The organism is Amycolatopsis sp. NPDC045836 (assembly GCF_056431745.1).
In genome coordinates, this window is the sequence record NZ_JBWKKF010000003.1 from 57672 (window position 1) to 115342 (window position 57671).

Here is a 57671-nt window from a genome sequence, read left to right on the forward strand (position 1 = left end):
AGCGGTCCGCCGCCCGGCGGAACACCCTGATCCGGGCCAGTGGCGCGCGGGTCCAGGTGAAGCCGCGGGTCTTCTCCTCCTCCAGCCACGCCTCGATCCGCTCGGCCTGCTCGGCGTCGGCGAACTCACGCAGATCGCCGAACTCCAGCGGCAGTTCCGCCTCGGCCCAGACCAGCTGCATCGGCTCGCTGTAGGTGACCAGGTCGAACGAGGTGCGCAGCGCCGGGTGCCGCCGGACCACCGCGGCGAGCGACGCGCCCAGCGCCTGCTCGTCGTAGGGCGCGCGGACGTGGTAGCCGATCAGGTCGTGGTAGATCGGGGTGTTCGGGTCGATCGTGCTGTGGTACAGCGTGCCCGCCTGCGCCGCGGCCATCGGGTAGGCGTCGGTCAGGCCGGGCGGCAGCAGTTCACCGTCGCTTTCGGACACCAGGTCGAAGGGCGCGGTCGGTTCCGGCACGCGCCCGCCGTGTTCGAGCGCGGCGGCCAGCTCGGCCACGGTCTGGCAGCGGAACAGGTCCTGCAGTTCGAGGGCGAACCCCCGCTCCCGCAACAGGCCCAGCACACGCAGGCTGCGCAGCGAGTCACCGCCGAGCGCGAAGAAGTTGTCCTCCGGCCCGACTTCACCGGCCCCGAGCACCTTCGCCCAGATCCCGCTGACCACCTCTTCGGCCGCGGTCCGGGCGGCACCGCGGCCACCGCCACGGGTGGGCGCGGACACCTCGGGCAGCGCGCCGCGGTCGAACTTGCCGTTCGGCGTGCGCGGCAGCGCGGCGAGGCGCCGCAGGTGCGCGGGCACCATGTACTCGGGCAGGACCTCGCGCAGCGCGGCCCGGATCGCGTCCTCACCGGGGTCCTCGCCGTCCGGCACGTAGAACCCGGCGAGCTGGGTGCCACCCCGTTCGGTGGTCGTGGTGACCGCCGCTTCGAGCACCCCGGCCCGGCTGCGCAGGGCGGCTTCGACCTCGCCGAGTTCGATCCGGAAGCCGCGGACCTTGACCTGGTGGTCGGCCCGGCCGAGGAACTCCAGCGTGCCGTCCGGCCGCCAGCGCGCGAGGTCGCGGGTGCGGAACATGCGCGATCCCGGTGTGCCGGAGGGGTCCGGCAGGAACCGCTCGGCGGTCAGCCCCGGCCGGTCGTGGTAACCGCGGGCGACACCCGGTCCGGCCACGTACAGCTCCCCCGGCACACCGAGCGGCACCGGTTCCAGGCTGCCGTCGAGCACGAAGACGCGGACACCCGGCACGGGACCGCCGATGGTGGCGTTGCCGTCCACCGGTCCGCCCGGCAGCTCGGCGAAGGTCGAGTAGACGCTCGCCTCGGTGAGCCCGTACAGGTTGAGCACCCGGCGCACGCCCGGCAGCCGGTGCAGGTCGGTGACCACCGCGTTCGGCAGCGCCTCCCCGGCCATGCTGACCACCTCGACCCCGCGCGGGATCCCGCCGGTTCTGGCCAGTTCGGCGGCGGCCGATGGCACGGTGTTGACGATCCGGACCCCGGCGGCCACCGGCTCGGGCAGCCGCGGCAACGCGAGCACGTTCTCCACCAGCACCACGCAGCCGCCGTGGCACAGCGGGAGGAACAGCTCCCACACCGAGGAGTCGAAGCAGACCGACGAGGAGGCGAGCACGCCGGCGAGCAGCTCGTCGGGGAACAGGGCGCGGCCCCAGTCCAGCAGCACCCGCAGGCCGCCGTGCTCGGTGATCGCGCCCTTCGGCCGTCCGGTCGAGCCGGAGGTGTAGAGCAGGTAGGCCGCCGAGCGGTGGGTCAGTGCCCGTGGGGGCGGGGTCGCCGCGTGCCCGGCGATCCCGGCGGCCTCGGCGGGGTCGCCGAGGCGGAGCACGTGGGCGGGCGAATCCGCGAGCACCTCGGTGGTGACCACCACGGAGGCACCGGAGTCGGCGAGCATGAAGGTCAGCCGTTCGGCCGGGTAGGCCGGGTCGAGCGGCACGTACGCGGCTCCGGCCTTGAGCACCGCGAGCAGCGTGACGACCAGGTGCTCGTCGCGCGGCAGGCAGACCGCGACCGGTGCTTCCGGCCCGGCACCGAGTTCGACCAGCCGCCGGGCGAGCCGGTTGGCCGCTTCGTCCAGCGCGCCGTAGGACAGCGTGGTGTCCGCGGTGCGCACGGCGGCCCGCGTGGGGTGCGCCGCGGCTTCGCGCTCGAAGAGGTCGACGAGGGTTTCCCCGGCGGGTTCGGGATCGGGGTTCCCGGCCCACGCGGTGAGCAGGGCCTGCTCGGCGCCGTCGACCAGCGGCAGGCGGCCGACCGGGGTGTCCGGTGCTTCGACGGCGGCGGTGAGCAGGGTGGTGAAGTGCCCGGCCATCCGCTCGACGGTTTCGGGGTCGAAGAGGTCGGCGTTGTACTCGACGAGGCCGTGGAACGCGCCGCGCTCTTCGCCGGGGAACACGATGAACAGCAGGTCGAACTTGGCCGTGTTGTTGTCCAGCGCGCGGACGTCGACCTCCAGGCCGCTGGCGCCGATCTCGCCCACCGGGGCGGATTCGAGCACCAGCATCACCTGGAACAGCGGGTTGCTGCTGAGGTCGCGGCCGGGCGCGATCTCGTCGACGAGCCGTTCGAAGGGCACGTCCTGGTGCTGGTAGGCGCCGAGGCAGGTGTCACGGACCCTGGCCAGCAGCTCGCGGAAGCTCAGCTCGCCGCCGACCTCGGTGCGCAGCACCAGCGTGTTGGCGAACAGGCCGATCACCGGCTCCAGCTCGGCCTTGGTGCGGTTGGCGTTGAACGTGCCGACGAGCAGGTCCTCGCGGCCGGTGTAGCGGTGCAGCACGGCCTTCAGCGCGGCCAGCAGCACCATGAACGGCGCGGCGCCGGCCTCCCGGCCCAGTTCCTTGAGCCGCTCGGTGGCGGCCGGGCTCAGCGAGAACTCCTGCCAGCCGCCGCGGCGGCTCTGCACCGCGGGGCGCGGGCGGTCGGCGGGCAGTTCCAGCAGGGGCGCGGCCCCGGCCAGCCGCTGCTTCCAGTACGCGATCTGGTCGTCGAGGTGGTGGCCCTCGTGCGCGGCGGCCTGCCAGCGCGCGTAGTCGCGGTACTGCACGGCCAGTTCGGGCAGGTCCGGCGAGCGCCCGGCCGCGAAGGACTCGTACAACCGGAAGATCTCGTGGAACAGCAGGCCGCTGGACCAGTAGTCGGAGACGATGTGGTGGGTCGAGACCAGCAGCACGTGCCGCGTCGGCGACAGGCGCAGGAGCCGGGTCCGCAGCAGGTCACCGGTACGCAGGTCGAACGGCTCGCGGCAGAACCCGGCGGCGATCCGCGCGACCTCGGCCTCGGGGTCTTCGAGCGCGGACAGGTCCAGCTCCGGCAGCGGCTGCGCACGCGGCGGGCCGACCACCTGCACCGGGCGGCCGTCGGCCAGCGGCATCGCGGTGCGCAGCGTCTCGTGCCGCCGGACCAGTTCGTCCAGTGCCGCGCGCAGGGCGCCGGTGTCGAGTTCGCCGGTCAGCCAGACGTCGTTGGCCATCACGTAGAACGCGCTGGCCGGATCGAGTTCCTGGAGGAACCACAGGCTTTCCTGCGTCGAGGACGCGGGGGCGGGGCCGTCGGCGGGGGTCGGGCGCAGTTCCGGGAGCGCGGGCCCGGCCGGTGCCGCGCGCAGGCCGTCGAGCACGGTGGCGATACCCGCCACGGTCGGCTCGGTGAGCAGGTCCCGCACCGGGAGCTCGACGCCGAAGCGGTCGGTGAGCTGGGCGGCCAGCTGGGTGGCCAGCAGCGAATGCCCGCCGAGCGCGAAGAAGTCCTTGCGCAGGCCGACATCCGGAACGCCGAGCAGGTTCGCCATCAGCCCGGCGACCTGTTCCTCGGTGGCGGTCCGCTCCGGTGCTCCCACCGGGGTTTCCGCCACGTCACCCGTGTCGAGCCACGCCACGGCGGGGGCGGACGCGCTCAGCGCCGTGGCGCGGGTGGTCGCCAGCGCGGCGGCCCATTCGGCCGGGCGGCGTTCGCCGTCCCACTCCAGCACGATCCAGTTCACGTCCGCGTCCTGGGCGGCCATGCCCAGGCGCCGGGCGAAGACCCGCTCCTCAACGGTGGTGCACGGCAGCACCAGCACCACGGCTTCCGCGTCGAGCCGGGCGGCGGTGTCGAGCAGTTCGCGTGCGAGCTGGCCGGCGTCCTCGGCCGGAGCGCCTTCGAACAGCACCCCGTCGGCGGTGCCCAGTTCGGCGGCGGGACGGACCGTGACGCCGGTGAGGGCGTCGGCGAGCGGCCCGCGGGTGCCTGCCACGGCGAAGGTGGTCCCCGCGCGCAGCCAACCGGCTCCGGTGCTTTCCACCGGGCGCAGGCCCGGCACGTACCGCTGGTCTCCGCGGTAGGCCACGACCTCCGGGCCGTCGGCGGCCGAGGCGTCGGCGATCAGGGAGCGCAGCACGGCCGCTCGGCGACGGCCACCGGACGGCAGGCGGTCCACGTCCACCACGCGATGGGTGCCCGCGGCGGCGAGGGCGACCGCGGTCTCTTCCGCGCGGTCGGCGCTTTCCACCGCGAGTCCGCCGTGGGTGAGCACGGTGATGCCGGTGAGCAGTCCGTCCGCGACCAGGTGCTCGTGGGGTCCCGGCGCTTCGGCGGTCACCAGGCGCAGCGGGCCGTGTTCGCGGGCGGCCGCCTCGACGTCGTCCGGATTCGTGACCGTGGCGGCGTTTCCGAGTTCGGCGGTGAGCGGGTCGCCGGCCAGGAGCAGGAACGGGCCGCCCTCGGCGGGTGCGGTACCCGATTCCCAGGTCCGGACCCGCGGGCCGGCCGGCCGCGCGGTGTCTTCCGGCGGGTCGATCCAGTACCGCCGCCGTTCGAACGGGTAGGTGGGCAGCTCGACCCGGGAGCGGCGTTCGGCACCGCGGAGCCCGGCCCAGTCGACCGGCACTCCCCCGGCCCAGACCGCGCCCGTGGCGGCGGCCAGCTGCGCGCCCTCGGTCCCGGGATCGGCGGCGGGCAGCGTGGGCACCACGCCTTCGGCACCGGTCTGCGCGGCGGCCAGTGAGCTGAGCGTCCGCCTCGGCCCGGCTTCGAGCAGCACGCCGCCGACCGCCTCGCGCAGCGCGCGGACGCCCTCGGCGAAGCGCACCGTCCCCCGCAGGTGGCGGCACCAGTGCCCGGGATCGACCGCCTCCTCCGGCCGCACCCAGGTGCCGGTCACGTTGGTCAGGTAGGGAATCCGCGGCGCGTGCAGCTCGACGCCGTCGAACGCGGCGCGGAACTCGTCGAGCACCGGCTCCACCAGCGGCGAATGGAAGGCGTGCGCGGTGCGCAGGAACCGGGTGCGCACCCCGCGCCCGGTCAGCCGGTCCCGCAGGGCTTCGACGGCCGCCACCGGACCGGAGGCCACCGAATCGGCCGGGCCGTTGTCCGCCGCGAGCGCCAGCTCGCCGTCGAGCAGGGTGGCCAGTTCGGCGGCGGGCAGCCGGGTCGCCAGCATCGCCCCGCCCGGCACCCGCTGCACCAGCTCACCGCGCCGGACCACCAGCCGCAGCGCGTCTTCGAGGCTGAACACCCCGGCCAGGTGCGCGGCGACGAACTCGCCGATGCTGTGCCCGAGCATCGCGGCGGGCCGCACCCCCCGCGACTCCCACAACCGCGCGATCGCGTACTGCACGGCGAACAACGCGGGCTGGGTGAACTCGGTGCGCCCCAGGCGTTGCGCCGCTTCGTCGCCGGTGGTGAACAGCAGCGCGCGCAGATCGAACTCCAGCAGGCTCGCGCAGTCGTCCAGCGCTCTGCGGAACGCGGGCTCCTCGGCGTGCAGCCCGCTGCCCATGCCCGCGTACTGGCTGCCCTGGCCGGGGAACAGCATGGCCACCGAAGCCGTGCCCTCCCCCGCTTCGGCCGTGGTGCCCGCTTCGGGATCCCGCAGCGCGCGCACGGCCTCCTCGACGTCGTGGGCGCTGAAGGCTCGCCGGTGCGCCATCGCCGTCCGGCCGGTCTGCAGCGTGTGCGCGACGTCGGCCAGGTTCAGCCCGTCGTGGGTGGCCAGGTGTTCGGCGAGCCGCTCGCTCGACCGGGCCAGCGCGGCGGCCGACCGCGCGGAGACCACGATCGTCTCGGCCGCGCGCCCCCGCCTGTGCGCCACCTTCGCGGGCGGCTGCTCCAGCAGCAGGTGCGCGTTCGTGCCGCCGATGCCGAACGAGCTGACCGCGGCCCGGCGCGGGCCGTGGCCGGGGAACTCGTGCAGGCCGGTGCTCACGTAGAACGGGCTGCCGTCGAAGTCGATCTCCGGGTTCGGCTCGGTGAAGTGCGGGCTCGGCGGGATCAGCCCGGTCTCGACCGCCAGCACCGCCTTGATCACCCCGGCCACGCCCGCCGCCGAGTCGAGGTGCCCGACGTTGCCCTTGAGCGAGCCCAGCGCGCAGTACCCGGCGCCGGTGGCCCCCGCCGACCGGTAGGCCCGGGTCAGCGCGGTCACCTCGATCGGGTCGCCCAGCGGCGTGGCCGTGCCGTGCGCCTCCACCATGCCGACGGTGTCCGGGTGCACTTCCGCGGCGGCCAGCGCGGCGCGGATCACCTCGGCCTGCCCGGTCACGCTCGGCGCGGTGTAGCCGATCTTCGCCGCGCCGTCGTTGTTGATCGCCGAACCGCGGATCACCGCGCGGATCGGGTCGCCGTCGTCGAGCGCGTCCTGCAGGCGGCGCAGCACCACCACCCCGGCGCCGTTGCCGGGAACGGTGCCGGCCGCGAGCTTGTCGAACGGGCGGCAGCGCCCGTCCGGTGAGGCGATGCCGTTCTCCCCGCCGTGGTACCCGATCCGCTGCGGTACCCGGACCGTGCTGCCACCGGCCAGCACCAGGTCGCTCTCCCCGGCCAGCAGCGACTGGCAGGCCAGGTGGATCGCGACCAGCGAGCTGGAGCACGCGGTCTGCACGGTCACCGCGGGCCCGCGCAGGCCGAGCTTGTACGCGGTCCGGCTGGCGATGAAGTCCTTGTCGTTGGCCAGCAGCTTCTGCAGGTAACCGACCACGTCGTCGAGGCCGCGGTGCGGGTAGACGTTGCGCAGGCCGTACTCGTTGACGCTGACCGAGGCGAACACGCCGATGGCCCCCGGTTCCTGCTCCGGGTCGTGCCCGGCCGACTGCAGCGCTTCGGCCGCGCACTCCAGGAACAGGCGCTGCTGCGGGTCGAGCAGCGCCGCCTCGCGCGGGGTGCAGCCGAAGTAACCGGCGTCGAACCGGTCCTCGCCGTCGACCACCGCCGCCGCGCGCACGTAGCCGGCCGCACCGGCCTCCGCGGGGTCCACGCCGGACTCGCGCAGCTCGTCGCCGGTCAGCTCGCGGATGCCTTCGCCACCGGCGCACAGCAGGGACCAGAACCGCGCGACGTCCGGCGCCTGGGGAAACCTGCCGCCGAGGCCGACCACGGCGATCTCCAGCCCGGTTCCTTGCTCCATCGAGTCTTCCCCTGTTCTCAAGCGTCCTTTTTGAGCAGCAGTTCGAGTGCGTCGCCGAACCGGTCGATCTCGTCTTCGGTGTTGTAGTAGTGGACCGAGGCACGCAGCTGCGCGGTTTCGTGGCGCTGCGCGGGATCCAGCGGGGCCAGCTCGCGCTCGGAGACCGAGACGTTCACGCCGCCGCGGCGCAGCTCCGCACGGATTCGGTGCGGATCGGCGCCCGGCAGCCGGAACCGGACCAGCCCGCTCGGCGCCACCGACGCGTCGTCGGGCAGCAGCACGCCCGGCACGTACCCCAGCCGCTCGGTCAGCCGCGCCGACAGCAGCAGGATCCGTTCCCAGATCGCGTCGATCCCCCACTCCAGGGCGTAGTCGATGGCGCAGCCGAGCCCCAGCCGGATGGCGAAGCTGGCTTCCCAGGTCTCGAACAGCCGCGCGTCCTGACGGGCGCTGACCTCACCGTTGCCGGACCAGCGCAGGCCGCGGGTGTCCAGGCAGGCACCACGCAGTTCGGGCATCCTCGCCGAGTTCACGTAGAGCAGGCCGGTCCCGCGCGGGCCGCGCAGGTACTTGCGGCCGGCGGTGGTCAGCAGGTCGCAGCCGATGTCGGCCACGTCCAGCCGCAGCTGCCCGGCCGTCTGGCAGGCATCGACCAGGTAGAACGCCGGTGCGTCGCGGAGCAGCCGCCCGACTTCGCGCACCGGGTTCACCGGCCCGCCGTAGACCGGCACGTGGGTCAGCGCCACCAGTTTCGTGCGCTCGTCGAGCACTTCGCCGAAGAACTCGAGGTCGAACCGGCCGTGCTCGTCGTCCGGCACCACGGTGACCCTGGCCCCGGTGGCCTGGCGGACCGCCTGGAGCACCAGGTGGTTGCTCACGTACTCCGCCGCGCCGACCACGATCCGGTCCCCCGCCGACAGCGGGACCGCCTGCACCGCCGCCTGCCAGGCTCGCGAGGCGTTCTCGGTGAGCGCGATCTCCGACGGCAGGCACCCGAGCAGGGCGCCCGCCGACTCGTAGACCCCGAGCACCGCCGCCTCGGCCAGTTCGGCGGCCTCGTACCCGCCGAGCCGCGCCTCCAGTTCCAGGTGCCCGACCACCCGGTCCAGCACCGGCGCCGGCATCAGCGCCGAACCCGCGTTGTTCAGATGGATCACCCCGGCGCAGCCGGTGGTCTCCGCCCGCGCCCGCGCGATGTCGAAGCGCGGCACGCCGCCCAGATCCGGATCGGCAAGCTCCATCCGACCGCCGCACACGCCAGCAACCTCCGAGGTATTAGTGCCGCAAGCATGGGAACAAACCGAACCATGAATTGCGCGCCGACAAACGAACAGCTGCGGCCGCGCCGGTCGGGGAAAAAGTCGGCAATCACCGCCGACGACCACCGGACGGCTTCGACACTACCACCGGAAAGCGCGGGCGCAAGCCACCCTGAACACCGCTCGCGGCGAACGAAGACAGTATTGGCGAACCGCATTTCCGCAGGTCGGCTCAGACCGCGACGCGGACCGGCCCCGGCTCCGGCCGTCTCAGTTGGACCTCCCCGCAGGACACCGCGGCCTGCCGCCGGACCGGTACCTCGGCCGGGGCACCCGCGGCCATCGCGGACAGGCTCCGCCGGTCGGTCGCGCCGGCCCGGCGCACCGCGGATTCGACCAGCACTTGCAGCCATTCGGCCAGTTCGGGGTCGATTTCCCGATTCTGCGCGGCGAGGGCGAGCCGATCCCACACCCCGGCCACGGTCCACCGCGCGAACCAGCGGTGCGCGGTCGGCACGGCCACCCCGAACGCGGGCGGCACCGACCGCCACGAGGTCTGCCCGCTGAGCACGAGCGCCACCGCGGCGAAGACCCGGCGCGACTCGGCCCGGGCCCGGCCGCCACCCTGCGGGCGTTTCGGGGCTTTCGGCAACAACGGTTCCACCAATTCCCACAACTCGTCGGGAACCAATCTCCGCATCAACGCATCGGCCATGGAATTGACCATCGCACCGCACCCCGCGATCGGGCAATCGTGTTCGTTCCCAGCCATTTCCCGCATTACCCGGTCGATGACAAGAACCGGGGCCCGCCGATAGAGTCGGCCGCGCAAATCCCGCCGAAAAACGCCCCGGGAGTGATCCATGTCCGCATCGCCGGAGGTCGCGGTCGTCTACGACCTCGGCTCGGCCGGGCCCGCCGACGTGCTGCGGGCCGCGCGGGGGCTGTGCACCCCGCTCTTCGTCTACGACCGGGCCGACGAGCACCCGGCCGAGGTGGCCGGCCTGCTCGCCGACCTCGGCGAAACCCTCGACACCACCGGCTGGGACACCCGGCGCACCGCCGCGGCACTGCGGCGGCGGGGCGTGGCCGGGATCGTCACCTTCGCCGAGTACCAGCTCCGGCGCACCGCCGAACTGGCCGAACTGCTGGGGCTTCCCTACCAGGACCCGGGAACCGCGGAACGGCTGACCGACAAGGCCGCCCAGCGGGCGGCGTTCGCGGCGGCCGGGGTGGACACCACCCGCATCGCGCGCGTCGACACCCCGGACGAGTTCGAGGCCGCGGTCACCGCGGTGGGCCTGCCCGCGGTGCTCAAGCCCGCGATCGGCGGCTCCAGCCGGAACACCCACCTGATCAGCTCCGCCGAGGAAGGCAGGCAACTGGCCGGGCGCCTGCTCGCCGGTCCGGAGACCCGGCTGGTGCTGGAGGAATACCTGGCCGGCGAACCGCTCGGCGGGTGGGGCGACTACGTCAGCGTGGAGTCGCTGACCTCCGGCGGCACCACCGTGCCGCTCGCGGTCACCGGGAAGTTCCCGCTCACCACCGGGTTCCGGGAGACCGGCATGTTCGTCCCGGCGGAGCTCCCCGCCGACCTGGCGGCCGAGGCCGAGGACCTGACCCGGCGCGCGCTCGCCGCGCTCGGGCTCCGGCACGGCCTCACGCACACCGAGCTCAAGCTCACCGCGGCCGGGCCGCGGCTGATCGAGGTCAACGGGCGGCTCGGCGGGCACGTGGCCGATCTGGTCCGCCGCGCCGGTGGCCCGGACCTGGTCCGGCTCGCGCTGCTGGCCGCGCTCGGCACCGGTGCCGCCCCGGACCGCCCCCGCTGGGACCGGGTGTCCTTCCAGCACTTCGTGCTGCCGCCCGACGGGGCGCGGGTGGTGCGGCAGGTCAGCGGGGTGGGCGCCGTCCGCGCGCTGCCCGGGGTGAGCAAGGTCGATCTCGCCGACCTGCCCCGCGTGCTGCCCGCCGTCGCGACCGGCGCGAGCAGCCGGATCGGCACGGTCTACGGCGCCGTGGCCGACCACAAGCAGTTGCGATTCCTCAGCCAGCTCGTCGGCGAAACCCTTCGCCCGGCGGCCGAACCGGAGGTGGCCCGATGACCGGCAACACCGTGCCCGAACTCGTCGACCGCCAGGCCGCGCTCTCCCCCGGCGCGATCGCCCTGCGGCATCCCGGCGGCACGCTCACCTACGGCGCGCTGAAGACGCGCTCGGACGAGCTGGCCGCCGCGCTGGCCGCGCTGGGGGTGCGCCGCGAGACCCCCGTCGCGCTCCAGGTCCCGCGCGGCGCCGAAGCCGTGGTGTTGATGCTCGCCGTGCTCAAGTGCGGTGGTTTCTACGTCCCGCTGGACCCGGGTCACCCGCCCGCGCACCGGGACCGGGTGATCGCCGATTCTGGGGCGCGGCTCGTGCTCACCGGCACCGCCGAACTGGTCACCGCGGACGGTGCCGTCCCCCAGGCGCCGCTGCCGGGCAATTCCGCGTACCTGGTCCACACCTCGGGTTCCACGGGCGAGCCCAAGGGCGTGGTGGCCACCCACGAAGCCGTGGTGAACCTGGTGACCGAGCCGGGGCTCGGCATCGAGCCGGGCGACCGGGTCCTGCAGTACGCGCCGCTGGCCTTCGACGCCTCCACCTTCGAGGTCTGGGGCGCGCTCACCCGCGGCGCCACCCTCGCCATCGCACCACCCGGTGCCCTGGGCACCGGCGAGCTGCTCGAGTTCCTGGAGCGGGCGCGGGTCAGCGTCGCGTGGCTCACCGCGGGACTGTTCCACGAGCTGGTGACCGCGGAGAAGCGGCTGCCGGGCGCGCTGCGCCTGCTGTTCGCCGGCGGTGACACCGTGCGCGCCGACGTCGTCCGCCAGGCCGCCGCGCTCGCGCCGGGAACGCGGCTGGTGAACGGCTACGGCCCGACCGAGTGCACCACCTTCACCACCCTCCAGCCCGACCTCGGCGCACTGGCCGCGGACGGCCGGAACACGCTGCCGATCGGGTGGCCGCTGGCCGGGGTCACCGCGCACGTGCTGGACGACAAGCTGGTCCCGGTGCCGGACGGGGAAACCGGCCAGCTCTACGTGAGCGGGGTGAACCTGGCCCGTGGTTACCACGACCGGCCGGGCGCGACGGCCACCCGGTTCGTCGCCGGTCCGGGCGGCACGCGGCGCTACCGCACCGGCGACCTGGTGCGGCGGCTGCCCGGCGGTGCCCTGGAGTTCTGCGGCCGGGCCGACCGGCAGGTGAAGATCCGGGGGTTCCGGGTCGAGCCCGGTGCGCTGGAAGCCTGCCTCGGCGAGCACCCCGAGGTCCGCGCCGCCGCCGCGCTCGGTGTGCCGGACCAGGGGGGCGGCGCCCGGCTGCTCGCGTACGTGGTGCCCGAAAGCGGCGAGGTCGACCTGACCGCGCTCCGCGCGTGGCTGGCCGAGCGGGTCCCCGCCTACCTGGTGCCGTCGTCGCTGCTCCAGCTCCCGGCGCTGCCGTTGTCCCCCAACGGGAAGGTGGACACCGCGGCGCTGCCGGTTCCCGGCGAGCCGGTGACCGAGGCGGGTCCCGCCCCGGTCACCCCGGCCGAGAAACTGGTCGCCGAGACCTGGCAGGCCGTGCTCGGCGTGGACGCGGTCGGCATGGACGACAACTTCTTCGAACTCGGCGGCGATTCGCTGCGGATGAACCGGGTCGCCGCGGAACTGCGGCGGGCGACCGGGCTGCCGATCGCGCTCGCCGACCTCCTGCTCGCCGAGACCGCGGGTGAGCTGGCCCGTTCGCTGGACGAACGCTGACCTGACCTAGCGCGCCGCGCGCTGGTCCGCCGGGAAGAGCGCGCGGCGCACCTCGTCGATCACGTCGACGAGCTGGTCCTGCAGGTAGAAGTGCCCGCCGGGGAAGACCCGGTGGGTGAACCGCGCGGTGGTGTGGCGGTCCCAGGCACGCAGGTCGGCCGGTGGCACCATCCGGTCCTCGGTCCCGCCCAGCGCGAGAAGGTCGTGGGTCAGTGGTTCACCGCCCGGCCACGCGTACTCCTCCACCACGGCCAGATCGGCGCGGACGGTGGGCAGCACCAGCTTCAGGTACTCGGGGTTGCCGAGCACCTCGGGTGACAGGCCGCCCAGCTCGTGCAGTGCCTCGACCAGTTCGGCCTCCGGCAGCGCGTGCCGGTGCGGGCCGGTGCGCTCCAGGTGCGGGGCGTGGTGCCCGGACACGATCAGCACCTCCGGCCGCCGGTCCGCGCCGAGGTACCGGCTCAGCTCGAACGCCACCAGCGCGCCCATGCTGTGCCCGAACAACGCGTACCGGCTCGAGGTGAGCGGGCCGAGGTGCTCGGCCAGTGCCGGGACCAGGGTGTCCATCCGCGAGTGCGGGGGGTCGAACATCCGGTTCTCGCGGCCGGGCAGCTGCACCAGGTCGACCTCGACGTCACTGCTGAAGCAGCCCGGCCAGTCCCGGTAGGCCGCCGCGCCGCCGCCCGCGTGCGGCAGGCAGATCAGCCGCAGTGCCGCACCGGGCCGGGGCTGCGGGGTGAGCACCCAGGGATTGCGGGTCGTTCCGGCCATGCCGTGCCCTCCTGTTCTCAGTTCTCCGCCGCGGCCCGGTCGGACCGGATCGCGTCCCAGTTCACCGGCACGCCCTCCAGCCACAGGCGCGCGGCGGCCGCCAGCAGGCTGTCGGTGTCGGACTCCCAGTACGGTGACGGCGCCAGCGAAGCCACCACGGGCGCCGGTTCGGCGCCGCTCGACGCGAGGAAGCGGGTGGCCATGTTCAGCGCCGTCTGCTCGGGCCCGATCTCCAGCACCACGCCGGGCGGGCGGCGCCACAGCGCGCGCAGCCCTTCGTTGAACAGCACCGGTGAGCACATGTGGCGCCCCCAGTGCTCGGGATCGGTGGCCTGGCGCGGGTTCAGCCGGGTGCCGGTCAGGCACGACACGTACCGCAGGCGCGGTGGTTTCCTGGTCATCGACGCGGCCAGTTCGACCAGGCGCGGGCGCACCGGCTCCAGCTTCGGCGTGTGGAAGGCGTGGGTGGTGTCGAGCAGCCCGCAGCGGATGCCGTCGGCGGTCAGCCGGGCACGCAGTTCCTCGGTGTCGGCGGTGCCGCCCGCCGCGATGCTCACGTCCGGCCCGTTCGTCGCGGCCAGCCACAGCCCTTCGCGCAGGTACGGTGCCAGCGCTTCCCTGGACAGCGAGACCGCGAGCATCCGGCCCTGCGGCAGTTCGTCCACCATCAGCGCGCGGCGCACGATCAGCCGCAGCGCGTCCTCGGCGTCGAGCACGCCCGCCACCGTGGCGGCGACGTACTCGCCGAGACTGTGGGACAGCATCGTCGCGGGTTCGACGCCCCAGTCCTGCCACACCCGCAGCAGCGCGTACTCCAGCACGAACAGCGCCGGGTGCCCGATCGTGTTGCGGCGCAGCGATTCCCCGTGTTCCACGGCCCGGGGGTCGTCGGCCGGGGCGAACATCGCCTGCCGGGGGTCCACGCCGAACTCGGCCACGAGCAGGTCGCTGAGCCGGTCGACCACCGCGCGGAACCGGCCGAGCCGGTCGTACAGATCGGACCCGCGCACCACGGACAGCTTGCCGAACCCGGCGAACAACACCGCCACCGACGGCGTCGCGGTGACCGGTTCGCCGTCGGCCGGTGACCGGGTCAGCAGCCAGCGGGTGTCCCGGTCCCGGACGGTGGCGAGCGCGTGCGCGGTGTCGTGGGCGAGCACGCAGCGCCGGTGGCGGTGCGCGGGGTCCAGCGGCATCGCCTTGGCCACCGCAGCCGGCCCGCCGGCGGCGGTGGCCAGTTCGGTGGCCAGCGCGGCGGTGCGGTCCTCGAGTTCCGCGGCGGTGGCACCGGTCAGCGGGATCGCGTGCAGCATGAAATCTCCTCAGCCCTGGGCGATTCCGAGATCGGCCGAACCGCTGTCCTCCAGCGAACCGGCCAGATCCGCCCAGGCCGCCGCGTACACCCTGGCGAACTCCGCCACCAGCGCCCGGCAGTGGCTGGGCACCGCCTGCACCAGTTGGCCCCATTCGGCGATGCCGGTGGCGTGCCGGTCCAGCCACCGCAACAGCACCCGGCCGGATTCGCTGAAGCGCAGCGCCGGATCCCGCTTCATCTGCTCCAGCGCCCGGCGCATCTCCGCGGCCGAGACCGCCCAGGACTGCCCGGGCCGCGACGGTGCGGGCCGGGAACCGCGCCGCTGCGCGGGCACCGGATCGTCCCCGGCCCGCAGCCGCCGCCGCACGTCCTGCACCGTCGCCGGCGAGACCCCGGCTCGGCGAGCCACCGAGCGCAGCGACGCACCCGGCTCCTCCACCAGCAGTTTCCCGGCCAGGCGGCGGCCGACCGCCGCGTTCACCGGGCGGCTGCGGCCGTCCCGGCCCACCCGCCTGGCCAACTGGTCGTTCTGCCCAGTCGAACACTCGCGCAAGCCGGCCACCGTCCCCGCGGCCAGGCCGACCGCCGCCGCGATCCGGCGGTCCGACCAGTGCCCGTGCGAGGCGAGGATCCGCTCGGCCGCCGCCCGCCGGTCACCGCGGCCCAGCGGCAACCCGTGCGCGCGGTTCAGCCACACCGACAGCACGAACGCGTCCTCCGCGCTGCCCGAATAGCGCACCGCGGCAATCCGCGAACACCCGCGCAGCACGGCGGCGCGGACCCGGTGCACCCCGTCGATGATCCGCATCGTCGGGCCGTGCACGACGATCGGCGGCAATTCCGCCTCCGCTTCCGCGAGCAGGCCGACGTGGGCGTCGTCCTCGCCCCCGCTGCGCACCCATCCCGAGGCCGACAAGCCCGCGACCTCCACCAGTTCCACCGGGCAACCCGCCAGCTCGGCCCGCACCCAGTCCACGCACGCCCCGGACTCACCACGAACCCCGCCATCCGGCAGGCGACCCGGCTGCACCATCAGCACTCCATGAGGATATTCAGACGTCAGGACAGGAAGAAAAGGGAACAAATGGTCACCCGAGCCGTGCGCCACGATTCCGGTCAACAAACACGGAACGGTTTCAGAACTGAACGCGCTACGGCGAGCTTGGCATACGACTGGCCCCAGTTTCTCACACTTTCGGCGTAAACCAACAAACTGACCCTAGCAGCGGAAAACTCTTCACCGCAACCAGTTATAAATGATTCGTCCGTTCGGGCGATTCAGGGAACGATGAACTTCTGAGCGAACGCAGAATGTCACCGGCAGGGCCGCGCGTATCCTGGTTCGCCCGGTATGGCAAGCGTGATACCGGATGACACTTGCGGCCGACGCCAGTGACCGCTGGCGGCTCCGACCGGGCGGAGGTAGCAGCGGGTCACCGCTGAGGGCATGCTGCTGGCTTGGCGCAGAGGCCACCGAGCGGCAGGCCCCTGACTCCGGCCCTCGGCGGCGCCGGGTGACCCCGCAGCCTCCCCCGACCCCCGCGAGCCGCTCCCCAGCCCCTCCTGGCCGGATCGAGGCGAGCTCACTGCGATCCGGCAACCAAGACCCACTTTACTTTCGAACCGTATTCCAGGTCAACTGTCCCCAACGCGCGCTGCCTACCCAGCACCCGACGGCGATGAGAGTATCGCGCGGCGAGGCCGTTCCCCTAAGGTGACAGCCGAGTCCGAAGCTCCACAGCTGGAGGAGTCATGAACCGGTCGTCGATCACGCAGCCCCCCGACAATTCCGATGGGGGCCGGAAATTATTGGAATGGGCAGCGGAAACCCGACAGGCCGGTCGCGTGCAGTACGACAACTCCGGGATCTGCCACGTGTTCGGTTACGCCGAGGTACAACGCGTACTGCTGGACCCGGCCACCTTCTCCTCCGACTTCAGCTCACAGATGCCCGCCGACGCCGACGGGCCGAGCCTGGTCGAAGGACACGTCGGCGTCGTCGACCCGCCGTACCACCGCAAACTCCGCACTCTCATCGGCGAAGGATTTTCCCCGCGCGCCGTGCAGCGGCTGGCGCCGCGGATCGCCCAGCTGACGGACGAACTGCTGGACGAAGCAGCCGGCAACGACGAGACCGACCTGGTCGAGGTACTGTTCCACGCACTCCCCGTCTTCGTCATCACCGAGTTGCTGGGCCTGCCCAGCGCAGACCGGCCCCTGATCCAGGGTTGGGCGGACACGCTCCTCGCGGCGGACCCGCGCGGCAACGTCCACGAGGAGACCGTGTCGCTGCGGTCGATGAACGCGACGTTGTCCGAGATGGGGGACTACTTCGCCACCTGGACCCACCGCAGACGGGCCCAGCCGGGCGACGACCTGATCAGCCGCCTGCTGGCGGCCGAGATCGACGGCGAACGGCTCACCGAGCAGCAACTGTTCAGCATCCCGGCCGTTCTGCTGATGGCCGGCCACATCAGCACAACGCTGGTCCTCGGCAACACCGTCCGGCTCCTGCACGAGTACCCGGCCGCGGGGACCGCGGTGCGCGCCGATCCCTCCGCCGTTCCGGGGGCCATCGAGGAGGCGGTCCGCTACTTCCCGCCCACGGCCACGACCTACCGGTTGACCACAGAACCGGTCGCGCTGGGCGGCCTCGACCTCCCGGCCGGGACCGTGGTCGCGACCTGGACCGTGGCCGCCAACCACGACGAACAGCAATTCGAGCAGCCCGATGCGTTCGACATCACCCGCAGCCCCAACCCCCATCTGGGCTTCGGGCACGGAATCCATTTCTGCATCGGTGCACCGTTGAGCAGGTTGGAAACCCGGATCGCGTTGGAGGCGTTATTCGCTCGGTACCCAGATCTGCAACTGGTTCGAGCGGAGTTCCACGAACACACGAACCTGCTTGGGCCGAAAAGCCTGGTAACCCGCCTCGGCGACCCGCGCCGCCGGCATCGGCCGGCTAGCGCGGGTCGCCGATGACGTCCGTCAGGGCCTGTGTCGAAGCCGGTCAGAGCCATTCGTAGCGTGCGGCGAGTTCGCCGTAGCGGGTGGCCACAGCGCGGTGGCGGTTGAGCCGGTTGATGCCGCACTCGACGGCGTGGCGCTGCCTGCAGGTTTCCGGGTCGAAGGCAGGCGGCCTGCCACCGTGTGTGATCCCCTGGCCTGGCGATGAGCGTCCTGGCCGGCCAGGACACGGTCGGGGCGAGTGCGCGCACGGCGACCGCTGGCTCGCGGGACCCGGATGGCGGTCAGAATCGGGGCGAACTGCGGGCTGTCGCCTCGCTGACCGGCGGTGAGCACCACAGACAGTGGCTTCCGGCCCCGTTCGCAGCTCAGGTGCAGTTCGTGGACCCCCGGCCCGCTGCCAGCGCCGGAACAGCGCGTGCGCCGCTGCCCATGATCCGTCGCGGCAGCAACGGCTCAGCTCAAGCAGTCACCGCCGAATTCGATACAGGCCCGCTGCTTGGCGGGCGGGGCTGGCAGAGCGGGGTTCGACCGGCCGTGTCCGGTCACGCCAGCGCCGGCGCCGGGCGCTCAGAGACGCGGCGGTGGCGCCGAAGGTGTGAGGTTGAGTTCGGCTCCGTCCATGAGCTGCGCCCAGCGGGTGTAGTAACCGCGGGCACCGATGTCGTTGAACAGGTGTCCGGTGCGGACGTCGAACCCGGGGATCTCGGCGCCGGTGTGGTCCTCGAAGCCCATGCCCATCTGGTAGTTCAGCGGGGTACTGCGGGCGGCGAACCCCCGGCCCACCGCGGAGATCTCCGACCAGTTGTCGTTGTCGTCGCTTTCGAAGATGCCAGATGTCGAGAACACCAGCGAGATGCCGTTGAGCCTCTGCCGCCGGGTCTCCGCGTCGGCTCCGACCGGAACAGCGACCCAAGCCCAGATCTCCATCTCCTCGGGGCCACGCGGCTGCCACAACCGGATCGGACCGGCGAACCCGAGCACGGAGAAGTTGGGGAACACCGTGGCGTGCGCGACCGTGGGTTGGCCGGTCAGGTCGACCATCGCCCCACCGTGCCCGGCATCGCTGGAGTACTGGAAGACCTTCCCATCCGGCTGGGGAATTCCTCCCATGGCCTGCAACGCGGAGGCGTGCGTGGTGTCGGTGTGGTAGCCATCGGTGGCGAATCCTTCAGCGGGCAGCTTCCAGTTGCCCTTGACCCGCCATTTCATCGGCCCGACCAGCTCGATGTCACCACCCAGCGTGTCGATGAACGAATCCAAGGCGGGCCGGGCGGTCTCGAGGTAGTCGGCCAGGTCGGCGACTTCGGGGTCCCAGGAGCCGAAGACCATGCCGCGGTAGGATTCGACGCGGGTGACCGGGATCAGTGACCAGCCTTCCTTGTCCAGCCGGCCGTGGTAGCCCTCGTCCTCGCGCGGCACCTGGACCAGCGCGCCCGAAGTGTCGTAGGACCAGCCGTGGAAGGCGCAGGTGAACCGTTTGGTGTTGCCGGAGTCCTGGCGGCACACCCGCATCCCCCGGTGCCTGCACACGTTGAGCACGGCCCGGATGCCGCCGTCGCGCTGCCTCGAGACGATGACCGGGTCCTCGCCCATCATCGCGGTGACGAAGTCCCCCGGCGAGCGCAGCTGCGACTCGTGAGCCAGGAACAGCCACGAGCGGGCGAAGACCGTGCTCAGCTCCCGTCGATAGATTTCTTCCGAGTGAAAGATGTCAGCAGAGACCGTTCCGGTCTTCTCGAAATCGATCAGATCCGCATACATCCGCGTCACGCTCCCGTCACTACTCGATGTCGGATCGGCTGCCTGTCAGAAGAACAGGCCGAGGTTGTTGGCCTGCACCACGCTCTCGGCGAGGTGGATGGTGCGGTTGGCGATCTGGAAACCCAGGCCGGAATGGGCACGCAGGGTGTCGGTTCGCCGCCCGGAGAAGGAGTCGACGTCATCGGCCAGCCGGTTGCGGTAGATGCGGAACACACTGCGGACGAGGTATTCGTCCTCTACGTCGGTGGGTTCGGCGGTGATGTTGGTGATCGACCGGACGGTGCGGGGCGGCGGGTTGTCCGACCACGCCGTCGGCTGTTGCAGCCGTGTCACGCGGAGCGCCAGCGTACCCTTGTTGTCGTCGTAGTGGTTGAACTCGTCGAGTCCGCTGGCTTCCGCGAGCAGATCGCGGTGCAGCCGGGTACGCCGCAACGGCATGAAGTAGTGTATGTCGTCAGCGATCAGGTCGAACCAGTCGTTGAAGCGAGCTTCGTCGAGCAGCCGTGCTTCGAAGTACAGGAACTGCTCGATCTCGTACAGCACCGGGGGTGGAACACGGCGCGGTGGCCGCACCGGCGGTGCATCGGCTGGTCGAGGCCGGTATGCCTGGGTGGAGATGACGGGCTCGGTGGACGCGGTCATGCGGAGACTCCCTCAGGGAATCGGGGCGGTCAACGGGTAGCGGAAATCGCGAGTTCGACCCGGAGGACCAGAGGTCCCGGTCGATCGGGGGGCAGGGTCATCGCCGAGCTTTCAGGTAGATCACATCGTCGATCACCGCGACCGTCCAGGTCTCGACGGGCTCGGTGGCCGGCATCGTGAGCGCGGCCCCGGTGCGCAGGCAGAACAGGGAAAGGTGTGCCGGGCACTCCACCGTTTCGCCATCGACGAAACCGTCCGAGAGCGGTACGTCGTCGTGCGTGCACCGATCGGTCACGGCGTAGATACCGGTGGCGGCGCGCACCACCACGACCGGCCCCCACGGGGTCTCCACTCCCCGGGGCTCATCCAACGCCAGCTCATCGGCAGGACACACCGGGACCAGCTCAGTGGGCGCTGCACTCATCGGACCTCTCTTCCTGACGCCCTGATAGATCCTCGTGGTCGTCTGGTGACGGCTGGCCGGGCCGGAATCAGAATCGCGACGGTCGAACCGCTGGTTCAGCAACCAGAGCCCCACCCGCCATGGCCCGTCTCAGGTGGGCTGCCGAAACATTCAAGATCATTGTGTTGCCAACCGATGGTAACTCAGGGAATGCGGGTCGCCAAGTGGTGGCGATACGCCCGCACCGGTGCCGTGTCGACCGAGGACAACCCGTTCATCTTCCGCGCCCACTTCGCCAGCGGCGTCGTACTGGCTTTGCCGGTGAACGCCGCGCCGAGGGACGCCATCAAGCCGTGCTTGACGACTACCCGCTTCAGCGGTGACATCTTCTCCTTCGAGAAAGAGCGGAAGAGGTAGCTCCCCGCCGTCATGCGTTGCCGGATGGCGGCCTTGACCTGCGTGGATATGTCGTTCTCCGCCAGCCAGTCCAACCGCCCGCATTCAGACACCGCCTTGTCGAAGGTGGCCGCCTGCTGCTCGGTGAAGAGATCGACCATCGAGAGGTAACCACCCGGCTTGAGCACCCGTGCGACCTCGTCGAAAAAGCCGCCCAGACGTGGATAAAGATGCGAGCTCTCCACGTTCACGACGACATCGAAGGCGCCGTCTTCGAATGGAATTGACTCGGCGTCACCAACGGTGAAGGAGAGCTTGTTCCCACGTGAATAACGCGCGTTCGCCCGGTCGACCGCGGTCTTGGAGATGTCCACGCCGGACATTTCCGCCCCGTCGACCACCCGAGACAGGAAGTTGAGTCCGGCACCGATACCGCTGCCGACCTCGAGCACGCGTTTGCCGTGGTAGTCCGCAAAGCTCAGCGGAACCTGGCGAAGCGCGTAGAAGTACATGAGCTCAGAGAAACCATCGGTGTCGAAACTGTCGAAACCGGGGATGATCTCTTCGACCTCCCGCCGCAGTCCGGGATCGTGGAATCCCCAGTTCCACAGAATACCGAAATTCCAGTTGGCGGCGATCATGTCGTACACGGAAGAGACCGCTTCCTTGGTCTTCGCGGCCACCTCGTCGCCGTCGTTCCCGGTAACCGCCGGGCTCAGTTCAGCCGGCTTCGCATCAACCATTGTCACTTCTCCCCATTGCTCGGTCTGGTATGACTGTTGACAACTGCTTCATTCTTGGCGGGCGGTCTGGGGTGTTCCACGTAGCGACAGACCGGCTCGGCGGTAGATCGCGTCGATCACCCCCATGGTGGGGATGAAGTGCTCGGGCCCGGTCCGCAGGGACTCACCGCGCAGCACCGCGCCGGCGAACGCCTTGAGTTGGCACGTGTAGGTGTCCGGCTGCTTCGCCACCCTCTCGGTGGTCTTCTTCCCACGCGCCTGCAGCACGAGCTTGTTGAATCCCTGCGGCGCGATCGGGTTGACCACCGTCAACGTGCCCGCGGCTCCCTCGACTCGCCCCTTGATCGCGAGAATCGGCCAGCCCCACATCACGGTCCGGATCCGACCCGTCGCGCCGTTGGGGAAGCGCAGGCGGGCATCCATCCACCGGTCCACCTCGGGCACCCGGGTCTTCGCCCTGGCCCTGGTCACCTCCACCGGTTCCATGCCGGCGAGCGTGCGCAGCACCGACACCGCGTACACGCCCAGATCCATGACGGCACCCCCACCCAGTTCGTACTGCCAGCGGATGTCCTTGCTGCTGGGTACGGGGAAGCTCACCCGCGCCTCGACGTGCCGGACCTCACCGATCGAGCCATCCGCGGTGATTTCCGCGATCCGGTCGAAGAGCCCGTGGTAGAGCGGGTGCATCGCCTCGCCGATGACGCGGCCCGTCCTGGTCGCGACCTCGGAGAGCAGGCGAGCCTCGGCTTCGTTGCTGGTGATCGGCTTCTCGCAGAGAACGTGCTTGCCCGCCTCCATCGCCCTGGTGCTCCACACCGCGTGCAGTGCGTTGGGAAGCGGGAGGTAGACCGCATCGATGTCCGGATCTGCCAGCAGCGCCTCGTAGCTGTCGTGGACTTTCCGGATACCGAGTTTCTCCCCGTGTTCACGCGCTCGGCCGGTGTCCCTGGCCGCGATCGCCGCCACCTGGATCTCCGGCACGTTCCGCGCCGGGTCGGTCAGCGCCTGCTTGACGACCCGGGCCGCCCCCAGCACACCGATTCGCACCCGATCAGTCAAGATCGTCTCCTTCTGGTTGTACGCCCACCCGGGCATCGGATCCCGGCTACAACGAGCCTTGCACCACCTGCGCGACCCGCAGCGCGTTGGCGGCTATGGTGAGGCTGGGGTTCATGCCGGTGCTCGAGGGAAACATCGAGGCATCGACCACGTAGAGGTTGTCCAGACCCCAGGCGCGGTTGTCGGGGTCGAGCACGCTGGTCTCGGGGTCGTCGCCGAAGCGGCAGGTTCCACACTCGTGGCCGAGGACACCGTTGGACTGCGCCCCCGACAGGTGAACCGGGAAGATCCGCGAACCGGGGTACTTCCCCAGCGCCGCCTTGATCGTCCGCATGAAGTTGCCGTGCCGCTCCAGGTCCGCTTCGGCGGCCCGGTACTGCAACTCGAGCAGCATCCCGCCGGAGCCTGGCAGGACGCGGTTTCGGTGGTAGGGCAGGTCCTCGGCGATCGACGCCATGACGATGACACGATCCTCCAGCTCGCGCTTCCAGTACCTCCCGGCGAGCCGGCGCAAGGGACCGAAGATACGCCGGCTCCGGCGGCTGCTGTTCATCAACGTGTCATACGGGAAGACCCGCCCGAGCGACTGCAGCGCACCGAACTTCTGGCCGTTGCCCGAGTAGAAGTCACTGACTCCGATCTCCTTGGTCTGACCGGACACGGGTGCCGCGCGAACGCGGAAGAGGAAGAGGTCGACGAAGTGGCGCATCAGGTTGCGGCCGACGAGATCGTTGTCGTTGGCCAGGCCGTACGGCCACTCCTTGGACTTCGAGTTGAGCAGGAGCACGGGCGTGCACAGCGCACCGGCCGCGAGAACGACCACCTTCCCCTTGAAGTGGAACGTCTCGTCATGTCGCCGGGCGACCACACTGGTCACCTTCGTCCTGCTCGCCTCCAGCCGAACCACGGTGGTTTGGTCGAGCAGCGTGGCGTCGTGGTCGCGTACGGCGGGCTCGACGCAGATGTTACCGGAATGGTTCTTGCACTTCGAAGCGCAGAGAAAACCCTGACAGGCTTGGCAGTTGTCCTTGTACTCGCAGGCAACGTGCAGGTTGTAGGGGTGCATGCCGCGTTCGGTGAGGAACTCGGCGATCTCGGCGTTGGCGGCCGTCATGGGGGGCGGCTGGATGAGCGAGTCGGTGTCGTCCTCGGGGCGCAGCGGATCGGCTGCCCCCCGGACCCGGTAGAGCTGCTCGGCTTTCCGGTACCAAGGGGCCATTTCGTCGTACTTGATCGGCCAGGCTTCCGGAACGCTGGAATCAGCGACGTCGGCGAATGCGGCGCGCGGCTCGAAGTCCTCCCGGAAGAACCGCTCGGTGACCATTCCGTAGAGGGCGGAGGAACCGCCGGTGCCGGATCCGACGGACGGGATGAACGGTTTGAGCTCTCCTTTGCTGTTGGTATCGAGGACCTGCTCGGTGTTCCGCCCGGCGCGGGCGAGGCGTTCACGGTACTCGGCGTCGGTCAGCTCGGCTATGTCGAAGGTCTGCTCGGGGAAAACTCCGGCAATTGTTCCGGGCGAGGAAAAGCTGGAACGGCCTTTTTCGAGGTAGAGAACGCGCCGACCGAGTCGGGTGAGCTCGTAGCCGATCGTCCCCCCACCCATACCCGCTCCGATGACGATGGCGTCCCACAGAGTCGACTCGGCCTCGCGTGGATCGGTCACACTGCCTCCCAGCTTTTGCTTTCTTTGAGCCTCGCATGGCGACATCACCGGATCACCGGCACGATATCCCAAAAATGATCCACCATCCAGGCCGCGTCACTGTTCAAGTCGGCCACGGGTTCCGGCCGGCTGTTCCGCCCTCGGGCAGTCGTGCGCATCCCCGTCGCCTTCCGGCAACACAACCCCGCACAACCAGTCTTCCACCGCCCGCGCGGTGGACCCGGCGAATTCGTCCATCATGTTCCAGTGGTCACCGGGCACGTCGACGGCGGTGTGCTCGAATTTCCATGAAGGTCGCAGTTCTTCCACGTCCGCCTCCGGCCCGCCGGAAACCGGCGGCGTCAAGGCGCGAACGAAGAGTGTCGGCGCGGATATCTTCTCCGCTTGCCACTCCAGGAACAGGTCGGCGTATGCGGCCATCGAGGTCAGTTGCACGTGGTCGTACTGCCCGAATCGCCGTTCGCGCTCGACCTGGTCGTCCGCCCACATCGCCCGCAGCGAGGGGACCACTTCACTCCGGGGCAGGATGGTATCGATGATCACGACCGCGGCCGGCTGGGTGCCGCGGCCTTCCAGCCTGCTCGCGACGGCCTGAGCGAACCAGCCTCCCGCCGAATGCCCGACGAGCACGATCGGCGCACCCGCCGCGGACCGCGCCACCGCCTCCGCGTGGACCTCGACCACGTCGTCAAGAGTGGCGGGCAAGCGCTCGTCCCCGACAAAGCCGGGCGACAGCAGCACGGACACGTTGCGCAGCTCGCGGAACGCGGCGGCGAACCTGGTGTACTGGTACGGACTCTGCTCGACCATCGGAGAGGTGAAGCAGAAAACGCTCGCCCGGCTGTCTTCACTGGACAGTCGCACCAGTCTCGGCTGCTGCGCCTCCGCTGAGCCAGCGCGGAAGACCGGGCGCAGGCGTGCGGCCGCCCGTAGCAGGTCGAAACCCTCGTCGTACCGGGCGAATTCGTTGGCCCTGCGGTACAGCGACGCGATCACATCCGACGAGCCATCGCCGGTACCCTGCGCAGCCTGTCCTCCCTCCACCGCTTCTCGGCCGCCCGCCAGCACCTGCGGTCGCAGGTGCCGCGCCAGCGCGATGGGCGTGGGGTGGTTGAAGATCAGACTCGTCGGCAGGGAAATGCCGGTGGCCCAGCTGAGCCGGTTGCGCAGTTCCACCGCGGTCAGCGAATCCAGCCCGAGCTCGGTGAACGCCCGGCCCGGTTCGACCCCCTCCACCCCGCTGTGCCCCAGGATCGAGGCGGTGTGCGTGCGCACCACCTCCAGCAGCACCGCGTGCTGGTCTTCTGCGGACAGTCCGGCCAACCGGGCGACCAGGGATTCCGCGCCTTCGACGGTGGGTTGCTGGGCGGTTCTCCTGGCCGGCTTGCGGAACATCGCGGGCGCCGCGCCGTTCTGCGCGGCCACCCGCAGCGCGTTGGTGTCCAGCCTGGCCAGCACCAGTAGCCCCTCGCGCACGGACAAAGCCTCGTCGAACAGCGCCAGTGCCTGCTCGGTGGTCAACGGCGCCACACCGTGAGCGGCCATCCGGTCGATGTCCACCGCCTCGGTCAGCTCACTGGTCTGTTCCCACAAGCCCCACGCCAGCGACACCGCCGGATGACCCTGCGCCCGGCGGCGCAACGCCAGCGCATCCAGGAACGAGTTCGCCGCCGCGTAGTTGCCCTGGCCAGGACCACCCAGCAGCCCGGCCATCGAAGAGAACAGGACGAACGCGCTCAAATCGTGCTCACGGGTGAGCTCGTGCAAGTTCAGCGCCGCATCGGCCTTCGGCCGCAGCACCGTGTCCAGCCGCTCCGGAGTCAGCGACTCCACCACCCCGTCGTCGAGCACCCCCGCCGCGTGCACCACACCGGTCAACGGATGCTCCACCGGTATCCCCGCCAGCAGACTGGCCAGCGCCTCCCGATCAGCCACATCACACGCCACCACCGACACCTCAGCGCCCAACTCAACGAGCCCGGCCACCAGTTCCCCCGCCCCCGGCGCTGCCATTCCCCGGCGACTGGTCAACACCAGCTGCCGCACCCCGTGTTCCACCACCAGGTGCCGCGCCACCAGCCCACCCAGCGTCCCCGTACCACCCGTCACCAGCACCGTGCCACCCGGGACAAAACCCCCGGGAACACCACCGGGCGCCGCGGGGACCCGCTCGATCCGCGGCACCCGCACCACACCGTCCCGCAACGCCACCTGCGGCTCATCCAACTCCAACGCCGCTGGCAACACTGCCCACGATTCCGCACTCCCGTCCACATCCACCAGCACAAACCGACCCGGATGCTCCGACTGCGCCGACCGCACCAACCCCCACACCGCAGCCCCAGCAAGATCACCCACACCCTCACCAGCCATAGCCGCCACCGCACCCTGAGTCACGACCACCAACCGCGAACCCGCCAACCGCTCATCCGCAAGCCACGACTGCACCAGCTCCAGCACATCTCCGGTGGCGGTGTGGGTCGCGTTGGTCAACTCGCCGCTGAACAGGTCGCTGGGGGCGACCCCGACCAGCGCCGCCTCCACCACCTCCATGCCCTCGGCCAGCGAAGCCGCATCACGGCACCGGGTGATCTCCACGTCGTCCAGTTCGGCCAACGGCCGCAACACACCAGCGGTGTCACCGACCACCGCCCACCGCGCGAATTCCGCCTCCACGCCGGCCACCGACGATTCGATCCAGGCCACGCGGAACAACGAATCGTCGTCAGGGCTCATCACCCGCAGCTGCTCGGCCGACACCGGACGGGTGACCAACGACCCGACCACCCCGACCGGCACGCCGTTCCCGTCAGCGAGCTCAACCGACACGCCATCCGAACCGGCGGGCGAAATCCGCGCCTGCAACACCGACGCACCCGGGGCGAACACCGACACCCCCGACCAGGAGAACGGCAACCGGGCCTGGACCGCGTCATCCGCACCGCTCACGAAGTCCCCCGCCGTGATCCCGTGCAATGCCGTATCCAGCAGGGCCGGATGTAGCCCGAACCTCCCCGAACCCGCAGCGTCGGGCAATTTCACCTCGGTGAACACGTCGGTTCCACGCCGCCAGACACCGGTAAGCCCTTGGAAAGCAGGCCCGTAGTCGAGACCGACCCCGGCCAACCGCTCATACACCTCATCGACCGGCACCGCCTCAGCACCCACCGGCGGCCAGGTCGCGAGGTCGAATACCGAGGCGGGAAGGTCCGGGGTGAGGGTTCCGGTGGCGTGTCGGGTCCACGGCTGTGCCAAGGCGTCCTCGGCGGCGGAGTCGTCCGGTCGCGTGAAGACGCTCAACGACCGGGTGCCGGTATCCCCGGCGGCACCGACCACGACCTGGACCTGCACACCACCCCGCTCCGACAACACCAACGGGGCTTCGAGCACCAGCTCCTCCACCACACCACACCCCGCCCGCGCACCAGCCTGCAACGCGAGCTCAACAAACCCCGTCCCCGGAAACAGCACCGAACCCATGACGGCGTGATCGGCCAGCCAGGGTTGCGACTCGATCGACAACCTGCCCGTGAACAACACGCCACCGGAGTCGGGCAGGCCGACGGCCGCACCCAGCAACGGGTGCTCGGTCGCGGTCAGGCCAAAACCCCGCGCATCACCAGCCGGAGCGACCGCGTCCAACCAGTACCGCTGCCGCTGGAACGGATAGGTAGGCAGGTCCACCCGGTGGGCACCGGTCCCGGCGAAGAACGTGTTCCAATCCACTGCGGCGCCGTGGGCGTGAGCCTCACCCAGCGAGGTCACGAACCGGTCCAACCCACCATCGTCACGACGCAACGTCCCGATGGCCGCGGCAGGGACGTCGGCGTCTTCGATGGTCTCCTGCAACCCGGTGGCCAGCACCGGATGCGGACTGACCTCCACGAACACCCGATACCCATCAGCGAGCAGCGCGCGGGTGGCCTGTTCCAGCTCCACGGTGTGCCGCAGATTGCGGTACCAGTAGTCCGCCTCCAGGCTCGCGGTGTCGATCGGTGCACCGGTCAGAGTCGAATACATCGGAATCGAAGCCGAGGTTGGGGCAATCGGCGCCAGGACCTCCAGCAGCTCCTCACGGATCTGCTCCACCTGCACCGAATGCGAGGCATAATCCACCGGAACCCGACGAGCCCGCACACCCCCCGCCTCACACGCGGTAATCAACTCATCCAAAGCGGCTGGCTCACCCGACACCACCACCGAAACCGGACCGTTCACCGCCGCCACCGACACTCGCCCGGCAAACGGCTCGACCAGACCACGCACCCGCCCGACCGATTCGGCCACCGACACCATGCCGCCACGACCAGCCAGAACGGTCAACGCGCGACTACGCAGCGCCGAGATCCGGGCCCCGTCCTCCAGCGACAGCGCACCAGTCACACAGGCGGCGGCGATCTCACCCTGGGAGTGGCCCACCACCGCGTCCGGCACCACCCCATGCGCACGCCACACCTCGGCCAGTGACACCATCACCGCCCACAACACCGGCTGCACCACATCCACCCGATCCAGAGACGGCGCACCCGCAACCCCACGAACCACATCCAGCAACGACCACTCCACAAAGGCGGACAACGCCGCAGCACACTCGCCCAGCCGCTCCGCGAACACCGGACTCGATTCCAGCAACTGCGCCGCCATCCCCACCCACTGCGACCCCTGACCCGGGAAGACGAACACCACACCACCAGAACCGGCAGCCGCCGCTACCGGCCACTCACCCCCCGCAACCGCATCCACACCCCGCAGCAACCCCTCCCGATCACCAGCCACCACCACCGCACGATGCTCCAACGCAGCCCGAGTCGTCACCAACGAGTACGCCACATCCACCGGCGACACGTCCTCATCGCCCCGGACCCGTGCAGCCAACGCACGAGCTTGATCCCGGACCGCCGCCTCACTCTTGGCCGACAACGCCCACGGCACCACACCCAGCGAACGACCCGGCGCCTCGTCGTTGGGCGAGTGCTCCAGCTCGGACGCCTGCTCCAGGATGACGTGCGCGTTGGTGCCGCTGATGCCGAACGAGGACACCCCAGCCCGCCGGGGCCGCTCCACCTCCGGCCAGGACCTCGTTTCGGTCAACAACTCCACCGCCCCCGCCGACCAATCCACGTGCGACGACGGCGCATCGATGTGCAAGCTCTTGGGCAAACACCCGTGCTGCAACGCCTGCACCATCTTCATCACACCAGCCACACCAGCGGCAGCCTGCGTGTGACCGATATTCGACTTGACCGACCCCAACCAGAGCGGACGATCACTTGGCCGACCCTGACCGTAGGTCGCCAACAGCGCCTGCGCCTCGATCGGGTCCCCGAGAGTCGTGCCCGTCCCGTGCGCTTCCACCGCATCGACCTGATCGGCCGACACCCCGGCGTTGGCCAACGCCTGACGAATCACCCGCTGCTGCGACGGACCATTCGGCGCCGTCAAACCATTCGACGCACCATCCTGGTTCACCGCGCTCCCCCGCACCACCGCCAACACCCGGCGGCCATTGCGCCGAGCGTCAGCCAACCGCTCCACCAACAACAACCCCACACCCTCAGAGAAGCTGGCACCGTCCGCCGCCTCCGCGAACGGCTTGCACCGCCCGTCCGACGCCAAACCGCGTTGCCGGGAGAAATCGATGAACGCCGCGGGATTGGACAGCACGGTCACCCCACCGGCCAGTGCCAGTGAGCACTCCCCCGACCGCAACGACTGCGCCGCCAGGTGCAACGCCACCAACGACGACGAACACGCCGTATCCACCGTCACCGCAGGACCCTCGAAACCGAACACATACGACACCCGGCCCGACGCGACACTCCCGGCACTACCATTGCCGAGATACGCCTCGGCGCCTTCCGGAACCCCACCAGACCGCATGCCGTAGTCGTGGTACATCACGCCCGCGAAAACACCGGTCGCACTGCCGCGCAACGAATGCGGATCAATCCCGGCGCGCTCGAACGCCTCCCACGCGGTCTCCAGCAACAACCGCTGCTGCGGATCCATCGCCAGCGCCTCACGCGGCGAAATCCCGAAGAACCCCGGATCGAACTCCGCCACGTCATAGACGAAACCACCTTCGTTGACGTAGCTGGTACCGGCATTTTCCTGATCCGGATGGTACAAGCGCTCAACATCCCAGCCGCGATCCGCCGGAAATCCGGAAATCGCGTCCTTCTTCGAGGAAACCAGGTCCCACAACTCCTCCGGGGAACTCACGCCGCCGGGAAACCGGCACGCCATACCCACGATCGCGATCGGTTCCGGCTCCTCGGCCTGCTGAAGCCGCTTCCGCGTCTGCCGGAGTTCGGTAGTCACCAGTTTCAGGTACTCCCGGAGTTTCTCCTCGTCCGCCATCCCCATCATCCCGTCGAAGTCGTGGTCAAGGTGTGCAGTTGTTCGCGGTACCGCTGGCGTGGCGAGCTACCCGGCCAGTTCGACCATTTTCGGAACCACTTCGATGGCACCCGGCAACGCTTTCACTTCCGCCGCGACGTTCCTGGCTTCGGCCCGCATCGCGGTATCGGCCAACAGCTTCTGCACCTGGCCGGCATCCAGCTCGCCAGGCCGCACCACCAGGCCGAGGCCGCGCTTGTTGATCGCGCCGGCGTTGAGGAACTGGTCGTCGGCTTGCGGCAGCACGATCTGCGGCAGGCCCGCGTCGATCACCGTCAGGGCGGTGCCCGCACCACCGTGGTGGATCACCGCGTCCGAGGTGGCCAGCAGTGCGTTCAGCGGCACCCACTTGACCAGGCGGATGTTCTTGGGCAGCCCTCGCAGCTCGCTCGGGTTGGCGCTGCCGATCGTCAGGACGAACTCGGCGTCGATCTCCCCGGCGCCCGCGACGAACTGCCGAAGCGCGCCGCTGCCGAGCATCTGCGGGATGACCGAGCCGAGGGTGACCGTGATGCGCGGCTTGCTCGGCGGGGTGTAGAGCCACTCCGGCATCAGCGCGCCGCCGTTGTACGGTTGGAAGCGCATCGGCCACCCGTGCGAATAGCTGGAGCGCATGCTCGGCGGTGCCACGTCGATCGAGGCGGTCGGTGCCCCGGGAACGACGCCGAAACGCTCGTAGTCCTGCGTCATCCGCTCGTACATCGACCGGCTCATGTCGATCGGGATACCGAAGTTGATGCCGTGCATCACCGAAGGAATACCCAGTTTCCCGGCGACCAGCGGACCCGCGCCATCCATCGGTGTGTGCACGACCAGGTCGGGGCGCCACCGCTCGGCGAGCTTCATGGTGCCGAACAGCAGGTTCCTGCTGCACTCCGCGAACAGCCGGATCGAGATTTCGGTGGCGACGGACGGCTCGTGCAGATGGGGAACCAGGTCGGCGGAATCCCGCAAGACCTTGCTGAACACACCGGTGAAGTCGACGTCCGGGGCGGCGTCGACGACCTGGAGGCCCGCTTTCGCCGGGGTTTCGTCGTAGCCGCGGTAGTGGCCGGTGGCAAGGAGCACGTCGTGCCCGGCCAGCCGGCACGCCCACGCGGTCGGCACGGTGGGGAAGGTGTGCCCGACACCGGGGGAGGTCACGAACAGAACGCGCATGGTGAAGCCCTTCCTACGAAAGCTCGGTCAACCAGGCCACTCAGGACAGGTCCAGTTCCTTGTTGATGAGATCGAAGATCTCCTGATCACTCGCCTGCTCGATCTCCTCGTCGACGGTGGTCCGCCCACGACCCTGGGCTTTTCTCCACCTGGCCAGCAGCGCTTCGAGCCGCTGGGTAACGGTCTCGCCGGGGGTGGCCCCGGCCAGCGCGGCTTCCAGCCGGTCGAGCTCGACCAGGCCGGGGTCCTGACCGGCCGCTTCGCCCTCGTCGAATTCGGTACGCAGGTGCTTGGCGAGCGCGGTCGGGTTGGGGTAGTCGAAAACGAGCGTGGTCGGAAGCCGCAGCCCGGTGGCCGTGTTCAACCGGTTCCGCAGTTCCAGCGCGGTCAACGAGTCGAAGCCGAAATCGCTGAACGCGCGGGTTGGCTGCACGGTTTCCGGGGTTGTGAAGCCGAGCACGCCTGCGACGTGCTTGCGCACCAACTCCACCAGCATCCGCTCGCGCTCGACACCACCCACACCGGCCAACCGCTGCCGCAGGGCGTCGGCCGAATCGCCGCCGGCCTTGGCCGCGCTCCGGGGGCGGGTGTGCACCAGGCCGCGGAACAAGGCCGGGAGCTCACCGGACCGCAGTGCGCGCAGGTCGATCCGAGCCGCCGCCAGCACCCCTTCGTCGACTCCGAGTGCCGTGTCGAGCAACGTCAGACCGTCCTTCGTGGACAGCCCGTCCACTCCGGCGCGGTGCATCCGTCCCACGTCGGTCGCGGCCAGGCCGCCGGTCAGTTCACTGGCCTGCTCCCACCGTCCCCATGCCAGGGAGACAGCGGGAAGCCCCTGCGCCCGGCGGTGCAACGCCAGCGCATCCAGGAACGAGTTCGCCGCCGCGTAGTTGCCCTGGCCAGGACCACCGAGCAGCCCGGCCATCGAAGAGAACAGGACGAACGCGCTCAAATCGTGCTCACGGGTGAGCTCGTGCAAGTTCAGCGCCGCGTCCACCTTCGGCCGCAGCACCGTGTCCAGCCGTTCCGGAGTCAGCGACTCCACCACCCCGTCATCGAGCACCCCCGCCGCGTGCACCACACCGGTCAACGGATGCTCCACCGGTATCCCCGCCAGCAGACTGGCCAGCGCCTCCCGATCAGCCACATCACAGGCAGCGACCGACACCTCAGCGCCCAGCCTCGTCAGCTCGGTCAGCAGCTCCCCCGCCCCCGGCGCTGCCATCCCCCGGCGACTGGTCAACACCAGCTGCCGCACCCCGTGGTCGACCACCAGGTGCCGCGCCACCAGGCCGCCCAGCGTCCCGGTACCGCCCGTGATCAACACCGTGCCCCGCGGATCGAATTCAACGCGATCGCCCGACACCGCAGGGACCCGCTCCAACCGCGGCACCCGGACCACACCGTCCCGCAACGCCACCTGCGGCTCATCCAACTCCAGAGCCGCTGGCAACAATCCCCACGATTCCGCGCTGTCATCCACATCCACCAGCACAAACCGACCCGGATGCTCCGACTGCGCCGACCGCACCAACCCCCACACCGCAGCCCCCACCGGATCCCCACCACCCGCCGGGTCCCCACCCGCCGCACCCCGCGTCACCACCACCAACCGCGAACTTCCGAACCGCTCATCCGCAACCCACGACTGCACCAGCCCCAACACCCAAGCCAGCACACCACGCACCACACCACCACTCACCCCAGCCGACGCACCCTCACCAAGCCCAGCCGACCCACACTCAACCAACACCACCCCCGGCACCTCGTCCTCGGCCAACGCGGCCAAGTCACCACGACGGACGAGGTCCACACCGGACAACGCCGCCAGCTGGTCACCCAGCACACCCCACCGCACCGGCACCCCACCACGCCCAGCACCCGGCACCTCGGCCCACACCAGCCGGAACAACGAGTGATCACTCCCAGGACCCGCAGCCCGCAACTGCTCGGCCGACACCGGACGCGTCACCAGCGACTCCACAACCGCAACCGGCGCACCATCACCATCGGTGAGCGCCAGCCTCACGCTGCCCGACCCGTTCGACGACAGGCGGGCCCGCAGCACGGAAGCCCCGGTCGCGCTCAGCGACACCCCTGACCAGGAAAAAGGCAATCGTGCCTGGTCCGCGGTCTCGGCATCCGTGCCCCCATTTCCGACGACGATCCCGTGCAACGCGGCGTCCAGCAGTGCCGGGTGAATCCCGAACGAGCCCGGTTCCACTCCCTCCGGAAGCCTCACCTCGGCCCAGATCTCGTCGTCCCGCTGCCACACCGCGGCCAGTCCCTGGAACGCCGGCCCGTAGTAGAGCCCCAGCGCGGACATCCGGTCGTACACCGCATCTACCGGCACCACCTCGGCATCCGCCGGCGGCCACGTGTTCAGGTCCGACGACGGCTCCCTGGTCGCGACGGACAACACTCCGGTGGCGCACCGGACCCAGGCTTCCGCCAGTTCGCCCACGCCGTCCGGCCGGGAATAGATGTTCAGCGCCCGGTCACCGGAGTCGTCGGCCTCGGCGACCACGACCTGGATCTGGACTCCGCCTCCCTCCGGCAGGACCAGTGGGGCCTCCACGACGAGCTCGCCGAGGACGTCCCAGCCAAGCTGACGGCCAGCCTGCAACGCCAGCTCGACGAATCCCGCCCCCGGGAACAACACCGACCCGAACACCGCGTGGTCAACCAGCCAGGGCTGCGACTCGATCGACAACCTGCCCGTGAACAACACGCCACCGGAGTCGGGCAGGCCGACGGCGGCACCCAGCAACGGGTGCTCGGTCGCGGTCAAGCCAAGACCCCGCGCATCACCAGCCGGAGCCACCGCATCCAGCCAGTAGCGATGGCGCTGGAAGGCATAGGTAGGCAGATCCACCCGGCGAGCACCCGCCCCGGCGAAGAACCTCTCCCAATCCACGGCGGCACCCCGAACGTGGGCCTCACCCAACGAAAGCAGGAACCGATCCAACCCACCATCGTCACGACGCAACGTCCCGACCGCCGCAGCAGGAACATCAGCGTCCTCAATGGTCTCCTGCAACCCGGTGGCCAGCACCGGATGCGGGCTGACCTCCACGAACACCCGATACCCATCGGCGAGCAGCGCACGGGTGGCCTGCTCGAACTCCACCGTCTGCCGCACGTTGCGGAACCAGTACTCCGCACCCAGGCCCGCGGTATCGATCAGCGCACCGGTCACCGCGGAGTAGAACGGAACACCACCAGACATCGGGGTGATCGGCGCCAGCGCCTGCGACACGACGTCGTGGACGTCGTCCACATGCGGTGAGTGCGCCGAGAAGTCCACCCCGGGAACCGTCCACCGCATCACCCCGGCCTTGCGCAACGTGCGCTCGAACTCCCGCAAGGAGTCCGGATCACCGGTGACCACCACCGACTTCGGGCCATTGACCGCCGCCACCGAAATTCGTCCGCCGAACGGCTCGATCTGCTCCCGCACCCACTCGGCCGACGCCACGATCGACAACATCTCACCGTGACCCGCCAACGCCAACAGGGCTCGACTGCGCAACGCGGAAATCCGGGCCCCATCCTCCAGCGACAACCCACCAGCCACACACGCCGCGGCGATCTCACCCTGCGAATGCCCCACCACCGCCGAAGGCACCACCCCATGAGCACGCCACACCTCGGCCAACGACACCATCACCGCCCACAACACCGGCTGCACCACATCCACCCGCTCCAACGACGGCGCACCCGCAACCCCACGCACGACATCCAGCAGGGACCAGTCCACAAAGGCGGACAACGCCGCGGCACACTCACCCAACCGCTCCGCGAACACCGGACTCGACTCCAGCAAACCCGCCGCCATCCCGGCCCACTGAGAGCCCTGACCCGGGAACACGAACACCACGTCTCCAGCCCCCTGAGCAGACCCCTGTACCACCCCAGGGGGTAGCTCACCCGCGGCAACCGCCTCCAGGCCACGCGACAGCCCGTCTCGATCACCGGCCACCACCACCGCGCGGTGCTCCAGCGCTGTCCGGGTCGTCGCCAGCGAGTACGCCACATCCACCGGCGACACGTCCTCATCACCCCGCACCCGCGCGGCCAACCGCCCAGCCTGCTCACGCAGCGCTGCCTCGTTCTTGGCCGACAGCACCCACGGCACCACACCCAGCGAACGACCCGGCGCCTCGTCGGCAGGCGATTGCTCCAGCTCGGGCACCTGCTCCAAGATCACATGCGCATTGGTGCCACTCGCGCCAAAAGACGACACGCCCGCGCGGAGAGGCCGTTCCACGTCCGGCCACGGCGTCGATTCGGTCAGCAGTTCCACCGCACCGGTGGACCAGTCCACATGCGGGGAGGGCGCATCGATGTGCAGGCTCTTGGGCAACATCCCGTGGCGCAGCGCCTGCACCATCTTGATCACACCTGCCACCCCGGCAGCCGCCTGGGTGTGCCCCATGTTGGACTTGATCGACCCGATCCAGAGTGGGCGATCGCTCGGCCGATCCTGCCCGTAGGTGGCCAGCAACGCCTGGGCCTCGATCGGGTCCCCGAGAGTCGTGCCCGTCCCGTGCGCCTCCACCGCATCGACCTGCCCGGCCGACACCCCGGCGTTGGCCAACGCCTGACGAATCACCCGCTGCTGCGACGGACCATTCGGCGCCGTCAACCCATTCGACGCACCATCCTGGTTCACCGCGCTGCCCCGCACCACCGCCAACACCCGGTGGCCATTGCGCCGAGCATCCGACAACCGTTCCAACAGCAAGAGCCCCACGCCTTCGCCCCAGCCGGTGCCGTCCGCCGCCGACGCGAACGGTCTGCACCGGCCGTCCGTCGACAGACCGCGCTGCCGGGAGAACTCGGAGAAGATACCGGGGTTGGACATCACCGTCACGCCACCGGCGAGTGCCAGCGAACTTTCACCGGACCGCAACGACTGCGTCGCGAGGTGCAACGCCACCAACGACGACGAACACGCCGTATCCACCGTCACCGCAGGACCCTCGAAACCGAACACATACGACACCCGGCCCGACGCCACACTCCCGGCGTTCCCATTCCCGAGATACGCCTCGACACCCTCCGGCACCACACTCGAACGCATGCCGTAGTCGTGATACATCACGCCCGCGAAAACACCGGTCGCACTGCCCCGCAACGAATGCGGATCAATACCCGCACGCTCAAGAACCTCCCACGCGGTCTCCAGCAACAACCGCTGCTGCGGATCCATCGCCAACGCCTCACGCGGCGAAATGGCGAAAAAGTCAGCATCGAAGTCCGCCGCGTCATACAGGAAACCGCCTTCGCGGGCCCTGCTCACTCCCTCGTAGCCCGGCGCGGACGCGAAGTCGTACAGCCCTTCCACGTCCCAGTTCCGGTCTTCGGGGAGCGCGGAAACCGCATCGACCCCGCCTGCAACCAGCTTCCACAAGTCCTCGGGCGATCGCACGCCGCCGGGGAACCGGCAGGCCATGCCCACGATGGCGATGGGTTCGTCGGGTCGTGCCAGCGTGGTCGGGCTTGCTGTGGCCGGTTGGGTGTTGGTGCCGACGAGCTGGAGGTGGAGGTGGTGGGCGAGCGTGCTGGGGGTGGGGTAGTCGAAGATGAGGGTCGCGGGGAGTTGGAGCCCGGTAACGGTGTTGAGGCGGTTGCGCAGTTCCAGCGCGGTCAGGGAGTCGAATCCCAGATCGGTGAACGCCCGGTCCCCCTCGATGGTGTTCGGGTCGGTGAAGCCCAACACGCCCGCCACCTGGGTACGGACCACTTCGAGCAACGTCCGTTCCCGTTCGGCCTCGCCGACGCCGGCCAGGCGTTGCCGCAACGACCCCGCCCTTCTCGCACGCCGTACCGACCCACCCACCAGACCACGCAACAAGGCCGGAAGCCGGGTATTGGACCGCAACGCGGCCGTATCGACCCGGGCCGGGACCAGGACCCCCTCCTGCGTGGTCAAGGCCGTGTCGAACAGGGCTAGGGCTTCCTCGGTGGTCAACGGCGCCACACCGTGGGCGGCTATCCGGTCGGTATCCACATCGCCGGTCAGCTCACTGGCCTGCTCCCACAATCCCCATGCCAGGGAGACACCGGGAAGCCCCTGCGCCAGGCGGCGCAACGCCAGCGCATCCAGGAACGAGTTCGCCGCCGCGTAGTTGCCCTGGCCAGGACCACCGAGCAGCCCGGCCATCGAAGAGAACATGATGAACGCGTCGAGCTTCAAACCCCTGGTCAATTCGTCCAGGTTCAGCGCCGCATCCACCTTCGGTCGCAGCACCGTGTCCAGCCGCTCGGGCGTGAACGACTCGATGACACCGTCATCCAGCACCCCTGCCGCGTGCACCACACCGGTCAACGGATGCTCCACCGGAATCCGCTTCAGCAGACTGGCCAGCGCCTCCCGATCAGCCACATCACAGGCAGCGACCGACACCTCAGCGCCCAACTCAACGAGCCCGGCCACCAGTTCCCCCGCCCCCGGCGCTGCCATCCCCCGGCGACTGGTCAACACCAGCTGCCGCACCCCGTGCTCCACCACCAGGTGCCGCGCCACCAGCCCACCCAGCGTCCCCGTACCACCCGTCACCAGCACCGTGCCCCGCGGATCGAATCCAACGCGATCGCCCGACACCGCAGGGACCCGCTCCAACCGCGGCACCCGCACCACACCATCGGCAATCGCCACCTGCGGCTCATCCAACTCCAACGCCGCTGGCAACAATCCCCACGATTCCGCACTCTCGTCCACGTCCACCAGCACAAACCGACCCGGATGCTCCGACTGCGCCGACCGCACCAACCCCCACACCGCAGCCCCCACCAGCTCCCCATCCACCGCACCCCGCGTCACCACCACCAACCGCGAAACCCCAAAACGCTCATCCGCAAGCCACGACTGCACCAGCTCCAGCACATCTCCGGTGGTCGTGTGGGTCGCGTCAGTCAACTCACCACTGAACAGGTCGGCAGGGGCGATCTCAACCAACACCACCCCCGGCACCTCGTCCTCGGCCAACGCGGCCAAGTCACCACGACGAACAAGGTCCACACCACCCACACCAGACAACGCCCCGAACTGATCACCCAGCACACCCCACCGCACCGGCACCCCACCACGCCCAACCCCTGACACCTCAGACCACGCCAGCCGGAACAACGAGTCGTGCGCATCCCGAACCCGCAACTGCTCAGCCGAAACCGGACGCGTCACCAGCGACCCGACCACCCCCACCGGCAGACCCTCGCCATCAGCAAGCTCCACCGACACACCGTCCGAACCCATACGCGTAATCCGCACCCGCAACACCGACGCACCCGAAGCGAACAACCTCACGCCCGTCCACGCGAACGGCAACCGCGTCCCACCCTCCTGCCGATCGGCGGGAAGGCCGATCGCGTGCAGTGCCGTGTCCAGCAGCGCTGGATGGATGCCGAACGAGTCTGCCTCGCCGGTCATCTCCTCCCCCAGCGCGACTTCGGCGAAGACCTCGCTCCCGCGGCGCCAGACGCTGACCAGACCTTGGAAAGCCGGGCCGTAGTCCAGCCCGAAGCCGGCCAATCGCTCGTAGAAGTCATCGATGTCCAGCGGCACCGGCTCGGCTGCCACCGGCGGCCAGGCAGTGAAGTCGAACGACGGTGCCTCGGCCCCCGTACCCAGCACCCCGGTGGCATGCCGAGTCCACGACCGCGCGGGTGCATCCTCGTCACCATCCTCCGGTCGCGTGTAGACACTCACCGACCGGCTACCCGAATCGTCGGCGTCACCGACCACGACCTGAACCTGCACACCACCCCGCTCCGACAACACCAGCGGAGCTTCGAGCACCAGCTCCTCCACCACATCGCACCCAAGCTGCGCACCAGCCTGCAACGCGAGCTCAACAAACCCCGTCCCCGGGAACAACACAGAACCCAACACCGCGTGATCAGCCAGCCACGGCTGCGATTCGATCGACAACCTGCCCGTGAACAACACCCCACCAGAAGCAGGCAACCCAACAACCGCACCCAACAACGGGTGCTCAGTCGCACCCAAACCAAAACCACGCACGTCACCAGCGGCAGCGCCCGCCTCCAGCCAATACCGTCGCCGCTGGAACGGATAGGTCGGCAGGTCCACGCGGCGGGCACCGGTCCCCGCGAAGAACGTCTCCCAATCCACCGCGGCGCCGTGAGCATGAGCCTCACCCAGCGAGGTCACGAACCGGTCCAACCCGCCATCGTCACGACGCAACGTGCCCACGGCCGCCGCCGTGATCCCGGCGTCCTCAACGGTTTCTTGCAACCCGGTGACCAACACCGGATGCGGGCTGACCTCCACGAACACCCGGCGCCCATCAGCGAGCAGCGTGCGAGTCACCTGCTCCAACTCCACCGTCTGCCGCAGGTTGCGGAACCAGTACTCCGCACCCAGGCCCGCGGTATCGATCAGCGCACCGGTCACCGTCGAATACATCGGGACCGAAGCCGACACCGGCGACACCGGAGCCAGGACTTCCCGCAGCTGCTCATGGATCTGCTCCACCTGCACCGAATGCGAGGCATAATCCACCGGAACCCGACGAGCCCGCACACCCCCCGCCTCACACACAGTGATCAACTCATCCAACGCACCCGGGTCACCCGACACCACCACCGAAACCGGGCCGTTCACCGCCGCCACCGAGACTCGCTCGCCCCACTCAGCAATCCGCTCACGCACCCGCTCCACCGGCTCCGCGACCGACACCATGCCGCCACGACCAGCCAGAACAGTCAACGCCTGACTACGCAGCGCCACCACCCGCGCACCATCCTCCAGCGACAACCCATCAGCCACACACGCCGCGGCGATCTCACCCTGCGAGTGGCCGACCACCGCCGCGGGCACCACCCCATGCGCACGCCACACCTCGGCCAGCGACACCATCACCGCCCACAACACCGGCTGCACCACATCCACCCGATCCAACGACGGCGCACCCGCAACACCACGAACCACATCCAGCAACGACCACTCCACAAACGAAGACAACGCCGCAGCACACTCACCCAACCGCTCCGCGAACACCGGACTCGACTCCAGCAAACCCGCCGCCATCCCGGCCCACTGCGACCCTTGACCCGGGAACACGAACACCACACCACCAGAACCGGCAGCCGCCGCTACCGGCCACTCACCCCCCGCAACCGCATCCACACCCCGCAGCAACCCCTCCCGATCACCGGCCACCACCACCGCACGGTGCTCAAACGCCGTCCGGGTCGTCGCCAGCGAATACGCCACATCCACCGGCGACACACCCGCATCGCCCCGCACCCGCGCAGCCAGAAACCCAGCCTGCGCCCGCAACGCATCCGGCGTCCTGGCCGACAGCACCCACGGCACCACACCCAGCGGACGACCCGGCGCCTCGTCGGCAGGCGATTGCTCCAGCTGGGGCGCTTGCTCCAAGATCACGTGTGCATTCGTGCCACTGATCCCGAACGAGGACACCCCAGCCCGAAGCGGACGTGACACCTGCGGCCACGGCCTCGCTTCGGTGAGCAACTCCACCGCCCCCGCCGACCAATCCACGTGCGACGACGGCGCATCGATGTGCAGGCTCTTGGGCAACACCCCATGCCGCATCGCCTGCACCATCTTGATCACCCCAGCGACCCCAGCGGCAGCCTGCGTGTGCCCGAGGTTCGACTTCACCGACCCCAACCACAACGGACGATCCGCAGGCCGATCCTGCCCATAGGCCGCCAGCAACGCCTGCGCCTCGATCGGATCCCCGAGAGTCGTCCCGGTGCCATGCGCCTCCACCACATCAACCTGATCCGCCGACACCCCCGCATTCGCCAACGCCTGACGAATCACCCGCCGCTGCGACGGACCATTCGGCGCCGTCAAACCATTCGACGCACCATCCTGGTTCACCGCCGAACCCCGCACCACCGCCAGCACCTCATGCCCCAGCCGCCGAGCATCCGACAACCGCTCCAACAGCAACAACCCAACACCCTCAGAAAACCCGGCGCCATCCGCCGACTCCGCGAACGACTTGCACCGCCCGTCCAGCGAGGCCGCGCGTTGCCGCGAGAATCCGACGAAGACCCCCGGGGTCGCCATCACCATCACCCCACCGGCGAGTGCCAGCGAACACTCCCCCGACCGCAACGACTGCGCCGCCAGGTGCAACGCCACCAACGACGACGAACACGCCGTATCCACCGTCACCGCAGGTCCCTCGAAACCAAAGACATAGGACACCCGGCCGGACAGCACGCTGGAGACGTTTCCGGTTACGACATGGCCTTCCGCACCTTCCGCGGTGCTCGCGAGCAGACCCATGTAGTCCTGACCGCTGCTTCCGACGAAAACCCCGGTAGCGCTGCCGCGCAGCGATTCGGGTTCCATCCCGGCCCGTTCGAAGACCTCCCACGACGTCTCCAGCACCAGCCGCTGCTGCGGATCCATCGCCAGCGCCTCACGCGGCGAAATGCCGAAGAAGGTGGGATCGAATTCGGTCGCGCCGGTGAGGAAACCACCGGCCCGCACATAACTCGTGCCGGGCTTTTCGGGATCGGGGTGATACAGCCTCGCCACGTCCCAGCCACGGTCCGAGGGGAATTCGGAGATTGCGTCTATCTCTCCGGAGACCAGGTCCCACAACTGTTCCGGCGAGCTGACACCGCCCGGGTACCGGCAGCTCATCGCCACGATGGCGATCGGTTCCCTCGACTTCTCCTCGACGTCGCGCAGCCGCTCGTGTGTCTCCTGCAGTTCGGCGGTCACGAACTTGAGGTATTCTCGGAGTTTTTCGTCGTTCGCCATCAGAACACCTCCCGGTTGGTAACGGAGCAAGAGCGTGCGTCGTTGTTCATGATTTTCCGAACCGCTGGTCGATGAAGCTGAAGAGTTCGTCGTCCGTCGTGGAGTCGGCGATGCCGACCGAAGGGCCTTTCTCGTTCTGCCCGCTTCTCTGGTTCCACGTCGAAAGCAGGCCCTTCAACCGCGCCGTGATGTCCGTGCGAGCGCCGTCCTCGAGCCCGTCCGCGTTCAGCATCGCGAACACGCCGTCCAACCGGTCGAGTTCGCGCAGCACGCGGTCGCCCCCCAGCCCGTCCTCGCTTTCCATGACCTCGGCCAGGATGTGCTTGGTGAGCGCCAACGGCGTCGGGTAGTCGAACACCAGGGTCGCCGGCAGTTTCATGCCGGTCATCCCGTTCAGCCGGTTCCGCAGCGCCACCGCGGACAGCGAGTCGAAGCCGAGATCCTGGAAGGCGCGTTTCGGCTCGACGTCTTCGGCTGTCGGATGGCCGAGCACGGCGGCCACCACCGTCCGCACCAGATCGAGCACTGTTCGCTCCCGTTCAGCCGCACCCAGGTCCGCGAGGCGCTCGGCCAAGGTGTCCGGGCCCACCACGCCGCTCGGATCGGCCGGGCGGTCCAACAGCTGCCGGACTTCGGGGATGTCGCGAAGAATCGGGCTCAGCGATCCGCCGATCGCGACCTTCACCGCCCGGTCCCACTCGATGTCCGCCACGGCGAGGAAGGTCTCGTCGTCGTCCAGTACCTGTTGCAGGGCCTTGATCGCCAGTTCGGGCGCCATGGAGCGCACACCGCTGCGGTGAAGACCCTCTTCGACCGTTCCCTCACCGATACCGCCACCTGCCCAGTGCCCCCAGGCCACCGAGGTGGCAACCAAACCGTTGGCCCGCCGGTACCTGGCGAAGGCGTCGAGGAAGGAGTTGCCCGGTGCGTAGTTGCCCTGGCCGGCTCCGCCCATCAGGCCCGCGGCCGAGGAGAACAGGACGAACGCGGACAGCTCGAAGTCCTGGGTGAGCTCGTGCAGGCTGAGCACGGTTTCCGCCTTGATCCGCAGCACGCGGCCCATCTGGTCGACGGAAAGCGAATCGAGCACGCTGTCGTCCAGCATCGCCGCCGTGTGCATCACCGCGGTCAGCGGGTATTCGGCCGGGATCTGGCGCAGCAGCTCCCCCAAGGCGGCCCGATCCGCCACGTCGCAGGCGACCACGGTCACCTTCGTCCCCATGGCGGTGAGTTCGGCCGCCAGCTCCATGGCTCCCGGCGCCTCCTGCCCGCGGCGGTTGGTCAGCAGCAGGTGTTCGGCACCCCGTCCGGCGAGCCACCTGGCAACGTGGCCGCCGATTGCCCCGGTGCCGCCCGTCACCAGCACGGTCCCCTTCGGCGTCCAACCCACTCCTTCGGTGGGCACGGCCTGTTCGGCCCTGACCAGTCGACGCGCAAAGGCCCCGTCGTGCCGCAACGCCACTTCGTCCTCTTCACCCGCACCGGCCAGTACTTCGCACAGCCTGCCCACGATCGAGTCGTCGATGTCGTCCGGCAGGTCCACCACGCCGGCCCACCGGTCCGGCAGCTCTTGCCGCGCCACCGGTCCCAAGCCCCACACCAGCGCCTGCGCCGGGTTGTCGACGGCGTCCGAGGCCGCGACCGACACGGCCTTCCTGGTCACCGACCAGATCCGGGCACCGAGTTCGACGTCACCGATCGCCTGCAGGAGAGCCACGATCCCGGCCAGGCCGCCGGGTACCGAAGAGGCGTCCGGATGCGGCAGTTCGTCCAACGCGAGCAGCGACAGCACACCGGTCACCTGATCCTCGGCAGCCGCGCGCAACTGCCCGGCGATCGCGGCGCGGTCCCCACTGGTGCGCGGCAACACGATCTGGTGGGTCCGCACGCCGCGCTCGGCAAGCCCGTGCAGCAGGCGACCGGTCCATTCGTCGTTGGGGTGGTCCGGGACGACCACCAGCCAGGTGCCCGAAGGCGTCACGGGCACGGGATCGGGCAACCGCTTCCACCGCACCCGATACCGCCAACCACCCACCACTGACCTCTGCTGACGCCGTTGCCGCCACGAAGACAACACCGGAAGCACCACGTCCAACGACGAAAGCACCTCATCGCCGTCCACCGCCAACTCAGCAGCCACCGCATCAACGTCGGCCCGCTCCACCGCCCGCCAGAACTCCCCCTCCACCGGCTCCACCCCAGCAGCCGGACCACCCGCCTCCAGCCAGAACCGCTGCCGCTGGAACGGATAGGTCGGCAGGTCCACCCGGCGAGCACCGGTCCCGGCGAAGAACGCCTCCCAATCCACCGCGGCGCCATGGGCGTGAGCCGCACCCAGCGAGGTCACGAACCGGTCCAACCCACCATCGTCACGACGCAACGTGCCCGTCGCGGAGGCGGCGATCCCGGTGTCCTCGACGGTCTCCTCGATCCCCAACGTCAGCACCGGATGCGGACTGACCTCCACGAACACCCGATACCCATCAGCGAGCAGCCTGCGGGTGGTGGATTCCAGTTCGACAGTCTGGCGCAGGTTGCGGAACCAGTAGTCCGCACCCAGGCTCGCGGTGTCGATCAGCGCACCGGTCACGGTCGAATACATCGGGACCGAAGCCGACACCGGCGACACCGGAGCCAGGACTTCCCGCAGCTGCTCATGGATCTGCTCCACCTGCACCGAATGCGAGGCATAGTCCACCGGAACCCGACGAGCCCGCACACCCCCCGCCTCACACGCGGTAATCAACTCATCCAAAGCGGCTGGCTCACCCGACACCACCACCGAAACCGGACCGTTCACCGCCGCCACCGACACTCGCCCGGCAAACGGCTCGACCAGACCACGCACCCGCCCGACCGGCTCCGCCACCGACACCATGCCGCCACGACCAGCCAAAACGGTCAACGCGCGACTACGCAGCGCCGAGATCCGGGCCCCATCCTCCAGCGACAACCCACCAGCCACACACGCCGCGGCGATCTCACCCTGCGAGTGGCCGACCACCGCCGAAGGCACCACCCCATGCGCACGCCACACCTCGGCCAACGACACCATCACCGCCCACAACACCGGCTGCACCACATCCACCCGCTCCAACGACGGTGCACCCGCAACCCCACGCACGACGTCCAGCAGTGACCAGTCCACAAAGGCGGACAACGCCGCAGCACACTCACCCAACCGCTCCGCGAACACCGGACTCGACTCCAGCAACTGCGCCGCCATCCCGGCCCACTGCGACCCCTGACCCGGGAAGACGAACACCACACCACCAGAACCGGCAGCCGCCGCTACCGGCCACTCACCCCCCGCAACCGCATCCACACCCCGCAGCAACCCCTCCCGATCACCAGCCACCACCACCGCACGATGCTCCAACCCAGCACGACCAGTGGCCAACGAGTACGCCACATCCAGCGGCGACACGTGCTCATCGCCCCGCACCCGGGCAGCCAACCGCCCAGCCTGCGCCCGCAACGCCGCCTCGTTCTTGGCCGACAACACCCACGGCACCACATCCGGTACAGCACTGGACGAGTTCGGCGCAGGAGTCTCCTCGGGTGCTTGTTCCAAGATGACGTGCGCGTTGGTGCCGCTGATGCCGAACGAGGACACCCCAGCCCGCCGCGGCCACTCGCCCCCCACCCACGGCCGCTGCTCGGCCAACAACTCCACCGCACCCGCCGACCAGTCCACGTGCGACGACGGCGCATCAATGTGCAGGCTCTTGGGTAACATCCCGTGCCGCATCGCCTGCACCATCTTGATCACACCTGCCACACCGGCAGCCGCCTGGGCGTGCCCAATGTTGGACTTGATCGACCCCAACCACAACGGACGATCCGCAGGCCGGTCCTGCCCATAGGTCGCCAGCAACGCCTGCGCCTCGATCGGGTCCCCGAGAGTCGTGCCCGTCCCGTGCGCCTCCACCGCATCGACCTGATCGGCCGACACCCCGGCATTGGCCAAGGCTTGGCGAATCACCCGCTGCTGCGACGGACCATTCGGCGCCGTCAAACCGTTCGACGCACCGTCCTGGTTGACCGCGCTGCCCCGCACCACCGCCAACACCCGGTGGCCATTGCGCCGAGCGTCAGACAACCGCTCCACCAACAACAACCCAACACCCTCAGAGAAGCTGGCACCGTCCGCCGCCTCCGCGAACGACTTGCACCGCCCGTCCGACGCCAACCCACCCTGCCGCGAAAAGTCCTCGAAAACCCCGGGGTTGGACAGCACGGTCACCCCACCGGCCAACGCCAGCGAGCACTCCCCCGACCGCAACGACTGCACCGCCAGGTGCAACGCCACCAACGACGACGAACACGCCGTATCCACCGTCACCGCAGGACCTTCAAAACCGAACACATACGACACCCGGCCCGACGCGACACTCCCGGCACTACCACTGCCGAGATACGCCTCGGCGCCCTCGGGTACCGCACCAGCGCGCATGCCGTAGTCGTGGTACATCACGCCCGCGAAAACGCCCGTCGCACTGCCGCGCAACGACCGCGGATCAACCCCGGCACGCTCGAACACCTCCCACGCGGTCTCCAGCAACAACCGCTGCTGCGGATCCATCGCCAACGCCTCGTGTGGCGAGATGCCGAAGAAAGCGGCGTCGAATTCGACTGCGTCATCGAGGAACCCGCCCTCGTAGTTGGCACCACCATTTTCCGTATCAGCGGTGTACAGCCCCTCGACCTCCCAACCGCGATCCACCGGAAATTCAGAAACCGCGTCCTTCTCCGTGAAGACCAGGTCCCACAAATCCTCGGGCGATCGCACGCCGCCGGGGAAGCGGCAGGCCATACCCACGATGGCGATGGGCTCGTCGGGTTGCGCCAGCGTGGTCGGGGTTGTTGCGGCTGGCTGGGTGCTGGTGCCGGCGAGTTGGCTGTGCAGGTACCTAGCGAGGACGGTGGGGTTCGGGTAGTCGAAGATGAGAGTGGCGGGAAGTCGCAGTCCCGTGACGGTGTTGAGGCGGTTGCGCAGTTCCAGCGCGGTCAGGGAGTCGAACCCCAGACCGGTGAACGCCCGATCCGCCCCGACGCTGTTCGGGTCGGTGAAGCCCAACACGCCCGCCACCTGGGTACGGACCAGCTCGAGCAACATCCGTTCCCGCTCGGGCTCACCCACGCCGGTCAGGCGTTGCCGCAACGACCCCGCCGAACCGGTACCCGCCCTGCTCGCACGCCGCACCGGCCCACCCACCACACCACGCAACAACGGCAGGATCTGAGCACTGGATCGCAACACGGCCGTATCCACCCGAGCCGGAACCAGCACCCCCTCCTGCGTGGCCAAAGCCGTGTCGAAGAGCGCTAGTGCCTGCTCGGTGGTCAGCGGGACAACACCGTGGGCGGCCATCCGGTCGACGTCCACATCGCCGGTCAGTTCGCTGGCCTGCTCCCACAAGCCCCACGCCAGCGACACCGCCGGAAGCCCCTGCGCGCGGCGGCGCAACGCCAGCGCATCCAGGAACGCATTCGCCGCGGCGTAGTTCCCTTGGCCGGGGCCGCCGAGGAGTCCGGCCATCGAGGAGAACAGGATGAACGCGTTCAGGTCGTATTCACGGGTGAGCTCGTGCAGGTGCAGCGCCGCGTCCACCTTCGGCCGCAGCACCGTGTCCAGCCGCTCCGGAGTCAGCGACTCCACCACCCCGTCATCGAGCACCCCCGCCGCGTGCACCACACCGGTCAACGGATACTCGGCCGGGATCTGCGCCAGCAGGCTCGCCAGCGCCTCCCGATCAGCCACGTCACAGGCCACCACGCTCACCTCAGCGCCCAGCCCGGTCAGCTCGTCCACCAGGTGCCCTGCGCCCGGTGCTGCCATCCCGCGACGGCTGGTCAACACCAGGTGCCGCACCCCGTGGGCCACCACAAGATGGCGTGCCACCAGGCCGCCCAAGGCCCCGGTACCGCCGGTGATCAACACCGTGCCACCCGAGACAGCACCCCCAGAACCCGGCACCAGCGGAACCCGTTCCAGCCGGGGCACCCGGACCACACCGTCTCGCAACGCCACCTGGGGCTCATCCAACTCCAGAGCCGCTGGCAGCACTGCCCACGATTCCGCACTCCCGTCCACGTCCACCAGCACAAACCGGCCCGGATGCTCCGACTGCGCCGACCGCACCAACCCCCACACCGCAGCCCCCACCAGCTCCCCATCCACCGCACCCCGCGTCACCACCACCAACCGCGAACTTCCGAACCGCTCATCCGCAACCCACGACTGCACCAGCTCCAACACCCAAGCCAGCACACCACGCACCCCACCGCCACTCGCCCCATCCGACCCACACTCAACCAACACCACCCCCGGCACCTCATCCTCGGCCAACGCGGCCAAGTCACCACGACGGACAAGGTCCACACCAGACAGCCCGGACAACGCCGCCAGCTGGTCACCCAGCACACCCCACCGCGCCGGCACACCACCACGCCCAACACCCGACGACTCAACCCAGGTCACCCGGAACAACGAGTGACCACTCCCAGGGCTCGCAGCCCGCAACTGCTCGGCCGACACCGGACGCGTCACCAGCGACTCCACAACCGCAACCGGCACACCACCACCATCGGCAAGCTCTACCGACACATCGTCAGAACCGGCAGGCGAAATCCGCACCCGCACCACCGATGCGCCCGTCGCGTGCAACGAAACACCCGACCAGGAAAACGGCAACCTGGTCTCGCTGGCATCCGCCGACGTGCTCACCGCGATCGCGTGCAAAGCTGCGTCCAGCAGTGCCGGGTGAATCCCGAACGAACCCCCCGGCCCAGTCTCATCCTCACCCAACGCGACTTCGGCGAAGAGCTCGTTCCCGCGCCGCCAGACGCTGACCAGACCTTGGAAAGCCGGGCCGTAGTCCAGCCCGAAGTCAGCCAACCGCTCATAGGCACCAACGATTTCCACCGGCTCGGCTGCCACCGGCGGCCAGGTCGTGAAGTCGAAAGAGGGCACCTCGGTCCGCGTCCCCAGCACACCGGTGGCATGGCGGGTCCACGGCCGCACCAACGCTTCCTCGGTGGCGGAGTTGTCCGGTCGGGAGTAGATGTTCAGCGCCCGACTACCCGAATCGTCGGCATCGGCGACCACGACCTGAACCTGCACACCACCCCGCTCCGACAACACCAGCGGAGCTTCGAGCACCAGCTCCTCCACCACATCGCACCCAAGCTGCGCACCAGCCTGCAACGCGAGCTCAACAAACCCCGTTCCCGGGAACAACACAGAACCCAACACCGCGTGATCAGCCAGCCACGGCTGTGATTCCACAGCGAGTCGACCCGTGAACAAGGCACCGTCCGAATCGGGCAGGCCGACGGCGGCACCCAGCAACGGGTGCTCGGTCGCGGTCAGGCCAAGACCCCGCGCATCACCAGCCGGAGCCACCGCGTCCAACCAGTAGCGATGGCGCTGGAAGGCATAGGTAGGCAGATCCACCCGGCGAGCACCCGTCCCGGCGAAGAACCTCTCCCAATCCACGGCGGCACCCCGAACGTGGGCCTCACCCAACGAAAGCAGGAACCGATCCAACCCACCATCGTCACGACGCAACGTCCCGACCGCCGTAGCAGGAACATCAGCGTCCTCAATGGTCTCCTGCAACCCGGTCACTACCACGGGGTGCGGACTGACCTCCACAAACACCTGACGCCCATCAGCGAGCAGCCTGCGGGTCACCTGCTCGAACTCCACCGTCTGCCGCAGGTTGCGGAACCAGTACTCCGCACCCAGGCCCGCGGTATCGATCAGCGCACCAGTCACGGTGGAGTAGAACGGCACAGCAGCCGACACCGGCGACACCGAAGCCAGGACTTCCCGCAGCTGCTCATGGATCTGCTCCACCTGCACCGAATGCGAGGCGTAGTCCACCGGAACCCGGCGAGCCCGCACACCCCCCGCCTCACACACAGTGATCAACTCGTCCAAGGCACCCGGGTCACCCGACACCACCACCGAAACCGGGCCGTTCACCGCCGCCACCGAAAGTCGCTCGCCCCACTCAGCAATCCGCTCACGCACCCGCCCGACCGGCTCCGCCACCGACACCATGCCGCCACGACCAGCCAGAACAGTCAACGCCTGACTACGCAGCGCCACCACCCGCGCCCCGTCCTCCAGCGACAACCCACCAGCCACACACGCCGCGGCGATCTCACCCTGGGAGTGGCCCACCACCGCGTCCGGCACCACCCCATGCGCACGCCACACCTCGGCCAACGAGACCATCACCGCCCACAACACCGGCTGCACCACATCGACCCGATCCAACGACGGCGCACCCGCAACCTCACGCAGCACATCCAGCAAGGACCAATCCACGAACGGCGATAACGCCGCGGCGCACTCGTCCAGTCGCTGCACGAACACCGGGCTCGACTCCAGCAGCCCCGTCGCCATCCCGGCCCACTGCGACCCCTGACCCGGGAACACGAACACCACACCACCAGAACCCTGAGCAGCCCCCTGCACCACACCAGAGGTCAACTCACCCGCGGCAACCGCCTCCAGACCACGGAGGAATCCGTCCCGATCACCAGCCACCACCACCGCGCGGTGCTCGAACGCCGTCCGGGTCGTCGCCAGCGAATACGCCACATCCCACGGCGAAACGTGCTCATCACCCCGCACCCGCGCACGCAACGCACGAGCTTGACCCCGCAGCGCTTCCGCGTTCTTCGCCGACAACACCCACGGCACCACCTCCGGTTCGACACCGGGCGAGTCCGGCGCGGGAGCCTCGTCCGGAGCTTGCTCCAGGATCACGTGCGCGTTGGTGCCGCTGATGCCGAACGAGGACACCCCAGCCCGCCGCGGCCACTCACCCGCCACCCACGGCCGCTGCTCGGCCAACAACTCCACCGCACCCGCCGACCAATCCACGTGCGAAGACGGCGCATCAATGTGCAGGCTCCGCGGCAACACCCCGTGCCGCATCGCCTGCACCATCTTCATCACACCAGCCACCCCAGCAGCTGCCTGCGTGTGCCCGAGGTTCGACTTCACCGACCCCAACCACAGCGGACGATCACTTGACCGATCCTGACCGTAGGTGGCCAGCAGCGCCTGGGCCTCGATCGGGTCCCCGAGAGTCGTCCCAGTGCCATGCGCCTCCACCGCATCGACCTGATCCGCCGACACCCCGGCATTGGCCAAGGCTTGGCGAATCACCCGCTGCTGCGACGGACCATTCGGCGCCGTCAAACCGTTCGACGCACCGTCCTGGTTGACCGCGCTGCCCCGCACCACCGCCAACACCCGGTGGCCATTGCGCCGAGCGTCAGACAACCGCTCCACCAACAACAACCCAACACCCTCAGAGAAGCTGGCACCGTCCGCCGCCTCCGCGAACGACTTGCACCGCCCATCCAACGCCAGCCCACCCTGACGCGAAAACTCGGAAAAGAGCTGAGGCGTCGACATCACCGTCACCCCACCGGCCAACGCCAGCGAGCACTCCCCCGACCGCAACGACTGCACCGCCAAGTGCAATGCCACCAACGACGACGAACACGCCGTATCCACCGTCACCGCAGGACCCTCGAAACCGAACACATACGACACCCGGCCCGACGCCACACTCCCGGCGTTCCCATTCCCGAGATACGCCTCAACACCGTCCGGCACCACACTCGAACGCATGCCGTAGTCGTGATACATCACGCCCGCGAAAACACCGGTCGCACTGCCCCGCAACGACCGCGGATCAATACCCGCACGCTCAAGAACCTCCCACGCGGTCTCCAGCAACAACCGCTGCTGCGGATCCATCGCCAACGCCTCACGCGGCGAAATGGCGAAAAAGTCAGCATCGAAGTCCGCCGCGTCATACAGGAAACCGCCCACAGGGGCATAACCATCCCCGGAATCATCGGCCTCCCACCCCCGATCCACCGGAAAACCGGAAACCGCATCCCTCTCCGAAGAGACCAAATCCCACAACGCCTCCGGCGAACCCACCCCACCAGGAAAACGGCAGGCCATACTGACGATGGCGATCGGCTCACGCAGCGCCGCGGTGAGCTTCCGGTTCTGCTCGCGAAGCCGCTCCGTTTCCTTGACCGACAGTCGGAGTGCTTCGACGGCCTTGGCCTGGAGGTCAGTCATCGCCAAACCACCCTTCTCGTCAAATGTCCTGGTGGCCGGGGTTCTGCAACACCAGCTCGATGAGGCTGCCGGCGTCCATCGAATCGACCGAATCAACCAACTCGGCGGACTTGCCCGGTTCAGTCGAGTCCGGACGCACGCCGGCCAGCTCCAGCAGCGTGTCCAATACCCCCGCGTCGCGCAAGCGCGTCATGGGAATGTTCAGCAGCAGTTGACGGACCTTGTCTTCGCCCGTGTCGCTGGAGGTGTCCGGAGCAAGTTGCGCCCGGAGGTGCTTGGCAAGCGCGCTCGGCGTGGGGTAGTCGAACACCAGGGTCGCCGGTAGCCGCAGCCCGGTTGCCGCGTTCAGGCCATTGCGCAGTTCCAACGCCGTCAGCGAATCGAAGCCGATTTCGTTGAACGCCCGCTCCGGATTCACCGCGCTCGGGGCGTCGAATCCGAGCACGCCGGCCACCTGCACCTGCAGGAGTTCGACCAGCACCTTTTCCTGTTCGGCTGCCTCGTCCAGTCCGGCGAGCCGTTGCCGCAAAGCATCCGCCGAGCCCGCCCCGGCCTTCGCTGTGCGTCGCGACGGAGCGCGCACCAAGCCCCGCAACACTGCCGGAATCCCGTCCGGCCGCGACCTCCACGACGCGGCGTCGAGATGCACCGGAGCGAGGACAGCCTCATCCGCACCAAGTGCGGCGTCGAACAGTGCGACGCCCTCCTCCGAGGACAACGCCGTCATGCCGAACCGCCGCATCCTGTCGACATCGGCCCCGTCGAGATCCCCGGTCATCTCGCTGGCCTGCGACCACAGTCCCCACGCCAGCGACAGCGCCGGAAGGCCATGCGCGCGGCGGTGCTGCGCGAGCACGTCCAGGAAGGCGTTCGCCGCCGCGTAGTTGCCCTGCCCCGGAGAGCCGAGCACACCCGCGAGGGAGGAGAACAACACGAATGCGCCGAGCTCGAGGTCCTTGGTCAGTTCGTGCAGGTTCACCGCCGCATCCACCTTCGGACGCAGCACCGCGTCGATCCGCTCCGGGGTCAGCGATTCCACCGTGCCGTCATCGAGGACGCCCGCGGTGTGCACCACACCGGTCAGCGGGTGCTCCGCCGGAATCCGGGCCAGGAGATCCGCCAGGGCCTTTCGGTCGGCCGCGTCGCAGGCCGAGACCGTGACCTCGGCGCCGAGTTCACCGAGCTCGGCCACCAGTCCGGCGACGCCCGGCGCGGCGTCGCCTCGTCGGCTGGTCAGGACCAGGTGCCGCACGTCGTGCTCCGCGACGAGATGCCGGGCCATCAGCCCGCCGAGGGTGCCGGTGCCGCCCGTGATCAGAACCGTGCCGTCCGGTTCGAACGCCGTCGGCCGCGTCTCCGGCACCGGAACTCGGTCGAGCCTCGGCACCCGGACCGTACCGCCACGCAGCGCGAGCTGTGGCTCGTCGTGCGTGAGCGCGGCTGGTAGTGCCCGGATCGAGGCGTCGTGGTCATCCAGGTCCAGCAGGACGAACCTTCCGGGGTGTTCCGCCTGCGCGGAACGGATGAGCCCCCACACCACGGCGCCGGGCAGGTCACCGGTGTCTTCACCGTCCTCCGTGGCCACCGCGCCCCTCGTGACGAACACCAGCCGGGCGGCGGTCAGCCGCTCGTCCGCCAGCCACGACCGCACCAGCGCGAGGGTCTGTCGTGCGGTGAGGTGCGCGGCGGTGGCCGTCGCGCTGCCGCCGGACCCGCATTCGACGAGCACCAGATCCGGCACCTCGTCCACCGCGGCCAGCTCGGTGTGCTGGGTGACCTCGATGTCGCTGAGGCCGGACAGGTTCTCGAGCCGGCCGACCTGCTCGCCGAGCACAGCCAGTCGGACCGCCCCACCCGCGAGCGGCCGGGAACCCGGCAGGTCCGTCCAGCTCAACCGGAACAGCGAGCCGCTGCCGTCCGGCCGCGCGGCTCGGACCTGCTCGGCCGACACCGGGCGCAGAACCAGTGAATCCGCTGCCATCACCGGGCTGCCGCCACCGTCCGCGATCTCCAGCGATACCCCGTCCGAACCCGCCGACACGATCTTCACCCGCAGTTCCGAGGCACCCGAAGCAAACAGCGTGACGCCGGTCCACGCGAACGGCAGCTGCGTGCCGCCCTCCTGCCGATCGGCGGAAAGACCCATCGCATGCAGTGCCGAGTCGAGCAGCGCCGGATGGACCGCGAACGAACCCGTCTCCGGGGCCGCACCCTCGCCGAGCCTGATCTCCGCGAAGACCTCGTTCCCGCGGCGCCAGGCCGCCGTCAGTCCCTGGAAGTTCGGGCCGTAGTAGATCCCGAAATCGGCGAACCGCTCGTAGAAGTCACCGATCTCCAGTGACACCGGCTCGGCTCCCGCTGGTGGCCAGGCCGTGAAGTCGAACGAGGGTGCCCCGGCTCCCGTTCCCAGCACACCGGTGGCGTGCCGGGTCCACGCCTCCTGCAGACCTGCGTGGCCATCGGCTCGGGAGTAGACACCCAGCGTCCGGTTACCGGACTCCTCGATGCCGCCGACCACCGCCTGGACCTGAACCCCGCCCCTGTCCGGTAGCACCAGCGGAACTTCCAGGGTCAGTTCCTCGAGCACATCGCAACCGACCTGATCGCCGGCCTGGAAGGCGAGCTCAACGAACCCCGTCCCCGGGAACAACACCGGCCCCAACACCGCATGATCGGCCAACCACGGCTGCGACTCCACGGACAGCCGCCCGGTGAGCAACACGCCATCCGAATCGGGCAGTCCAACGGCCGCACCCAGCAACGGGTGCTCGGTCGCGGTCAGCCCGAGGCCCCCGGCATCACCGACCTGCGTCGCCGCATCCAGCCAATAGCGCTGCCGCTGGAACGCATACGTCGGCAGGTCCACTTTGCGTGCGCCGGTGCCGGCGAAGAAGGTGATCCAGTCGATGGCGGCACCGTGGGAGTGCGCCTCGCCCAGCGAGGTCATGAACCTGTCCAGCCCGCCGTCATCACGACGCAGTGTGCCGATAGCCGCTGCGGCGATACCGGTGTCGTCGATGGTTTCCTGGATGCCGACCGTGACCACCGGGTGCGGGCTGGATTCCACGAACACGCGATACCCATCAGCCAGCAACGCACGCGTGGTCTCTTCGAACTTCACCGTCTGCCGCAGATTCCGGAACCAGTACTCAGCGTCCAGAGCAGCGGTGTCGACCAGCCCGCCGGTCACCGTCGAATAGAACGGAACATCCCCAGGGGTCGGCGTAATGGGCGCCAACACCTCCAGCAACTCGTCATGGATCTGCTCCACCTGCGACGAATGCGACGCATAGTCCACCGGAACCCGGCGAACCCGCACACCCTCGCCCTCACACGCGGCGATCAACTCGTCCAGCAAACCCACCTCACCCGAGACCACCACCGAACCGGGGCCGTTCACCGCCGCCACCGAAATCCGCCCACCGAACGGCTCGATCCGCTGCCACACCCGTGCCACCGGCTCCGGCACCGACACCATCCCACCCGCGCCCGACAAAGCCAGCAACGCTCGGCTGCGCAACGCCACCACCCGTGCCCCGTCTTGCAACGACAGCGCACCGGCGACACACGCCGCCGCGATCTCCCCCTGCGAATGACCCACCACCGCCGCCGGCCGCACACCGTGCGCCCGCCACAGCTCGGCCAGCGACACCATCACCGCCCACAACGCCGGCTGCACCACATCCACCCGCTCCCACGACGGCGCACCCCCGACCCCGCGCAGCACATCCAGCAGTGACCAATCCACAAACGGCTCCAACGCCGCCGCGCACTCCGTCAACCGCTCCGCAAAGACCGGACTCGAATCCAGGAGTTCCAGGGCCATACCGGCCCACTGCGAACCCTGTCCCGGAAAGACCAGCACCACCCCACCAGAACCCTGCGCCGCCACCACCGGCGCACCACCGGCGGCCACCCCGTCCAGGCCGCGCAAGAAGGCGTCCCGGTCACTGGCCACGACAGCAGCCCGGTACTCCAGCGCAGCCCGCTTCGTCGCCAGCGAAAACGCCACATCCACGGCCGACAACTCAACCCGCGAATCCACCAGAGACCGCAAACGCGCAGCCTGCTCCCGCAACGCCGGCTCGGTCTTCGCCGACAACACCCACGGCACCACGTCCGAGAAACGACTCGACCCTGCTTCGACGGGAGCCTGCTCCGAGTTCGGCACCTCTTCCGGTTCCGGTGCCTGCTCGAGGATCACATGCGCGTTCGTGCCACTGACCCCGAACGACGACACACCAGCACGCCGCGGCCGCTCCGCCTCCGGCCACGGCCGGGGTTCGGTCAACAGCTCGACCGAACCCTCCCGCCAGTCCACATGCGAAGACGGCTCATCAATGTGCAGGCTCCGCGGCAACACGCCGTGCCGCATCGCCTGCACCATCTTCATCACCCCAGCCACACCAGCAGCTCCCTGCGTGTGGCCGATGTTCGACTTCACCGAACCAAGCCACAGCGGACGATCCGCGGGCCGGTCCCGCCCATAGGTCGCCAGCAACGCCTGCGCCTCGATCGGATCCCCGAGGGTCGTTCCCGTTCCGTGTGCCTCCACGACGTCGACTTGATCAGCCGACACCCCGGCGTTGGCCAACGCCTGACGAATCACCCGCTGCTGCGACGGACCATTCGGTGCCGTCAACCCGTTCGACGCACCATCCTGGTTCACCGCGGAACCACGCACCACAGCCAGCACCTCATGCCCCAGCCGCCGGGCATCCGACAACCGCTCCACCAACAACAACCCGGCACCCTCGGAGAACCCAGCTCCGTCAGCCGCATCGGCGAACGGCTTGCACCGGCCGTCCGACGCCAGCCCGCGCTGCCGGGAGAACTCCGCAAAGATCGCGGGGGTCGGCAACACCGTCACCCCACCGGCCAGAGCCAGCGAGCATTCGCCCTGGCGGAGGGACTGCATCGCCAGGTGCAATGCCACGAGAGAAGAGGAACAGGCGGTGTCCACCGTGATCGCAGGACCCTCAAACCCATACACATAGGACACCCGACCCGAGGCGATACTCGCCGCGTTCCCGCTGGGGAGGTACA

At 69.3% G+C, this 57671-nt stretch carries 19 protein-coding genes and 1 pseudogene (2 of these 20 cut by a window edge); 3 read left to right on the top strand and 17 right to left on the bottom strand.

Annotation, left to right across the window (positions count from 1 at the left end; all coding sequences use genetic code 11):
- The 3 genes from AC07EG_RS05505 to AC07EG_RS05515 form a co-directional block, all read right to left on the bottom strand.
- Positions 1 to 7390, bottom strand: partial view of a type I polyketide synthase gene (locus AC07EG_RS05505; protein ID WP_478251809.1) — the 5' portion only. 4112 nt of this gene lie to the left of the window's left edge; only the first 7390 of its 11502 coding nucleotides appear in the window; its start codon is at positions 7388 to 7390; its stop codon lies off the left edge, out of view.
- 17 nt (positions 7391 to 7407) lie between these two features.
- Entirely contained in the window at positions 7408 to 8631 is a 1224-nt protein-coding gene (locus tag AC07EG_RS05510; RefSeq protein ID WP_478251810.1) for an aminotransferase class V-fold PLP-dependent enzyme, read from the bottom strand.
- 250 nt (positions 8632 to 8881) lie between these two features.
- Entirely contained in the window at positions 8882 to 9514 is a 633-nt protein-coding gene (locus AC07EG_RS05515; protein WP_478251811.1) for a transposase, read from the bottom strand.
- Here AC07EG_RS05515 and AC07EG_RS05520 point away from each other — a divergent pair.
- Positions 9513 to 10754 carry an ATP-grasp domain-containing protein gene (locus AC07EG_RS05520; RefSeq protein ID WP_478251812.1) on the top strand — a complete coding sequence of 414 codons (1242 nt, stop codon included), beginning with the start codon at positions 9513 to 9515 and terminating at the stop codon, positions 10752 to 10754. The genes AC07EG_RS05515 and AC07EG_RS05520 overlap by 2 nt on opposite strands.
- Positions 10751 to 12430, top strand: coding sequence for a non-ribosomal peptide synthetase (locus tag AC07EG_RS05525; RefSeq protein WP_478251813.1), 1680 nt, complete (start codon positions 10751 to 10753; stop codon positions 12428 to 12430). The genes AC07EG_RS05520 and AC07EG_RS05525 overlap by 4 nt, the downstream gene beginning before the upstream one ends.
- A 6-nt stretch (positions 12431 to 12436) precedes the next feature.
- Here the strand turns inward: AC07EG_RS05525 and AC07EG_RS05530 are convergent, their stop codons facing one another.
- From AC07EG_RS05530 to AC07EG_RS05540, 3 genes are read right to left on the bottom strand one after another with little or no spacing between them, the layout of a single operon-like run.
- Positions 12437 to 13201 (bottom strand): thioesterase II family protein, encoded by a 765-nt coding sequence (locus AC07EG_RS05530; protein WP_478251814.1) that lies wholly within the window; start codon positions 13199 to 13201, stop codon positions 12437 to 12439.
- Between the two features lie 17 nt (positions 13202 to 13218).
- Entirely contained in the window at positions 13219 to 14514 is a 1296-nt protein-coding gene (locus AC07EG_RS05535) for an acyltransferase domain-containing protein (RefSeq protein WP_478251815.1), read from the bottom strand.
- 9 nt (positions 14515 to 14523) lie between these two features.
- Entirely contained in the window at positions 14524 to 15549 is a 1026-nt protein-coding gene (locus tag AC07EG_RS05540) for a ParB/RepB/Spo0J family partition protein (RefSeq protein ID WP_478251816.1), read from the bottom strand.
- A gap of 719 nt (positions 15550 to 16268) precedes the next feature.
- Between AC07EG_RS05540 and AC07EG_RS05545 the strand changes: the two genes are divergently transcribed.
- The gene (locus AC07EG_RS05545) at positions 16269 to 17501 is read left to right on the top strand and encodes a cytochrome P450 (protein WP_478251817.1); all 1233 of its coding nucleotides are present in this window, start codon (positions 16269 to 16271) and stop codon (positions 17499 to 17501) included.
- 555 nt (positions 17502 to 18056) lie between these two features.
- Here AC07EG_RS05545 and AC07EG_RS05550 read toward each other — a convergent pair.
- From AC07EG_RS05550 to AC07EG_RS05600, 11 genes and pseudogenes are all read right to left on the bottom strand, one after another.
- On the bottom strand, positions 18057 to 19250 hold the full coding sequence (locus AC07EG_RS05550) for an aromatic ring-hydroxylating oxygenase subunit alpha (RefSeq protein ID WP_478251818.1): 1194 nt from the start codon (positions 19248 to 19250) through the stop codon (positions 18057 to 18059).
- A gap of 45 nt (positions 19251 to 19295) precedes the next feature.
- On the bottom strand, positions 19296 to 19892 hold the full coding sequence (locus AC07EG_RS05555; protein WP_478251819.1) for a 3-phenylpropionate/cinnamic acid dioxygenase subunit beta: 597 nt from the start codon (positions 19890 to 19892) through the stop codon (positions 19296 to 19298).
- A gap of 97 nt (positions 19893 to 19989) precedes the next feature.
- On the bottom strand, positions 19990 to 20316 hold the full coding sequence (locus AC07EG_RS05560; RefSeq protein WP_478251820.1) for a non-heme iron oxygenase ferredoxin subunit: 327 nt from the start codon (positions 20314 to 20316) through the stop codon (positions 19990 to 19992).
- Positions 20317 to 20498: 182 nt separating this feature from the next.
- On the bottom strand, positions 20499 to 21434 hold the full coding sequence (locus AC07EG_RS05565) for a class I SAM-dependent methyltransferase (RefSeq protein ID WP_478251821.1): 936 nt from the start codon (positions 21432 to 21434) through the stop codon (positions 20499 to 20501).
- 48 nt (positions 21435 to 21482) lie between these two features.
- On the bottom strand, positions 21483 to 22496 hold the full coding sequence (locus tag AC07EG_RS05570) for a Gfo/Idh/MocA family protein (protein WP_478251822.1): 1014 nt from the start codon (positions 22494 to 22496) through the stop codon (positions 21483 to 21485).
- Positions 22497 to 22542: 46 nt separating this feature from the next.
- Positions 22543 to 24162, bottom strand: a complete 1620-nt coding sequence (locus AC07EG_RS05575) for a GMC oxidoreductase (protein ID WP_478251823.1) — start codon at positions 24160 to 24162, stop codon at positions 22543 to 22545.
- Positions 24163 to 24258: 96 nt separating this feature from the next.
- Positions 24259 to 30492 (bottom strand): annotated as a pseudogene (locus AC07EG_RS05580) (type I polyketide synthase); the annotation flags it as partial.
- A gap of 96 nt (positions 30493 to 30588) precedes the next feature.
- Complete coding sequence (locus tag AC07EG_RS05585; protein ID WP_478251824.1) at positions 30589 to 31668, bottom strand: nucleotide disphospho-sugar-binding domain-containing protein; 1080 nt, start codon at positions 31666 to 31668, stop codon at positions 30589 to 30591.
- Between the two features lie 91 nt (positions 31669 to 31759).
- A complete protein-coding gene (locus AC07EG_RS05590; RefSeq protein WP_478251825.1) occupies positions 31760 to 42529 on the bottom strand; it encodes a type I polyketide synthase in 10770 nt (3589 codons plus the stop codon).
- A 16-nt stretch (positions 42530 to 42545) separates the two neighbouring features.
- Positions 42546 to 52721: a type I polyketide synthase gene (locus AC07EG_RS05595; protein WP_478251826.1), complete on the bottom strand. Its 10176-nt coding sequence runs from the start codon at positions 52719 to 52721 to the stop codon at positions 42546 to 42548.
- Positions 52645 to 57671, bottom strand: the 3' end of a protein-coding gene (locus AC07EG_RS05600) for an SDR family NAD(P)-dependent oxidoreductase (RefSeq protein WP_478252151.1). It continues 10177 nt past the right edge of the window; the window shows 5027 of its 15204 coding nt (coding positions 10178-15204); its start codon lies beyond the right edge, outside the window; it ends in the stop codon at positions 52645 to 52647. Before AC07EG_RS05600 ends, AC07EG_RS05595 begins: the two co-directional genes overlap by 77 nt.

Excerpts from the sequence above, each read along its gene's own strand:
- AC07EG_RS05510 (WP_478251810.1), bottom strand. The coding sequence starts at position 8,631 with ATGGAGCTTGCCGATCCGGATCTGGGCGGCGTGCCGCGCTTCGACATC.
- AC07EG_RS05520 (WP_478251812.1), top strand. The coding sequence starts at position 9,513 with ATGTCCGCATCGCCGGAGGTCGCGGTCGTCTACGACCTCGGCTCGGCC.
- AC07EG_RS05515 (WP_478251811.1), bottom strand. The coding sequence starts at position 9,514 with ATGGATCACTCCCGGGGCGTTTTTCGGCGGGATTTGCGCGGCCGACTC.
- AC07EG_RS05525 (WP_478251813.1), top strand. The coding sequence starts at position 10,751 with ATGACCGGCAACACCGTGCCCGAACTCGTCGACCGCCAGGCCGCGCTC.
- AC07EG_RS05530 (WP_478251814.1), bottom strand. The coding sequence starts at position 13,201 with ATGGCCGGAACGACCCGCAATCCCTGGGTGCTCACCCCGCAGCCCCGG.
- AC07EG_RS05535 (WP_478251815.1), bottom strand. The coding sequence starts at position 14,514 with ATGCTGCACGCGATCCCGCTGACCGGTGCCACCGCCGCGGAACTCGAG.
- AC07EG_RS05540 (WP_478251816.1), bottom strand. The coding sequence starts at position 15,549 with ATGGTGCAGCCGGGTCGCCTGCCGGATGGCGGGGTTCGTGGTGAGTCC.
- AC07EG_RS05545 (WP_478251817.1), top strand. The coding sequence starts at position 16,269 with ATGAACCGGTCGTCGATCACGCAGCCCCCCGACAATTCCGATGGGGGC.
- AC07EG_RS05550 (WP_478251818.1), bottom strand. The coding sequence starts at position 19,250 with ATGTATGCGGATCTGATCGATTTCGAGAAGACCGGAACGGTCTCTGCT.
- AC07EG_RS05555 (WP_478251819.1), bottom strand. The coding sequence starts at position 19,892 with ATGACCGCGTCCACCGAGCCCGTCATCTCCACCCAGGCATACCGGCCT.
- AC07EG_RS05560 (WP_478251820.1), bottom strand. The coding sequence starts at position 20,316 with ATGAGTGCAGCGCCCACTGAGCTGGTCCCGGTGTGTCCTGCCGATGAG.
- AC07EG_RS05565 (WP_478251821.1), bottom strand. The coding sequence starts at position 21,434 with ATGGTTGATGCGAAGCCGGCTGAACTGAGCCCGGCGGTTACCGGGAAC.